The organism is Bogoriella caseilytica, from assembly GCF_003752405.1.
GTDB lineage: Bacteria > Actinomycetota > Actinomycetes > Actinomycetales > Actinomycetaceae > Allobogoriella > Allobogoriella caseilytica.
This window is the reverse complement of record NZ_RKHK01000001.1, coordinates 2226020-2283094: the sequence shown is the minus strand read 5'-3', so window position 1 is coordinate 2283094 and position 57075 is coordinate 2226020. Positions and strand designations below refer to the sequence as shown.

The window sequence follows — 57075 nt, the reverse complement described above, 5'->3', positions numbered from 1 at the left end:
CCGCGCCGGTGATCCACATGGAGGTCCCGTCCGCTGCGGCCACGCGGCCGTCCAGGCTCGTTGCTGTCTTGCCCAGTACCCACGGGCGGCGGCGGCGCACGGCGGCGGACCATGACCGGGTGAGCTCGGCGGCAAGCCCCACGATCTCCGGCACCACGCCCGCCTCACGCGCCGTGCTGACGTCCACGCCCTGGGCAGCCAGCCAGGCCCTGCCGCCGGCAGCCCGGGGATCCGGATCGCCGGCGGCGTAGATCACCCGCCGCACCCCGGCGGCGAGCAGGGCACGCGAGCAGGGCGGTGTCCGCCCAGTGTGGTGGCACGGCTCCAGGGTGATGACGGCCGTGGACCCAGCCACACGCGCGGGGTCGCTCGCGGCGAGGGCCGCCGCTTCGGCGTGGGCGGTGCCGGCTCCGCGGTGCCAGCCGGCGCCGATCTCCTGGCCCGTGTCATCGAGAAGCACGCAGCCCACGCGAGGGTTCCCGCCGCGCTGCGGTCCGCGAGCAGCAAGCAGGGTCGCCCGCTCGAGCGCTCGCGCGATCGCGTCATCCGACATGTCGTCCCTCTCCACTCGGTGTGAACCGGGTGTGCGGGGACCACGCTGCAGGCGCCACCGGATGCACGGCGGCGCCACAGTGCTGCCTCCCATCCGGACTTTCACCGTCGGTCCTGGATTTTCACCAGGTCAACCGCACATCGTGAGACGTGCGGGTCGCGGACTGTCACCGCCGGCTCGGAATTTCACCGACCCCGGAGCACGTGTTGCTTGCCTCGGAGCATGGCACACGGCGCCGGGCAGCACAATCGCCCGGCCCTCCTAGCCGCCACGGGCCACCGCCGGATCAACCTCACACCCCTCCGATCTCGATGTGAGTTGGTCTTTTCATGCCATTAATCGCTCCACAACGGCGTGGAAACGACAGCACGCGAGTCTGTGATCACCCAACCGCGCATGCTGCGACACACCTCAACGGAAAGAGTCTTCACTCATGTCCTATGTCAAGCCCAAGGATCTGGCAGTCCGGATGATTGACGCCGGTGCGCAGAAAACCTTCATGGCCACGCGAGACACTCTGATCCGGGCCTTTATGGGCGGCGCCATTCTGGGCCTGGCGGCCGCGTTCGCGGTGACGGTCACCGCACAAACGGGAAGTGCCCTCGTGGGAGCGATGCTCTTCCCGGTCGGCTTCGTCCTGCTGTACCTCATGGGCTTCGACCTGCTCACCGGGGTGTTTACGCTGGTTCCGCTCGCGCTGCTGGACCGCCGCCGCGGTGTCACCGTGAGATCGATGTTGCGGAACTGGGGGTGGGTCTTCCTCGGCAACTTCGCCGGAGCCTTCACCGTGGCGGTCCTGATGGCCATCTACTTCACCACCGGGTTCGCCACGCCACCCAACGAGGTGGGCGTGGCTCTGATGGAGATCGGCCACGGCCGCACCGTCGGCTACGCCGAGTACGGCGGCGCCGGCATGCTGACGCTCTTCGTCCGCGCCGTGCTGTGCAACTGGATGGTCTCCACCGGCGTTGCGGCCGCTTTCATGTCCGACAGCCTCGCCGGAAAAGCCATCGCCATGTGGATGCCGATCATGCTGTTCTTCTACATGGGTTTCGAGCACAGCATCGTGAACATGTTCCTCTTCCCCATCGCCCTGCTGATGGGCGGGAACTTCACCGTGCTGGACTATTTGATCTGGAACGAGATTCCCACCGTGTTGGGCAACCTGGTGGGCGGACTGACCTTCGTCGGCCTGACCATCTACATGACGCACCGCCGCACCGCGCCGGAGCGGGGACTCGTGGAGCTGCCGAGAGTGCCCGCTCAGACCGCCAGCCGGTAACCGCGCTTGACCACCGTGAGCACCACATCGGTCACCGGGAGCGATTTCCGTAGCCGGGAGATGAGCATCTCCAGGGCGCGCTCAGAGTCACAGTGGGGCAGCACGGCAACGAGCTCGTCCCTGGAGAGCACCGAGCCCGACGCCGTGACCAGCTCACGGAGCAAGGCCAGCTGGCTGGGGGGAAGCTGCACGGGCCCGGCGCCGGATTCGGGGAACAGCACTTGCTTACCTCGAATCTCCACGGGCCCGTGGACGGTGGGGGCGCTGATGATGGAGGTCTCCAGGTGGTCACAGACCTTCTTGATCATCGCTCCCAGCCGCCAGCGATCCGGGATCACGGCGTCAATCCCGGTTTCGGTCAGGGGCCCTGCAGTGACTCCCCCGACGGCCGCGCAGACGACGTCGGTACGCAAGGCCTCGACCAGGGGCTCGAGCCGGCCGTACTGTTGCGCGACGCCGAGGAAGGCGTCGACGGCGGGCGCTGCGGTGAAGGTGACCATGTCGAGCTGACGATCGATGACGGCATCGATCATCCTCAGCAGTTTCGAGTCCTCGGCGGGTTTCGTCCAGGTGTAGGGCATCACCGTGTACACCTCTGCGCCAGCGGAGGTGAGCCGGTGGATCTGACGGTGGTTCAACAGGCCGTGCAGCTGGAACGCCACCCGCTTCCCGCGCACATCCTTCTGCAGCAACATGTCCAGCATCGTGTCGGTGCGCTCGTCCTCGGCCGCGCCGTCGTCGTCCAAGCCGGCAGCGCGGACCGCACCGCGGGCTTTCGGGCCACGCACCAGGATGCTGGCGTTCTGCAGGACATCGAACAACTGGGGCCACACGCCATAGGAATCGGCTGCCTCAGCCCACCGGCGCATCCCGTAGGCGGTCGTGATCACGGCGTAGTCCGGCGCCGCCCGGATCACCCGATTGGTGTCCTGCTGCAGGGTGACCGATTCGGTCAGTGAGGTGATCCGCAGTGCCGGGGCATGCATCGTCTCCGCGCCTCGCCGGCGCAACGCCGAGATCAGTTCCTCGCTGCGGCGGTCCGCGGTCACACCGATCCGGAAGCCGGCCAAGGTCTGGGGAAGGGACGTGCCGGCCGCAGCCTGGGCACTCGGGGTCTCTGGGGCGGCCGGCTCGTTCACGGCGCGCGGACTCCGGGGCGAGCGGGCGGTCGAGCGGCTGGAGCGGCCCCGAGGTTCATGGCCGATGAGGCGGCGCCGGCCACCGCCTGGGCGACGGCGGCCGATCCCGAGCTGGTCGCCTCGCCGGTGGCGGGATGCTCGGCCGCGAGGCGAACGACCTCTCCGATCACCATGACCGCAGGGGAGGTGACGCCCGTGCGGGCGGCCATGGCATGCACCCGGTCCAGCTGGGTCAGGCTGACCCGCTGCTCCTCGCAGTAGGCGCTCTCCACGATCCCGACCGGTGTCTGCTCGGGCAGACCGTGCCGGCGCAGCCCTTCGACGGTATGCCCCAGAGTGCCCACTCCCATGAGGATCACGATAGTGCCGCCGAGGCCGACGAGTGCGGCGAACTCCTCCTCGGAGAGGGGGTCATGGGCGGAGATCACCGTGAAGGCGCGGTTGATCCCCCGGGCGGTCACGGGAATCCCGGCCGCCGCGGGCGCCGCCACCGCCGAGGTGACCCCCGGGACCACGGTGACCGGTACGCCAGCCTCCCGGCAGGCCGCCACCTCCTCACATCCACGGCCGAAGACGAAGGGATCACCGCCCTTGAGCCGCACGGCGTGCCGTCCCTCACGGGCTGCGGAGATCAACATGTCGTGGATGCTCTCCTGCCGCACCCGATGGTGGCCGGGCCGCTTGCCCACGTCGAAGAGCTCGGCCGAGGGAGCCCAGCTGCGCAGTTCGTCGGTGGGCGCCAGGCGGTCATAGAGGACCACGTCGGCAGTCGCGAGGGCATCACGGCCCCGCACTGTCATGAGGTCCGCGGCTCCGGGGCCAGCTCCGATCAGGGTCACGCGTCCCAGGCTCATCACTGCCTCGCCTCCTCGGCGGTCAGCGCGCCATCCGGCGGCCGGACCGCGATCTCCGGTCCGAGCAGGACGAGGCTGCCCTCGCGGCGTTCCTGATCCGTGGCCGGGCGGACCTGGCCGCGTTCGAGCACGTACTGCAGATCCGTGTCGGGGGCCTGTGGGGCGTTGACGAAGCTGCGGAAGCGGCGGAGCTTCCCCGGATCCTTGAGCGTGGCGGCCCATTCGTCCTCGTAGCGGTCAACGTGCCGCGCGATGGCGGCCTCGAGGTCCTTGGCGATACCGAGGGAGTCCTCGACCACCACCTCACGGACATGGTCGAGACCGCCCGGCAGCTCCTCGATCCAGCGGGCGGTGCGCTGGAGCCGGTCCGCGGTGCGGACGTAGTACATGATGTACCGGTCGATGAACTGCACCAGGGTCTCGTCGTCCAGATCCTTGGCCAGCAGCTGGCCATGGGCGGGAGTGGCACCGCCATTACCCCCCACATACATGTTCCAGCCATCGGCGGTGGCGATGACTCCGACGTCCTTCGCCCGGGCCTCGGCGCACTCGCGCGCGCATCCCGAGACCCCGAACTTCATCTTGTGCGGTGAGCGCAGCCCTTTGTAGCGGTTCTCCAGGAAAATGCCCATGGCCACAGAATCCTGCACTCCGTACCGGCACCAGGTGGAGCCCACGCAGGACTTCACATTCCGCAGGGCCTTCCCGTAGGCCTGGCCGGACTCGAATCCGGCGTCCACCAGTCGCTTCCAGATCTGGGGAAGCTGCTCCAGCCGCGCGCCGAAGAGATCGATCCGCTGGGCTGCGGAGATCTTCGTGTAGAGACCGAAGTCCTGCGCCACCTGGGCAATGACCGCGAGCTTCTCGGGGCTGATCTCGCCGGCCGGAATCCGCGGCATGACCGAATAGGTGCCGTTCTTCTGCATATTGGCGAGGGCACGATCGTTGGTGTCCTGCAGCGAGCCGCGGCCGCTGTCCAGGATGTACTCGTCATGCATGGCCGCCAGGATGGAGGCGACCGCCGGTTTGCAGATGTCACAACCCATATGGCTAGAGGTCTCGGTCGGGGTGCCGAAGCGTTCGAGGATCTCCGTGAAGCTCCGCAGCCCCGCCGCGTGCACAGCCTCGAACAGCTGGGCCCGGGAGGACGAGAAGTGCTCGCACATGGCGGTGGAGACCTCCATGCCCTGGCTGGCCATCTCCTTCTCCATCACCTTCTTCGCCAGGGGCAGGCACGATCCGCACTGGGTCCCCACCGCGGTGCAGGCCTTGACGCCCGCCATGTCGGTGCAGCCGGGGGTGGTCTCGTCGCCGGCCACCGCATGCCGGATCTGCCCGGCGGAGACGTCCTTGCACGAGCAGACCTGCGCATCGTCGGGCAGGTCGAGTTCGACCTCGGAGCCGCCCGAGGCGGAGAGGAAGGAGGCGGGCTCGGCGGGCAGCTCACGTCCGAGCAGCGGACGAAGCGCCATATACGGGGCGGCATCTCCCACGAACACCCCGCCCAGCAGGATCCTCGCATCATCAGTGACCACCAGCTTCTGGTAGACCCCGGAAATGGCATCGGCGTAGACCACGTCCAAGGCACCGGGGGTCTCCCCGAAGGTGTCGCCGAAGCTCGCCACATCCATCCCTGCCAGCTTCAGCTTCGCGGCAGTGTCGAAACCGGTGAAGCTGGCCTCACCGTCGCAGAGTCGGTCGGCCACGACCTCTGCCATCGCGTTCGCCGGAGCGACCAAGCCCATGCAGGTGCCCTCGAAGCTGGCCACCTCTCCGATCGCCCACACTCCGGGAGCCGAGGTGGCGCACGTGGCATCGATCGCCACGCCGCCGCTCGGCCCGAGTTCCAGGCCAGCCGCCCGCGCCAGCTCATCCCGGGCGCTGATGCCGATGGCAGCCACCACCAGATCACACGGCAGATCGGCGTGCCGCTCGAAACCCAGGGTGAAGCCGTAGGTTCCCGCGCCATTGCGCCGCAGCTCGTGGGGCCGTTCGCCCATCTGCAGCTGGTACCCCTGCTGAGCCAGGAGCCGGTTCAGCGTGCGCCCGCCGCCCTCGTCCAGCTGCGCATTCATCAGGTACTCCTGCGAATGGACGATGGTGACGTCAGCGCCGAGCCCGGCCAGCCCGCCGGCGGCCTCCAGGCCCAGCAGTCCGCCGCCCACCACGACACAGTGCGGAGGGCGGCCCAGGTGCTCGGTGAGATCGGCCGTCTGTGCGGCGAGTCGGTCGACGTCCTCGAGCGTGCGGTACACCGCGATGTCCTCCGCGCCGGGGATCGGCGGCCGGGGTGCCCGCGAACCGGTGGCCAGCACGATGTCGTCGTACTCCGCGACATGCCCGGCGTCGGTGGTGATGCGCTTGCGCTGCGGATCCAGGTCGGTCACCCGGGTGCCGGTGAGGAGCTCGACACGCGGATCCTCCCAGAGGAGCGGATCTCCGAGCAGCAGGTCGTTGCCTGGCTCCTCGAAGCGCTTGGAGAGCCCGACCCGGTCGTAGGGCGCCAGCGGTTCCTCGCTGTAGACGCTGAGGTGCACGTCTCGCCGGTCCCTGGCGATCAGCGCCTCGGTGAGCCGATGCGCCGCCGGGCCTCCGCCGATCACTGCGATTCTGCGCGCAGAGGCAGTGGGTGCAGACATGTGAATTCGCCTTCCAACGAGGGGACGTGCCACGTGTCGAGAACCCTACGAAGGCGGGATTTCCTTGGTGTATCTGCCGTGTGAGGCGGGTGTGACGGCGTCCTCACTCTGCTGCCTGCGCCATGTGAGGCCATTGTCATCGGTCTTTTACACGCCCGTGCCGCTGGCGTTACGCACGGTTCTTAGGGTGGGTAGTGCCATGAATACTCACATGATTCTCGAAGCACCGGTCGCCTCCGCCGAGGGCGCCACCCGCCGCCAGGCTGCGTGGCACCCTGTCTGTGCCGTCAGCGAGTTGGAACCGATGTGGGGCGAGGCCGCGCTGATCGGCGAGACCCAGATCGCTCTGATCACCCTGCTCGACGGCCGGATCTTCGCCGTCGATCACCGGGATCCCGTGGCGGGAGCCAACGTCATGGCACGCGGCATCGTCGGCTCCCGGCAGGGTCGGCCCACCTTGGCCTCACCGCTGTACAAGCAGGTCTACGACCTGGCCACCGGGCACTGCCTCACCGAGGACGGTCCCGCGCTGCGCTGTTACCCAGTGCGCGTCGACGACGGCATCGTCCAGGTGCAGGTCTAGGTGGCGCTCTCGGTGGCCAATCGGGCTCCCGCCGCCGTCCGGGCCGCAGCACTGGCGGCCATCTCCCACGGCACCGGCTCCCTGGAGGGCCAGCAGCTCGTGCAGGCACTGGTGGAACACACCCGGGGCCGAGCCGCAGGCCATGCGGCCATCGCGGAGACCCGCCTGGGCCATGTCGATGTCCAGCAACCCGACGTCGCTGCCACCGTGGATGCCGTGGAGCCAGACCGGCCTGTGGTCCTCGTACCGCTTCTGCTCTCGGCGGGGTACCACGTGGCTGTGGACATGCGCCAGGCAGCGGACCAGGCCCCGCACCACACGGTGGTGGGCGAGGCGCTGGGGCCGGATCATCGGCTCGCGATGATCCTCCGGGAGCGGCTCCGGCAGGCCGGAGCAGTCCCCGGCGAGGATGTCATCGTCCTGGGAGCCGCGGGCTCCTCCACTCCCCGAGCAGTCACCGATGTCCAGGACACCGCCCAACTCCTGGCCAGCCTGCTGGACGTCGACGTGACGGACTCCTACCTCGCCTTCGCCCGGCCCACGGTGCGTGAGGCCGTGGACGAAGCCCGCCGGAGGCACCCGAAGCGCCGCGTTGTGATCGCCAGCTATCTGCTGGCCCCGGGGTACTTCCAGAAGCTGATGCATCAACAGGGCGCCGACCTCGTCACTCAGCCACTCCTGTGCACCCGCTACGGTGTGCCCGACGTGCCACCGGAGCTCCCCGAGATCGTGCTCGACCGTTTCCACGACGGGCTCGCACGGCTCTGAGCGCGAGGCGTGCGCGCGTCAGCTCCCGGCAGGCGGCTGTGCGGCTGCCGCGGCCCGGGCTGCGCCGGGCAGGGCATCCAGGATGGCGCCGACGGCGTCCTCGTCGTGCGCGGCGGTGAGGAACCAGGCCTCGTACACGCTCGGCGGCAGCGCGACACCGGACTCGAGCATGGCGTGGAAGAAGGCCGGGTAGCGCCACGACTCCTGCGCGGTGGCGCCCGCGTAGTCGTGCACGCCTGCCGTGGCGGCCTGCTCGCCGAAGAACACCGAGAACAGGTTGCCAGCGTGGTTGACCACGTGGGGCACGCCCGCCGCGGTGAGTGCCTCCCCGGTAGCACCGGCGATTGTGGCCGCCACCTGATCGATGTGCGCATAGACCCTCGCGTCGGCGAGGCGGAGCGTCGCGAGCCCAGCTGCGGTGGCCAGCGGGTTCCCGGAGAGGGTTCCGGCCTGGTAGACCGGCCCGGTCGGCGCGAGCAGCTCCATGAGCTCGGTGCGACCGGCCACCGCGGCGAGCGGCATGCCGCCACCGACAACCTTGCCGAAGGTCATCAGGTCCGGCATCCAGGACTCTGTTCCGCTCTCATGCCCCCACCAGCCCGAGGGGCCCACCCGGAAACCGGTGAGCACCTCGTCGAGGATCAGCAGCGCGCCGTGCTCGGAGGTGAGGCGGTGCAGGCCCGCGTTGAACCCTGCTGCGGGCGGGACGACGCCCATGTTCGCCGGCGCCGCCTCGGTGATCACGCAGGCGATCTCCTCACCGCGTTCGGCGAAGACCGCCTCCAGGGCTGCGAGGTCGTTGTAGGGCAGCACGATCGTCTGGGCGGCGCTCGCCGCGGGGACGCCGGCCGATCCGGGCAGACCAAAGGTGGCCACCCCGGAGCCGGCCTCGGCGAGCAGGGAGTCGACGTGGCCGTGGTAGCAGCCGGCGAACTTGACCACGAGGTCGCGGCCGGTGGCCCCACGCGCGAGCCGTACCGCGGTCATGGTGGCCTCGGTGCCGGTGGAGACCAGCCGCACCCGCTGCGCCGGCGGGACGCGGTCGCAGATCGCCTCGGCCAGTTCGACCTCACCGAGCGTCGGTGCGCCGAAGGACAGGCCGCGCGAGGCAGCCTCGCGGACTGCGGAGACCACCTCGGGGTGGGCGTGACCGAGCAGGGCCGGACCCCAGGAGGCCACCAGATCGACGTAGCTGCGCCCTTCGACATCGGTGATGCGTGCGCCGAAGGCTTCGGCGATGAAGCGGGGATCACCGCCGACGGAGCCGTAGGCCCGCACCGGCGAGTCCACGCCCCCGGGGATGACGCCGAGGGCACGGGTGAACAGATCGTGGTTGGTGGTCATGGTGCTGCTCTCCTCAGTGCTCGCCCTCAGCGAGCCAGCGGGCCACCTCAGTGGCCCAGTAGGTGGCGATGATGCTTGCTCCGGCGCGGCGGATCGAGGTCAGGGATTCGGTGATGGTGCGCCGGCGGTCCAGCCAGCCGTTCGCGGCGGCGGCCTCGACCATGGCCAGCTCACCGGAGACCTGGTATGCCGCCACCGGGATGTCCACGGACGCGGCGACGTCGGAGAGCACGTCCAGGTAGCCCAACGCGGGCTTGACCATGACGATGTCCGCGCCCTGCTCCACGTCCAGCAGGGCCTCGCGGGTGCCTTCGGCGCGGTTGGCCGGATCCATCTGGTAGGCGCGCCGGTCTCCGCGGAGCTGGGAGTCGACCGCCTCGCGGAAGGGGCCGTAGAAGGCGGAGGCGTACTTGGCCGAGTAGGACAGGATCGCGGTGCCGGTGGCGCCGGCGCCGTCGAGCGCCGCCCGGCAGGCCGCCACCTGGCCGTCCATCATCCCGGACAGGCCCAGTACGTGCGCGCCCGCCTCGTGCTGCACGAGCGCCATCTCGGCGTATCGCTCGAGCGTTGCATCGTTGTCCACCGTCCCATCGGCGGCCAGCAGGCCGCAGTGGCCGTGATCGGTGAACTCATCGAGACAGAGATCGGAGATGACCACGAGGTCCTCCCCCACCTCCTCACGCAGCAGCGCCAGGCCGCGGTTGGCGATCCCTGCCGGATCGGTGGCGGCCGATCCCACGGCATCCTTGGTGGCGGGCACCCCGAACAGCATGATGCCGCCCACCCCGGCCGCCGCCGCCTCCTGCGCCGCGGCGCGCAGCGAGTCTTCCGTGTGCTGCACCACCCCGGGCATCGAGGCGATCGGGCGTGGCTCGGTGGCCTCCTCGGCGAGGAAGACGGGCAGGATGAGGTCCGCGGCGGCCAGACGGTGCTCGGCGACGAGGCGCCGCAACGGCCCCGAGCCGCGCAAGCGGCGCGGGCGGTCGGTCGGCAGGGGCAGGGAAGTCATCAGCCGTGGGCTCCAAGGTCGAGGGGTCGGTGGCGCAGGGCGTGGGCGGCGGCGCTGATCAGGCCGGCCGGCGTGGCCTCGGCAGCCACGGCGTCGACCCGCATCCCGGCCTCCTGGGCGGCCTCGGCTGCGGAGGCGCCGATGGCGGCGAGGGCCACCTCCGCGGGGGGCGGGCCGAGCAGGGAGTGCAGAGCGCGCACGGTCGAGCCGGCGGTCAGCAGGACGACGTCGGGCCAGGGCTGGGTGAGCTGGGCGCGCTCGGCCTCCCCCAGCTGTGCGGTGCGGGTGCTGTACACCTCGGCGCGCTCGACGGCCCAGCCGAGTGCCCGCAGGCCGTCGGCGAGCTCGGGCGAGGCGAGCGCCGAGCAGGGCAACAGCACCCGCGCGTCCGCTGTGGCTGCCGGGAAGTCCTGCAGCAGCGTGGCCGCGCTCTCGGGAGCGCCGGCGCGCAGGTGCGGTTCCTGTCCGAACTCCGCGAGCGCCCGCGCCGTCGCCGGGCCGACGACGGCGATGCGCATCCCGGCGGCGACGGCGCGGGTGAGGCGCTCCTGCAGCGAGTCCGCCGTGCGCTGCGCTTGGGAGGCGAGCGCGGTGACGGTGCGAGCGGAGGTGAGCACCAGCCACGCCGCGCCGGTGAAGTCGAGCGCCCGGTTCACCACGGCATCGGCCGCGGGCACGCTTTCGGTGAGCGCGATGGTCAGCGCTTGCCCGCCGGCGTGCTCGACAGCGCGCGCGATGGGGTCGCTGGCGTCAGGGCGTGGCACCAGCACGCGCCGTCCGGCCAAGGGCCGGGCCGGGACCAGGTTCTGGGTGTGCGGCTCCTCACCGGTGGTGGTCATGGCCGGGCCCGGGCGAGTTCGCCGGCCCCCTGCCCGAGGAGCTCAAGGCCGAGGTCGCGGCCCAGGCGGCGGGCGGTGGCGATCGCGGCCTCGCGGTCACCGTCGAGGTCGATGGAGGTGCGCTGGGAGGAACGCAGCGCACGTCCGCCGTCGATGGCGGCGGCGATGGCCTCCAGAGTGAGGACTCCGCTCTCGACCGTGGCGAGCGCGCCGACGGGGGCGGCGCATCCTGCCTCCAGACTGGCGAGGAGCTGCCTCTCGGCCGTCACAGCCACGAGCGTGGGCAGGTCGTCGACGACAGCGAGCGCGCCGGCCAGCGGTTCGGGAACCTCGGCTCGGGTCTCCACCGCGAGCGCTCCCTGCCCGGGTGCGGGCAGCATGTCGGCCGGGTCGAGCACCTCAGTGGCGCGCGCCTCGAGCCCGAGCCGCACCAGGCCCGCCATCGCGAGCACCACGGCGTCGAGGTCGTTCTCGGTGCGCGCCAGCCGGGTGGGCACATTGCCGCGGATGTCCACCACCTCGAGATCGGGCCGGGCGAGCCGCAGCAGCGCGGCCCGGCGCGGTGACCCGGTGCCCACCCGCGCCCCAGCGGGCAAGGTGGCGAGCGTCCATCCGTTCCGGGCGCACAGGGCATCGCGCACATCGGCGCGCGGGGGCACGGCGGCGATCCGCAGTCCCGGTTCCGGGGTGGTCGGGAGGTCCTTGAGCGAGTGGACGACGACGTCGGCCGTGCCTGCCTTCAGGGCTGTGCGCAGGGCGCCGGCAAAGACACCGGTGCCGCCGAGCGAGGCCAGGGACCCGGTCGTGACATCTCCCTCGGTGCGCACGATGCGCATCTCCAGCGGCCCTGCTCCGGCCGCAGTGAGCGCCTCGGCCACCTGGCCTGCCTGGGTGCGGGCGAGGTCCGATCCGCGGGTGCCCAGCACCCACGACGACGGTCCAGCGAGGTTCTCAGTCACGTGGTCAGTCTCCCTCATGGGCGCGACCCGGGGCGAGCACGCGGCGGCTCCAGCAGGATCGTGGTGCTCACGGTCGGCGGTGCCTACTGCATCGCGGCGACCATCGCCCGGGAGCGAGTGACGATGGCCGGCAGCCCGGTACCAGCCACGAGCGAGCCGCCCAGGTGGAGGCCCTGCTGCGACACCCGTTCCGCGAGCGCGAGGACCGCTTCACGCATGACGGGATCCGCCGGGGCGAGAGCACCGTCATGGCGCACCACCCTCGCCTCGAGCACATGCTCGGGTTCCAGGTCGATCCCGAGGAGCCGGCTCGCGTCGGTGAGCGCCTCAGCCGTCTCCGGTGGGGCGGGATCCTGACCAGGGCGACCGTAGGACAGGCGCACCACGTGCCGCCCGGGCCCGGCGGCCTCCTGCGCCCACTGCCATTTGGCGGTCACGTGCGTGAGTGCCTTCGCGCCGGGGACGCCCTCGGCGGCGATGATCCCGCTGCCGCGCGGCGCCTCGTCGAGCTCGGGGGCTGCCAGGAGCAGCACGGCATGCGTGGCAGGCGCGCCAGGCCGCGGCCGGATGCCGCTGGTGTCCGCGTGCGGAGCGAGCAACGCCATGGTGACGGCACCAGAGGTCGCGAGGATCACCTCGCTGGCGCTCACGGTGTCCGGGCCGCCGGTGTCAACGAGCCAGCGGCCGCCCGCGCTGCGTTCAAGCGCACTGACCCGGTTGCCGGGTACCAGGGTGGCGCCGGCCTCACGGGCGGCCGTGGCGAGGGCGTCGGCGAGCCGGTACATCCCGCCGGTGACCGCGGCGACCGGAGGGCCATCGGGCAGCAGCGCGGCCACCGCGGTTGCCAGGGAGCCGGTGCGCCGCAGCGCCTCGCGCAAGCCGGGCATGACCGCATCGACGGGCAGGCGCGCGGGATCCGCGCCGTGGATCGCGGAGACCAGCGGGCGCACCAGATTGTCCAGGAGCCCGCTGCCCATGCGTGCGGTCACGAGGGCGGCCAGATCGGCTTCCCCGGCGCCGACCTCCGGGCCGAGCTCGGCGTCCTGCGCAGCACGACGGGCCGCCTCCCCACCGATAGCCGCCACGACATCCTCGGCGACGGGATCCGCGGGGATGCCGAGCATCGCCCGCTCCGGCGAACGGAAGGCACCCCGCTGTGGGGTCAGCAGCCACGAACCGTGGACGGGCGCCTCGGTGGCCAGGCCGAGCTCGGCGCAGAGCTCAGCGATCTCGGGGCGGCGCACGGCGAAGGCCTCGGGGCCCCCGTCGACGATGACGCCGCCGATGTCGAGCGGCCGCAGCAGGCCGCCCCAGTGCTGGGACCCTTCCAGGAGCGTGACGCGCCGCCCCGCTCGCGCCAGTTCCCAGGCTGCGGTCAGGCCACCAATGCCGCCACCGACGATGGCGACGTCGACGTCGTCACTCACTGTGCGCGAGCTCAACGATCCGGGTCAGCACACCCGGGTCGGTCGTCGGCGGCACGCCGTGACCGAGGTTCAGCACATGTGCGGCGGCCGAACGCCCACGGGCGATGACGTCCTTGACGTGCCGTTCGAGCACCTCCCAGGGGGCGGTGAGCAGGGCGGAGTCGATGTTGCCCTGCAGGACGGTCCCGGCTCCCAGGCGGCGGGTCGCCTCGTCCAACCCGATGCGGTGGTCGACTCCCACGACCTCGGCTCCGGCGTCACGCATGACGGTGAGGATCTCTGAGGTCCCGGTGCCGAAATGCACCCGTGGGACCAAGCCCTCCACGGCAGCGAGCGCGCGCGCCGAGTACGGTGCGGCTCGCTCGGTGTAGTCCGCGACAGACAGCGAGCCGGCCCAGGAGTCGAAGAGCTGGACGGCCTGTGCCCCGGCGGCCACCTGGGCGCGGAGGAAGTCACCGGTGATGTCGGCCGCCCAGGTCAGCAGCTTGTCCCAGGCTGCCGGGTCGGCGTGCATCATGGCCCGCGCCGCGAGGTGATCGCGCGAGGGGCGGCCCTCAACGAGGTAGGCGGCCAGGGTGAACGGGGCACCACCGAAGCCGATCAGCGGCACGGGCTCGGGCCGCGCACTCAGCTCCGAGACCGCAAGCTGCACGGCCTCGGTGATGTTGGACATCTCACCGCTGGGCAGTGACGTGAGACGGTCCACATCGGCTGCGGACCGCACCGGCGAGCCAATGACCGGGCCCACGCCGGAGACGATCTCCACATCGACGCCGGCCAGCTTGAGCGGGATGACGATGTCGGAGAAGAAGATCGCCGCATCGACGCCGTGGCGGCGCACCGGCTGGCAGGTGATTTCCGCGGCCATCTCGGGCCGCAGGCAGGATTCGAGCATCTCGGTGCCCTGGCGCAGCTCGCGGTATTCCGGGAGCGATCTGCCGGCTTGGCGCATGAACCACACCGGCAGGCGATCCGGCCGGGTGCCGGAGTACGCGGTGAGCAGCGGCGAGGATGTGACCGAGAGATCACGGGCAAAGGTCATCGAAGCATTGTGTCAAAGATGCGCGCCCGAGCTAACCTGCCAGGGTGCCGCTAGCAATTCTCGCAGCCGACCACCACGAGGTCCCGCTTCCCACCCTGAACCGGCTTTCCGTGGGCGCAGACGCCGTGGGAACCCACCTCGCGAGCCATCCCAGCGTGGAGGGCGTCGTCATCCTCTCCACCTGCAACCGCGTGGAGGTCTACCTCGACGCCCACTGCGCGCAGGGAGCCCTGGCTGCCGCACGCGAGGCGCTGGCGCAAGGTTCCGGCATGGCGCCCGAACAGGTGGGCGAACTGACGCACCACGCCGTGGGAGAGGACGTCGTACAACGCGTCTTCGAGGTGGCCGCCGGCCTGGACTCGATGGTCGTGGGCGAGCGCGAGATCGCCGGACAGCTGCGCCGAGCGCTCCAGTCGGCACGCAGTAACGGCACCACCTCTCCCTTGCTCGAAGACGTCTTCCAGCGGGCCTCACGCGCCTCGCGCCGCATCGCGGTCGAGACCGATCTCGCCGCCGCCGGGCGCTCCGTGGTGTCGGTGGCGCTCGACGTCGCCTCGGCCCGCGCCGCGCATGCCGGATGCCCGCGCACCGCCACTGTCTGGTCCGACGAGGACGGCCCGCACGTGCCCAGCGGCTCCTGGGCGCATGCGCGCGCCCTGGTCCTCGGCACCGGCGCCTATGCCGGCGCCACCGTGGCCGCACTGCGCCGCCGGTCCTGCGCCGACATCGCCGCCTGGTCCTCCTCAGATCGCGCCGCACAGTTCGCCGCCAAGCAGGGCATCGACGCTGTTCCCGTCGCAGGGCTGGTCAGCGCCCTGGCCGGCGCCGATCTCGTGGTCTCCTGCCGCGGCACCGGCTCCCCCGTGGTCGACCTCCCCACGGCCACCGCCGCCCTGGCTTTGCGCGGCGCCACCGCCTCCCCGCTGGTGATCGTGGACCTCGCCCTGCGCAGGGATGTCGACCCTGCGGTCGCAGACCTCCCCGGCATCATCCTGCTCGACCTGAGCATTGTTCGCCGGCACGCGCCGGCGGCCACCGACGGTCAGGTGCACCGCGCCCAGGAGATCGTCACCGAAGAGGTCGACGGCTTCCTCGGCCGCCGGGCCGAACGCGCCATGGACGACGTCGTCATCGCCATGCGTGAGTACGTGGGCACCGCACTGGAAGAAGAGCTCTCGAAGCTGCCGTCCTCCGGGGTCGTGGACGCCGCCCAGGTCACCCAGGCCTTGCGCCGACTGGCCGCGAAGGTGCTCCACGAGCCCACCGTGGCCGCGCGCGCTGCGGGCCGGGAAGGCCGTGGCCGCGAGTTTGTCGAGGCCCTGAACATCGTCACCGGCGCGGTGCGGGCGGACGAGCACGGTGACAAGAGCAGTGGGGCCACCGCCGCAGATGACGACGGTGACCCCACCAATGCTGATGCGGCGAGAGCCGCGAGGTAGCGGCAGCCCCGGCCGGGCTTAGCTTCCGATCAAGCCCAGCTTGGCCACGGCGTCGCGCTCTTCGGTGAGCTCGGCCACGGAGGCGTCGATCTTGGCGCGGGAGAACTCGTTGATCTCCAGGCCTTGGACGATCTCCCAGGCGCCACCGGAGGAACGCACCGGGAACGAGGAGATGAGGCCCTCGGGCACGCCGTAGGAGCCGTCCGAGGGAATCGCGGCCGAGGTCCACGAATCCGCCGAGGTGCCCAGCACCCAGTCATGGACGTGGTCGACCGCGGCATTGGCTGCGGAGGCCGCCGAGGAGGCGCCGCGGGCTTCGATGATGGCGGCGCCTCGCTTGGCCACGGTGGGGATGAAGTCCCCCTCCAGCCACGACTGCTCCACCAGATCGGCGGCCGGTTTGCCGGCCACGCTCGCATGGAAGAGGTCCGGGTACTGGGTGGCGGAGTGGTTGCCCCAGATGGTGAGGTTCTTGATCGCACTGACCGGCGCGCCGGTCTTGGTGCTCAGCTGCGCGAGCGCCCGGTTGTGGTCCAGGCGGGTCATCGCCGTGAAGCGCTCTGCTGGGATGTCGGGCGCGTGCTGCTGGGCGATCAGGGCGTTGGTGTTAGCGGGGTTGCCCACCACCAGCACACGCACGTCGTCGGCGGCGCCCGCGTTCAGCGCCTCGCCCTGGGGGCCGAAGATCCCGCCGTTGGCCTCGAGTAGATCGCCGCGCTCCATGCCCTTGGTGCGCGGGCGTGCGCCGACCAGCAGCGCCACATTGGCGCCCTCGAAGCCCTCGGCGGGGTTGTCGTAGATGTCGATGCCCTCGAGCAGCGGGAAGGCACAGTCGTCGAGCTCCATGGCGGTGCCCTCGGCGGCCTTGACGCCCTGAGGGATCTCGAGCAGCTTCAGGCGCACCTTGGTGTCGGCGCCGAGCATCTGTCCGGAGGCGATCCGGAAGAGCAGGGCGTAACCGATCTGTCCGGCGGCGCCGGTCACGGTGACGTTGACGGTCATATCAGGCAGCACTCCTTGTGGAGAGGTCGGCCGGCCGCGTCGGTTACGGCCGGCCGATGGACGGTCAGGACAGGGTCTCGAGGACAGCGTTCAGGGTGGCCGAGGGGCGCATGACGGCCGTGGCCTTCGCGGCGTCGGGGCGGAAGTAGCCGCCGATGTCCGCCGGCTGGCCCTGCACGGCCTCCAGCTCAGCGACGATCGTCTCCTCCTTCTCGGTGAGCTGCTCCGCCACGGGGGCGAAGACGGCAGCGAGATCGGCGTCCTCGGTCTGCTGGGCGAGCTCCTGCGCCCAGTACATGGCGAGGTAGAAGTGCGAGCCGCGGTTGTCGATAGTGCCGAGCTTGCGGCCCGGGGAGCGGTTCTCCATCAGGAAGGTGGCCGTGGCGCGATCCAGGGCGCCAGCGAGCACCGCAGCCTTCGGGGTGCTGGCCTGCTCGGCGTACTTCTCCAGCGAGGGCACCAGGGCGAAAAACTCACCGAGGGAGTCCCAGCGCAGGTAGTTCTCCGCCACCAGCTGCTGCACGTGCTTGGGCGCCGAGCCGCCGGCTCCGGTCTCGAAGAGCCCGCCACCGTTGATGAGGGGAACGATGGAGAGCATCTTGGCGGAGGTGCCCACCTCAAGGATGGGGAAGAGGTCGGTGAGGTAGTCGCGCAGCACGTTGCCGGTGACCGAGATGGTGTCCTCGCCGCGGCGCAGTCGCTCCAGGGAGTAGGTGGTGGCCTCGACCGGGTTGAGGATCTTGATCTCCAGGCCCTCAGTGTCGTGCTCAGGCAGGTAGGCCTCGACCTTGGTGATGAGGTTCGCGTCGTGCGCGCGCTCGCGATCCAGCCAGAAGACGGCCGGTGCGCCACTGGCGCGGGCCCGGGTGACGGCGAGCTTCACCCAGTCGCGGATCGGAACGTCCTTGGTCTGGCAGGCGCGCCAGATGTCGCCCGGGGCCACCTCGTGCTCGATCAGCGTGGCGCCGCTGGAGTCCACGATCCGCACGGTGCCGGCCGTCTCGATCTCGAAGGTCTTGTCGTGGGAGCCGTACTCCTCGGCCTTCTGCGCCATCAGGCCCACATTGGGCACAGAACCCATAGTGGTCGGGTCCAGGGCGCCGTGGGCGCGGCAGTCCTCGATCACGGCCTGGTAGACACCGGCGTAAGAGGAGTCCGGGATGACCGCGAGGGTGTCGTCCTCCTCGCCGCTGGGGCCCCAGCCCTTGCCGCCGTTGCGGATCAGGGCCGGCATCGAGGCGTCGACGATGACGTCGGAGGGCACGTGCAGGTTGGTGATGCCCTTGCGGTCATCGACCATGTACATCCGCGGGCCGTCGGCCAGGCCGGCGTCGATGGCTTCCTTCACCGCGTCACGGGTGCTCGGCTCGAGGGCATCGATGCCGGAGAGGATCCCACCCAGGCCGTTGTCGGGCTCCAGGCCCGCGGCCTGGAGCTGCTCGCCGAACTGGGCGAAGACGTCGGGGAAGAAGGCGCGTACCGCGTGACCGAAGATGATCGGGTCGGCCACCTTCATCATGGTGGCCTTCATGTGCAGGGAGAACAGGATGTTCTCCCGCTTGGCGCGGGCCACCTGCTCGGTGAGGAAGGCGGACAGCGCCTCGGCGCGCATGACCGTGGCGTCGATGACCTCACCGGCCTGCACGGGCAGGGAGTCCTTCAGCGTGGTGACCTGGCCGTCGGCGGCGACGTGCTCGATCCGCAGCGTGTCCTCGGCCTCGATGATCACCGACTTCTCGTTCGACCGGAAGTCGTCCGCACCCATCGTGGCCACTGCCGTCTTGGACTCGGCGCTCCACTCCCCCATGCGGTGGGGGTTGGTGCGCGCATAGGCCTTGACCGAGGCCGGGGCACGGCGGTCGGAGTTGCCCTCGCGGAGCACCGGGTTCACGGCCGAGCCCTTGACGCGGTCGTAGCGGGCGCGGATCTCACGCTCGGCGTCCGTGCGGGGCTCATCCGGATAGTCCGGCAGGGCGTATCCCTGCGCCTGCAGCTCGGCGACGGCCGCCTTGAGCTGCGGGACCGAGGCGGAGATGTTGGGCAGCTTGATGATGTTGGCCTCAGGGGTCTTGGCCAGTTCCCCGAGTTCGGCGAGGTGGTCGCCGATGCGCTGGTCCTCGGTGAGGTAGTCCGGGAAGACCGCGATCACGCGCCCGGCCAGCGAGATGTCCCGCGTCTCGACCTCGACGCCGGCCGGGGCGGCATAGGCCTCGACGATCGGCAAGAGGGAGTGGGTCGCCAGCATCGGCGCCTCATCAGTGAGGGTGTAGATGATCTTGGGCACTGGACGCATCCGTTCGTCGGGTCGAGATTTCTTTCGATATCAAGATATCGGTTCTGCGGGGGACAGACCTCATCGAGGCGTGCGGATCGTCTTCTTCAGCGCCACCTCCGGGTCTGCGGCCAGCTCCGGGTCGAGCACGGGGCGGGCGCCGCCGGCAAGCAGACGGCGCAACGCCCCGACGTCGCGGGGGCGGCCCGCGGTGAATCCCGCCAGCAGCCGGGGTGCCTCGGCTGGGCCGTCGACGTACAGGGCGGTCCAGCCCGCGCCAGTATCGCTGTCTTCGCTCCAGCCGCGATCGAGCAGGCGTGCCGCCGGGCCAGGCTGGCCCACCATCGCGAGCTCGTGACCGAACTGGGTGGAGAAGACGTACGGCGCGGCCACGGCGGGGACCTCCTGCCCCAGCAGTCCGGCCGCCAGGCCGGCCGGCCGGGTCAGGGCCTGATCCCAATGCCCGCCCGGTATCACCCCGAACTCCGGGGTGCTGGTCACCACGCAGTCGCCCACTGCCCGGACCGACGCCGGGCCACCGGTAATCCGGCCCGCAGCGTCGACGGGGAGCGCGCGGTGGGTCAGCGGAAGCACGTCTTCGAGCCACTCGGTGGCCGGGCGCACCCCCATGGCGGCGAGCACCACGTCGGCATCGAGGGACCCGGCGTCGGAGAGGATCTGCCTGCTTCCCGAGCCTTTCTGCATGCTCGGCCGGGTCCCGTCCGGCGCCCTCACCTCCCGCACTGCGGTAGCCAGGCGCAGATCGACGCCCGCCCCGGCGTACCAGGGCACGGTGCGCTGGCCCACCGGAGCACCGAGCTGGCGTGCCAGGGGCGCCGGTCCGGCTTCGAGGACTGTGACCTCGCACCCTCGGCTCGCCGCCTGACCGGCCACCTCGGCGCCGATCCATCCCGCACCGACCACCACCAGGCGCCCGCCGTCGCCCAGGCCATCGCGGAGCCGTGCGGCATCCTCGGCGGAGTGCAGGGTCAAGGCGGTCTCGGGCCAGGGGTTGATCGCGTGGGCCCCCAGGGCCAGGACCACGACGTCGGCGCGCAGGATGCGCGTGCCGGAAGGCCCCGTCAGCTCGACCTCAGCCTTAGCCTCTCCCGGGCGGAGTGCGGTGGCCCGGTGGCCGAGTAGGACCTCATCGGCGAGGGAATCCAGATCACCGAGGCCGTCGGCGGACAGATAGCTAGGACCGGGTCGGTCGAAGAGGTGCTTGGACAGCGGCGGCCGATCGTACGGTGCCAGCGGCTCCGCGCCGGCCAAGGTGAGGTGACCGGTAAAGCCGCGCTCGCGTAGCTCCGCAGCCGTGCGCAGCCCGGCCAGGCCGGCGCCAAGGATCAGGACGTGGCCACGCGGCAGCAGGATCGGGGCGTCGGCGGTGCCAGTCGTGGTGAGGGAGGCTCCGCCGGCGGCGGCAGCGACGTCGTCGGGCATGGTTCCACGGTAGCCTCACGCCGTGAGCAGCAGGGTGGTCTTCCGCCGCGGCGCCGGAGTGGCGGTCGTGATCGTGGTGGCCGGCGTGTGTGCGCTGGCCGTCTTCTCCAGCCCGGTGCACGCCGTGGCCGCACTCGCGCTGTCCTTGGTGGGGGCAGCAGTGCTGCGCGCCGCCACCCCGACGTCGCTGCTCGCCTGCGCGCGCAGCCGTGCCTTCGACGTGGTCTTCCTCCTGTTGCTGGCGGCCGCCCTGGGTTACCTCAGCGTCTGGGGCGACGCCGCGGTGGTGGCGGCGTAGGCACGGCCGCGAGCGGCTCACGCCAGGGTGAGGAAGAGCTTCTCGAGCTCGTCAGTCGTCAAGTTCTCGCGTTCGCTCGTCCCATCGGGATCCGCCACGCAGTCCTTCATCGCGGTCGCGACGATCGCGAAGCCCGCGCGGTCCAACGCGGAGGAGACCGCGGCGAGCTGAGTCACCACCGCGCGGCAGGATTGGCCGGACTCAGCAGCCGTGATGACGGCATCGAGCTGGCCGCGCGCGCGGCGGAGGCGGTTGAGGATGCGGCGCTGTGCGTCGAGATCGCTGGTAGCCATGGGAACTCCTGTTCGCGGGGAGGGGCCGGTGGATCACGGGAGAGGCGCGCCGCCGGTCCTGCCCGGGTTGCGCGCACTCTTGTGCCTCCACAGCTTACCCCCCGGGGTATTCGTGCAGGCGCGCTCACGCAGGCGACCGCGGTCGAGCGCCTGGGCACTGGCGACCTCGCGGCGGCACCCGTGCACCGTTACCCTCGCGCCGACGTCCTGACGCCCACCAGCATCAATGCCCGCGAGCGCGGCGGTACTGGCGTGAGAGGCGGTTGTACTCCCGCCCCTTGTCCCGGCGTGCTGGGCCGGCCTTGCGCTCGGCATGGTCGGCCTCGCGGCGCAGTCGCTGATAGTCATCGAGCCGCCCTGGCTCTAGCTCACCGCTCTCCGTGGCGGCGAGCACCGCACAGCCGGGTTCGCTCTCGTGGCGGCAGTCCGAGAATCGGCAACTCTGCGCGAGGGCCGCCACATCGGTGAAGGTGCGCTCCACGCTGTGACCGTCCAGCACGCCCAGTTCGCGTACTCCGGGAGTGTCAATGACGTAGCCCCGCTCCCCCAGGTCGATCAGCTCACGACTCGTCGTCGTGTGTCGGCCCTTGACATCGCGGGCACGCACCTCGCCGGTCTGTTGGACGTTCGCTCCGGCGATGGAGTTGATCAGAGTCGACTTTCCCGCACCCGAGTGCCCCAGGAGCGCGGCGGTGGTGGTGGGCCCCAGCATTGATGCCAGCTCCTCGATTCCCTCACCGCTGAGGGCGGAGGTCATCACCCATTCCACGCCCGGGGCGCTGCGGATCACGACGCGCTCAATCTCGCGGCGCCGGGCATCGGTGGCACGATCGGCCGCGCTGATGACCAGGACCGGGCGGGCACCAGAATCCCAGCCGATCGCGGCCAAACGCTGCAGCAGGCGCTCGCGGGTAGCTTCCTCGGCCCGCACCACGAGGAAGAGGACATCCACGTTGACCGCGACAGTCTGCCCCTCGCCCCGCGCTCGGCTGGCGCGTGCGATCACCGAGCTTCGCTCGAGCCGGGTGACCTCGCCGCTGGTCCACGTGACCCAGTCGCCGGTGCACAGCTCGGCGCCAGCTGACGCACTGCCGGGGATCTCCACGGCGCGACCGGAGTCATCCATCGCCAGCGCGCGGCCGCGGTCCACCCGTACCACTCGCCCGACGAGGCCGTGAGCGTCCTGCGTGGGACGGAGGCGCTCCGGCAGCCGCAGCGGGATCAGGGGCGGTTCACCAGTCATTCCGTGAGCGTAGGAGGCCCGGTCAAGACCTTTTCGGTGCTCGGGCCAGGAGCCCTCTGAACCCCGAGCCCCGAGCCCCGAGCCCCGAGCCCCGAGCCCCGAGCCCCGAGGATTATGTAGCGAACGTCGCTACGCACGACCGAGAGTTCATAGTTTCCGCGCCGACTCTCGAGGCGCGACGGGTCTCCACCGGCTCTCGAGGCGCGATTGGCCGACCAGGCCGCGCCGCGCCGCCAGGTCGAGCGGATGTGGCGCCTGTGGATAACGAAAGCGGAAGACTGCCCTTGGAGTAGAGGCTGTGGGCATGACGCCCGAGGATCGCGCCTGTGCCGAGCTGACATTGCGCCAGGTGTCCAGGCATGGCGTCTTCACCCGACGCATGGCACACCAGGCTGGCTGGAGTGAGTCGGCTGTCCGCCACGCCATCCGCACTGGACGCTTCCGCCACCTTGCCGGCGTCGGCTATGCGGACCATGACCTGCCCCTTGGTCGCAGCGACGACGCCCACCGTGAGGCCCGGCTTCGGGCCATCGCCGCCAGCCTGACCTGGCCGGCCGGGGTCATCTGCTTCCGCACCGCGGCACTCCTCCACCGCCTGCCCGTGCGCGACGATGGCCTCGCGCATCTCTGCATCGCTCCCGGCCGGCGTCGTGGCCGACGTCTGGCACCACACAGTTTCGAGCTGGACCCCTCAGAGATCTGCCAGATCGCCGGGGTCGCCGTCACGAATCGCCGCCGGACCATCGTCGATTGCCTGGCACTGCTGCCCTATGACGAAGCCGAGAGCCTGATGGCGTGGGTGCGCACGCGCGATCTCATGAGCGTCGACGCTCTGAAGGAGGCGGCGAGGGCACGAGCCCGAAAGCGCGGGGCGCCCCAGCTACGCCGCATCGTCGCCGAGACGGCCAGAGGAGCACTGAGCGCGCTGGAGCGGCTCCTGCACCAACTGCTCCACAGCGCCAACCTCAGCGGATGGCGCGCCAACCATCCGATCGTCGTCGATGGCTGGATCATCGCCAGGGGCGACGTCGTCTTCGAGCGGGAACGGGTCATTATCGAGGTCGATGGGCGCGCCCACCACGACTTCGAGCGCGATCGCGAGCGACTGAATCTGCTCACGCTCGCCGGCTATACGGTGTTGCGATTCACCTGGCAGCAGCTTCGGCACCGGCCCAAGGACGTGCTGCGGCAGATCCGCATCGCACTCTCAGCTGCCGCCTGAGCGAGGGACAACTATGCACTCTCGGTCGCTCGTCACGACCGAGAGTGCATAGTTCTCGGGTCAGCGGGCCGGCCACCGAGCCACCGAGCCACCGAGCCAGCCGGCCGAGCCCGGCCTCAGTGGAAGAAGTGCCGGGTGCCGGTGAAGTACATGGTGATGCCGGCAGCGTTCGCCGCGGCCACGACCTCCTCGTCGCGCACCGAGCCTCCGGGCTGGACCACGGCGCGGACGCCGGCGTCGATCAGCACCTGCAGGCCATCGGCGAAGGGGAAGAAGGCGTCCGAGGCGGCGACCGCACCGGCGCTGCGGCGCGGGGCTCCCCCACCATCGACGTTCTCCGCACCACCGGCGCCGTCGACGTCGGAGGCGACCTCCACCCCGAGGGTGTTGGCGCGCTCGACCGCCAGACGGCAGGAGTCCACGCGGTTGACCTGCCCCATGCCGATACCGACCGTGGCGCCGTCCTGCGCGAGCAGGATCGCGTTGGACTTCGCCGCCCGCACCGCCCGCCAGGCGAAGGCGAGGTCGGCGAGCAGGTCCTCGGAGGCGGCCTCCCCCGCGGCGAGCGTCCACCCGGCGGGGTCGTCGCCCGGAGCATCGAGCACATCGGTGTGCTGCACGAGCATGCCGCCGCTGATCTGCTTGGTCTCCACGCGCGCCTGGGCGGGTTCGGCGCGCAGCACGCGCAGGTTCTTCTTCCGGGCGAGCACTTCCAGGGCGCCGTCCTCGTAGTCCGGGGCGACGACCACCTCGGTGAACACGCCGGCCACCTGCTCGGCCATCTCCACCGTGACGGGACGGTTCGCCGCGATCACGCCCCCGAAGGCGGACACCGGGTCACAGGCATGAGCCTTCGCGTGGGCCGCGGCGATCGACTCGGCCGTGGCCACCCCGCACGGATTGGCGTGCTTGATGATCGCCACGGCCGGCCCGGCGTGGTCCGACGCCGCCCGGTACGCGGCATCGGTGTCCACGTAGTTGTTGAAGCTCATCTCCTTGCCGTGCAGCTGCTCCGCGCCGGCCAACCCTGAACCCTGGCGGGCGTCTCCGGAGCGGTAGAGCGCGGCCGGCTGGTGCGGATTCTCGCCGTAACGCAGCACCGAAGCACGCTCCCAGGTGGCACCGATCCAGGCGGGGAATCCACTGCCCGCGCTGGTGTCGGTGAGGACATTGCTCATCCACGAGGCGACGGCGACGTCGTAGGTGGCCGTGTGCACGAAGGCCTCAGCGGCGAGCTGCTGACGCTCGGCGAGCGTGAAGCCCCCGGCCGTGACCGCGGCCAAGACGTCGTCATAGCGCTCCGGGGAGGTCACGATGGCCACCGAGGGGTGGTTCTTCGCCGCCGCGCGCACCATCGAGGGACCGCCGATGTCGATCTGCTCCACGCACTCGTCCGGGCTCGCGCCCGAGGCCACGGTCTGGGTGAAGGGGTAGAGGTTGGAAATCACCAGCTCGAAGGGCTCCACGCCGAGTTCGGCGAGCTGGTCCACGTGACTGTCCAGCCTCCGGTCAGCCAGGATCCCGGCGTGGACCCGCGGGTGCAGGGTCTTGACCCGTCCATCGAGGCATTCCGGGAAGCCGGTGAGCTCCTCGACCTTGGTGACCGGCAGTCCGCTCTCGGCGATCAGGCGGGCTGAGCCGCCGGTGGACACCAGCTCCACGCCCGCCTCGTGCAGGGCACGAACGAGTGGCTCCAGGCCGGACTTGTCGTAGACCGAGATGAGGGCTCGGCGGATCGGAAGGCGGCCGTCGGGGCTGTTCACGAGGACTCCTGGGGTTGCGGGCGGTCGGTGGGCCCGGGCGTGGGCCTGTCGTCCCGGCACCCAGGCGTGCGGTGCGTGCAAAGGGATCCTGCAGCCGCTCCCCGGTGGTTACGTCCACCCTCGCCAGTCACGACCGGTAGCAGTCTAGTGGGTCGACGGCGTGGGGCGGGGCACCACGGCACCCCGCCCCACGATCGCTCGACTAGCGGACCTCGGTGCCACCCTGACGGCGTCGGAGGACCAGCAGTGCTGCGCCGGCGGCAACCAGTAACGGCGCCAGCAGACCGAGCGCACCGAGCTCGGCGCCAGTGCTCGGCAACGCCCCGGCAGCGGGCGACTGGGCGGATCCCGGGCCGGGTGCCGTCGGGTCGGCCGGGTCTGAGGGACCCGCCGGGTCGGCCGGGTCGGCCGGGTCTGCCGGATCCGCCGGGTCGGTCGGGTCGGTCGGGTCCGTGGGGTCCGTCGGGTCCGTGGGATCGGCCGGGTCCGTCGGGTCCGTCGGGTCGGTCGGGTCCGTTGGGTCGGTCGGGTCGGTCGGGTCGGGAGCATCTTGCTCCTCGACCTCGAGAGTCACCGGCGCCGATTCGACGTAGACCGTGCCGTCATCGAACGTGAGCCGGGCAAAGACCTCAGCACCGTTGAGGTCCGCGCTCGCTGCGAAGCTCCAGGTGGCCGTGTGCTCGTCGGCGATCAGCAGCGGGGCCTCGCCGGACTCGAGCTGGACGTACCACTCCCACCGATCGAGCACCGAGCCCGGCTGCACCACGGCGGTGAGCTCGACCTGCTCGCCCACGAGGACGGCCTCGGGGGCCGAGACGGTCACGGTCTGCACCGGCGGCGCTCCGTGATCGTCGACGTCGATGGTGACCGGCTCCGAGCCGGCCAGCACCTCGCCCGCACTTGTCACCAGTTCTGCGTAGACCTCTGCGCCATCGAGCGCCTGCTCGGCCACCACCTCGTGCGTGGCCGCGCTGACACCGTCGAGCGGCACGTAGTCCAGCTGATCGGGTCGCTTCCAGTACCAGCGGTACTCGTCCGTGTCACTGGCTGCCGGATCCGCAATGGCCTGCAGGTGGATGGAGTCGCCTTGGTGATAGTGGTGTGCCAGCGACGCCAGGAAGAGGATCTGTTCCCCGGGTGCAGCGTTGCTCACGCGGAGCTCATGGACGGCGCTCGCGATGGCGAAGCCGCTGCTCCCACCCGTCGCCTGCAGTCGCAACTCACTGCCGTGAAGGTCCGCACTCACCGGAAGTTCGATGGAGGCGGACGTCGCTTCCTCGATGGGCTCCCCATCGATCAGCCACTGGTAGGCCACATCCTCGCGGGCGGGGTAGAGAGTCGACTGCGCCGTGAGCGTGTCTCCCGCACGGTAAACCGCTTGCAGGCCGGAAAGCTGCAGCTCGCGCGCGGTGACCGACGGGCTGACAGCCGCCGAACGTCCCACGATCTCGCCGTTCTCATCGACGAGCTCGTAAGCCAGCTCGCGGTTCCGCAGGCCCGAGGCATCGAACTGGAAGGGGTTCTGCCCGATGGGCGCCGTCGGCCCGCTGGCCGGGAGCCAGGACACTCCGGTCGCCGCCCATCGCTGCACCCAGCGCCCCTCGGCCTCCGGTGGCTCACTGTGGGAGACCCCGATCTCCACCACGTCACCGCTGTAGTACGAGGGGGAGACGCCGCTGAGTTCCACCGGGAGACCAGAACCGACGTTGGAGCCGGTGACCTCGATGGGGAACCACGCCGACTGGTGGAGCGTGGCGCGTCCTTCGCGTACCTGGACCGCGACCTCGATTCCGTCCCAGGCCGTGGTCGCATCGCGCGTCACGCGCTCGAGGCCGGTGAAGTCCCCGACCACCTGCCCGATGTCGCTCCCGGGCTGTTGCACGAGCCACCGGTAGCTCTGGTTCTCGCCGAGGGTCACGCCACCGGCACGCAGGTCGATCGTCTGGCCCGCGGCGTAGCTGCCTTCACCGTAGATCCCGAACGGCTCCTCGGCGTCGCCCTCGGTCACGAGGATGGTGATCGGGTCCGACATCGACGGGGAAGCCTCGAGCGTCGAAGCCGGAACGTAGCGAGCTGTCACCTGACGTTCCCCCAGGGCGAGCGCGGAGGTCTCCAGGCTGGCGGCGCCGTCGACGAGGACCTCGTGCCCGAGCACGGTCTGCCCGTCGCGGAACTCGAGATAGCCCGCGACGGCGGGTGAGACCGTGCCATTGAGAGTGACGCTGTCGCCGGTGGCGATCGCGGTAGCGCTCGAGGAGATCGAGGTCGTGGTGACCACGGGCTCGACGTCGCCCACGATGAACGTGTAAGTCGCCTCTGAGGTGCGCTCGACGCCGTCCACCTCGACGGCACCCCGCACACCGAGGTGATAAGTCCCCGGCTCAGTGAAGGCCCAGTTGGCGTGCATGTGCGTGCGGCCGATCTCGAACTCGGTGAAGCCGTCCTGCGAGGACCACAGCCGGTGGGGTGCACTGACGCCTCCCCCAGTGAACAGTTCGAACTCCCCCGGGCCCTGCACGCTGGTCAGGGCGAAAGTCGTGGTGTTCCCGTCGATCGCTCCGCTCGCCACGGATTCGGTGGAGAATCCCGGCCACAGCCTGCCGGCCCCGGGGTTGGACTCTGGCGCCACCCACGCGGTCGATCCTGCCGGAGCGATGAAGTCGAAGGCCGGCGGGACGGTGATGCTGGCGGCGTCCTCGAGATGGAAGACGACGTCGTCTGCGGCGAAGCGTGTGCCGTTACCCTCCGGCACATCGGCCTTCGAGGCGAGCGTGAACACGCCGTCGTCCATGAATGTGGAGACGGCGTCGGTGTGGACGCCGGCAATGATGCGCGGGTCGAAGGGGGCCGGCGCCGGCCCGTCGACGGCGGAGGCCATGGGAGCCATGACCAGCGCGCCTGCGGCCAGAGTCAGTGCGACAAGGATGGCCGCTCCAGCTCTCCGGCATGCGAGTAGTGCGATCTGCACAGGGAGTTCCTCTCCATTGCGATAATGAACGATAATCATTATCAGTCGTGGACACCCTAGACCCTGGCGGGAAACGGGAGAGCCACCCCGTCGAAGACCGCTCCCCTGCCGCGTGCGCACCCGCCGCAGCTGCTGCTGCGCTTCGATTCCCTACAGTGGTGCTCACCACAACCATTGGGAGGTGTCGACCCGTGAGCCTGTTCACCCCACCCGCTCCTGGCCGCCAGCCCGACCCGCACCTGGCGCACCGCCGCGCCACCGCCAGCGTGACTGTGCACGGACCCGACGGTGCACCTCTGGCGGATCAGGTGGTCACGGTGCGCCAGCGCTCCCACGACTTCGGTTTCGGCTGCATCGGTTTCGACCTCATCGACCACGCGAACGGCGTCTCGGCTGACCCAGACGCCGACGCCGCTCTGGCCGAGCACTGGCTCGCGCTGTTCAACCGCGCCACCCTTCCCTTCTACTGGGGTCGCTTCGAACCCGAGCAGGGGCTGCCACACACCCAGGAACTCCTCGGTGCCGCCCGGTGGTTCCAGGAACACGGTGCCGAGGTCAAGGGTCACCCCCTGGTGTGGCACACCGTCAGCGCCCCTTGGCTGCTGCAGTACGAGCCGGCGGAGATCGAGCGCTTGCAGCGCGAGCGGATCCGCCGCGACGTCGCGGACTTCGCCGGGGTCATCGACACCTGGGATGCGATCAACGAAGTGGTCATCATGCCGCTGCACACCAAGGTCGAGAACGGCATCACCCGCATCGCCCGGGAGCTGGGCCGGATCGAGATGGTGCGCCTCGCCTTCGAGGAGGCGCGCTCAGTCAACCCGCAGGCCACCTTGCTGCTGAACGACTTCGACATGTCCTCGGCGTACGAATGCCTCATCGAGGGGGTCCTGGAAGCCGGGATCCGCATCGACCGGCTCGGACTGCAGTCGCACATGCATCAGGGGGCCTGGGGGCGCGAGCGCACCGAGGAGATCCTGGAGCGCTTCTCCCGCTACAACATTCCCATCCACTTCACCGAGACCACGATCCTCTCCGGGGATCTCATGCCTGCCCACATCGATGACCTCAACGACTGGCAGGTGGAGCACTGGCCGAGCACGCCCGACGGTGAGGAGCGTCAAGCGGACGAGATCGAGGAGCACTACCGCACGCTGTTCTCCCACCCGGCGGTGGAGTCGATGACCTACTGGGGCCTCTCGGACCGCGGCATGTGGCTCGGCGCCCCCGGCGGCCTGCTGCGGGCGGACGGTAGCCCCAAGCCCGCCTATGACCGCTTACGGCGCCTCATCACCGAGGAGTGGTGGCTGGCACCGACCACGCTGCGCACCGATACCGCCGGCCAGGTGCAGTTCGAGGGCTTCCTGGGCACCTACGAGATCCTTACGGCGGCGGGCTCGGTGGATCTGCACCTGGAGCGGCCGGGCATGTACGGCGTCTCGCTACACCCCGGCGACGGTTGAGCGCGTCGGCCGCTCTCCCGGCGATCAGCCCCCGACGCGCACCGTGCGCCCGTCGATGATCCACCCTTCGCGTGCCATTCGCCCGACCTGCTCCACCAGCATCGACCGCTCGGCGATCTTGATGCGCTCGTGCAGGCTCTCGACGTCGTCGTCTGCGGCAACCTCGACGGCGCGCTGGTCGAGAATCGCGCCGGTGTCCACGCCGTCATCGACCACGAAGAGGGTGCACCCGGTGACCTTCACGCCGTAGTCCAGCGCGTCACGGGGGCCGTGCATGCCCGGGAAAGCTGGGGAGAGTGCGGGGTGGGTGTTCACGGTACGTCCCGCGAAGGCCGTGAGGAAGGCGGGCCCGAGGAGCTTCATGAAGCCTGCAGAAACCACGAGATCAGGCTCGAACTGTGCTACCTGCGTCGCGAGCGCACGATCCCACGCGGAGCGCTCCGCGTAGTCCCCGACCCGCTCGACGAAGACCGGGCTCCCGGCCGCCCGGGCGTGCTCCAACCCGGTCGCGCTGTGGCGATCGGCACCGACCGCCACGACCTGTGCGCCGTAGCCCGGATCGGCGGCGGCCTCGAGGAGAGCGGCAAGATTGGAGCCTGTACCGGAGATGAGGACGACGAGGCGGGCCGGGCTGGAGGGCCGGAAGGTCTGTACGGTCACCCGGCGAGGTTACCGGGCTGGAATCGGGGATGATGGTGAGCATGTCTGCACCCACGCCACCCCAGTCGCCCCAGCAACCCCAGCGACCGGCGGAGCAGAACCCGCAGAACTCGGGGAAGAACGGCGAGCCCCGCGGCTCCGGATCCGGCCCGGGCGCTTCCGGATCCGGCGCTTCTGGCCCGGGCCGCGGCAAGCCGCTGACCGATGAGCAACGCTCTGCACTGAGCATGGCCCGGCTCTTCGCCCTGGCGCTGCTGGTGGTGGTGCTGCTGGCGGTCTTCGCTCCGCCGTGGCCCTGGCCGATCCTGGTGACGGTGCTCGCAGCAGCCACCGTGGTGCTGGGCGTGGTCTCACTCGTGCGGCTCCGCAAGGCGAAAGTACGCGGGCTCCCCGTCCTGTCCACACTGATCGGGATGATCATGGCGGCGTTCATGACGTTGAGTTCTGCGGGCCAGCTGGTGTTCTGGGAGGCCTATCAGGACTTCGCCGAATGCCGTTCCTCCGCGATCACTCAGCAGGCGACTCAGCTTTGCCAGGCGCGCCTCGAGCAGGCGATCGAGACCCGGACGCAGGAGCTGATGGACTCCGTGCGCCCCTGACCCGGTTCACGAGTTCGCCGGCAGAATCGCGAGCCCAGCCCCAGGCCCGGCGGAGACCCGTAGCGGCCGCGAACAGGCTGCGCGGGTGCGTGATCAGAACCGTGAGAATCAGTGGCAGCCCGGTCATGACCAGCACCATCCCCGCCACGGCCGGAGGATGAGCACCGACCTCCGCCAGGCGTCCCGGCCCGGCCGAGCCGGAGGCCATCCAGCTGAGCACCGAGGCCACCATCGCCACGCACGCCGCGCCCACAGCGGCTGCGCCCAGCGCCTCCCCCAGACGCGGGAGACCACGCCTCCGCAGGAGCACTCCCGCCGCGACTCCGGCAATCACCGGCAGCGCCATCAGCCATAGGGGGCCGGGGTTGCCGGGCTGCGGGAGGGCACCCAGTACGGGGATAGCCGGCAGCGGTGCCACCTCGGCGACGCCCGGTGCGAAGTGCGTGCCCGAACCCACTGAGAAACCGGCACCGGTGACCCAGGCCAGTGCCCAGACCGCCCCGGTGGCGAGCAGGGGGGCCTGGGCAATGAGCATCATGGCGGAGTCGAAGGGGTCGAGCAGGTATCCCTGGTGGATGGCGGCGCTGCGGTCGCTACCTGCGGCGAGCGCGAGAGCCAGCACCGCTGAGGCGGCCAGCACCAGGCCGAGAAGCGCCCAGCCACCCGCGCGCGCACCCGCGCCGATCCAGGCGGGCACGGCCTCCGGCCACGTCAGTCCGCCGCGCACGAGCGCTCCGGAGCGCCGGACGGCCACCGCAGCTGCGACCGCGGCGACGGCGGCAGCCCCAGCCACGGCGGTGAGCCGGCCACCGGCGCCTGGCGCGGGGGCCAGCGCCGTGGCTGCAGCGAAACCCGCAGCCAGGAAGAACACCAGTGCGGGGTCGGCGATCCGAATGCGCCGGGCGCAGGCGTAACTCACCACGAGGCTGACCAGCGTGATGCCGAGCGGCATGACGGTCAGACCGATCTCACCACCGAGGTAGGCGGTGCCTCCGTGGCCGAGGAGCCAGGCCTCGGTACCGAGTGCCGCGGCCTGCTGCCAGGAAGCCTCACCCAGGGCGGGAGCCGCCGCGGTGGCGACGTAGGCGGCCACGGTGGGCGCGACGACGACGAGCCAACTGAGCACGGCGGCTTCGATCCCAGCGACGATTGCCCGGAGCCAGCCCGTCGGAACGTATCGGCTGGCTCCAGGCTGAGGGGCGTCGGGGCCGGCCGTCGGCGGAGCAGCCGCTCCGGACTCGACCACGCGGGCCGCCGACGAGCGCGGTCGCGTGGGAGCGGAGGTAGCCATGCCTCCCATAGTCCGCCGCTCGCCCTCGCCATCCGCTCTGCAGGCGCGGCGTGTCTCATGGTGCCGCGCACACCACAGGGAAACGGCGGACCTGCGAGGTGGTCGCAGGCCCGCCGTTTCCCTGTGGAAAGCGGTGAGGTCAGCTCAGGAGGGAGCGAGCGATGCGGGCGGTCTCCGAGGGCGTCTTGCCCACCTTCACGCCAGCAGCTTCGAGGGCCACCTTCTTGGCCTCGGCCGTCCCCGCCGAGCCGGAGACAATGGCGCCGGCGTGGCCCATGGTCTTGCCCTCGGGTGCGGTGAAGCCGGCGACGTAGCCCACCACCGGCTTGGTGACGTGCTCGGAGATGAAGGCCGCAGCCCGCTCCTCGGCGTCGCCACCGATCTCACCGATCATGACGATGAGCTCGGTCTCGGGGTCGTCCTGGAACTGCTTCAGGGCATCGATGTGGGTGGTCCCGATGATCGGGTCACCGCCGATGCCGATGCAGGTGGAGAAGCCGATGTCGGAGAGCTCGTACATCATCTGGTAGGTCAGCGTGCCGGACTTCGAGACGAGCCCGATCTTGCCGGGGCCGGTGATGTCGGCGGGGGTGATGCCCACATTGGACTGACCGGGGGTGATGACGCCGGGGCAGTTCGGGCCGACGAGGCGCACGCCCTTGCTCTGTGCGTAGGCGAAGAACTCGGCGGTGTCGGCCACCGGGATGCCCTCGGTGATGATCACGATCAACGGGATACCGGCGTCGACGGCCTCGATGACCGCGGCCTTGGCGAAGGCCGGGGGCACGAAGATCACCGAGACGTCGGCGCCGGTGGCGTCCTTGGCCTCGGAGACGCTGCCGAAGACGGGCACGGAGACCGCGCCGCCGGAGCGGTTCTCGGCCCCGGGGCCGACCGGGGTGACCTCGAAGTCCACCTCGGTGCCCGCTTTGCGGGGGTTCACGCCGCCGACGATGGCGGTGCCGGAATTGAGCATGCGGTTCGTGTGGGCGCGGCCCATGGAGCCGGTGATGCCCTGGACGATGACCTTGGAGTCGGAGTTGAGCAGGATCGACATGGTTGTTCAGGTCCTCACTTCGCGGCGAGCTCGGCGGCCTTGGCCGCGGCTTCGTCCATGGTCGGCACGACGGTGACGAGCGGGTGGTTGGCCTGCTGGAGAATGGCGCGGCCTTCCTCGACGTTGTTGCCGTCCAGGCGGACCACCAGCGGCTTGGTGGCGGTGTCGCCGAGGATCTCCAGGGCAGAGACGATGCCGTTGGCGACCTCGTCGCACGCGGTGATACCGCCGAAGACGTTCACGAACACGGACTTGACCTGCTCGTCACCGAGGATCACGTCCAGGCCGTTCGCCATGACCTGGGCGTTGGCGCCGCCGCCGATGTCCAGGAAGTTCGCGGGCTTGGTGCCGAACTGCTCACCGGCGTAGGCCACGACATCGAGCGTGGACATGACCAGGCCAGCGCCGTTGCCGATGATGCCCACCTGGCCATCCAGCTTGACGTAGTTCAGGTCCAGCGCCTTGGCCTTGGCCTCGAGCGGGTCGGTAGCGTCCTTGTCGACTAGATCGGCGTGGCTCTCGTGGCGGAAAGAGGCGCTCTCATCGAGGGTGACCTTGCCATCGAGGGCGATGATGGCGCCGTCCTCGGTTCGCACCAGCGGGTTGACCTCCACCAGGGTGGCGTCCTCGTCGCGGTACACGGCCCAGAGCTTCTCGATGACCCCGGCTACCTCGTCGGCGATCTCGGGGGCGAAGCCGGCCTCGGCGACGATCTCGGCGGCCTTGGCCGAGTCGATGCCCGTGAGTGGGTCGATCGCCACGCGAGCGAGCGCCTCGGGGCGCTCGACGGCGAGCTGCTCGATCTCCACGCCACCTTCCACGGAGCACATGGCGAGGTAGCGTCGCTCCGCACGGTCCAGGAGCACCGAGAAGTAGTACTCCTCGGCGATCTTGGCGCCCTCGGCGATCATCACCCGGTGCACGGTGTGCCCCTTGATGTCCATACCGAGGATCTCGGAGGCCTTGGCCTCGGCCTCCTCGGGGTTGTGCGCAAGCTGAACGCCGCCTGCCTTGCCGCGGCCGCCCACCTTCACCTGCGCCTTGACGACGACTGTGCCGCCGCCGAGCTTCTCCGCCGCGGCCCGAGCTTCGGCCGGGGTGGTCGCCACAATGCCGCCGAGCACGGGTACGCCGTGCTTCTCGAACATGTCACGAGCCTGGTACTCGTAGAGGTCCACGCCTGCTGGTCCTTCCGTCTGGGGTTGTCGATGTTTCGACATCGAGACATCCGCCAGCGAGCCTATCGCGAGATGAGCCGTCGCAATATTCAGAGCTTGGTCACCGGCGAGTAGCGCAACAGCAGGCGCTTGAGGCCCACGGAGCCGAAGTCGATCTTGGCGGTGGCGTTGCGGCCGGTGCCCTCGATTCCCAGGACGGTGCCCAAGCCGTAGGAGTCGTGGTTGACCTTGTCCCCGGCCCGCAGGCTCACGCCCTCGACCTGTTCGGCGAGTTCCGGTGCGCCGGAGGTCTTCCCCAGGGCCGCTGCGGTGCGGTCAGCAGCCCCGGAGCTCGCCCCGGAGACCCCGAGCTTGCCCAGGGGCTTCGAGGGGGGCCGCCCCGACCCGAAGACCTGACCGCCGTCGTCATCGAAACCTTCCCGGGTGCGTCCCTGGCCGTAGCGCCGGCCGCCTCCGGATGCGCCATAGCCGGCGGAGCCGCGGAAGAACTGCGTGGAGGACTCGGCCCGTCGCCAGTCCAGGAGATCGCCGGGGATCTCCTCGAGGAAGCGGGAGGGGGGCAGCTCCTGGGGAGCGCCGAAGGCAGTCCGGACCGCCGCGCGGCACACGTACAGCCGCTGACGGGCGCGGGTCAGTGCCACATAGGCGAGCCGCCGCTCCTCGGAAAGCTCGTCCTCGTCAATGAGGGAGCGCGAGTGCGGGAAGGTGCCGTCTTCCATGCCGGTGACGAAGACGACCGGGAACTCCAGGCCCTTCGCGGTGTGCACGGTCATGAGGGTGACCTGGCCGGTCTCCTCCGAGCCCGCATCCGGGAGCTGGTCGGCGTCGGCCACGAGCGAGACGCGTTCGAGGAAGTCACCGAGGTCCCCGTCCGGGTCGAGTTCGCGGAACTCGGCGGCCACCGCGTGCAGTTCGGCCAGGTTCTCCACCCGCGTGGCGTCCTGCGGATTTTCCGAAGCCCGCAGCTCGGCCAGATAGCCGGAGCGGTCCAGTGCGGCGTCGAGGATCTCCGCGGGAGAGGCCTGGGCTTCCGCCATCTCCCGCAGGGAGGTGAGGAGGTCGTGGAAGGCGGTGATCTGCTTGAGGCCGCGCCCGGTCAAACCGAGGACCTCGTGGTGGGTGCTCTCTGCTGTCACCGGACCGGCTGCGGCATCGGCGATCGCCTGGCCGAAGGAGACCCGGTAGCGCTCGGCGTGCATCGCGAGGAGTGATTCGGCGCGTGCTCCCAGACCGCGCTTGGGCACATTGAGGATGCGGCGGAGGTTGACGTCGTCGTCCGGGTTGGCGACCGCGCGCAGGTAGGCGACCGCATCCTTGATCTCCCGGCGCTCGTAAAAGCGGGTGCCGCCCACCACGCGGTAGGGGATCCCGGACCGGATGAAGACTTCCTCCAGCGCACGGGATTGGGCGTTGGTGCGGTAGAAGACCGCGACGTCACCGGGACGGACACTGCTGGAGTCACCGAGCCGGTCGATCTCCTCGGCGATGAAGCGCGCTTCCTCGTGCTCGGAGTCGGCCACGTAGCCGACGATCTTGGGTCCGTCGCCGGAGTCGGTCCACAGGTTCTTCGCGCGGCGCCCGTCGTTGCGGGAGATGACGGCATTGGCGGCGGAGAGGATCGTCTGCGTGGAGCGGTAGTTCTGCTCGAGCAGGATGGTGCGGGCTTGGGGATAGTCGGCCTCGAACTCGAGGATGTTGCGGATCGTCGCGCCCCGGAAGGCGTAGATGGACTGATCCGCGTCACCGACCACGGTCAGCTCGCCCGGCGCCAGATCTGCCGGGCCGGCCGCGGTGGCCTCGGCAGCGCCGGCGAGCTCACGCACCAGGATGTACTGGGCGTGGTTGGTGTCCTGGTACTCGTCGACCAGGACGTGGCGGAAACGGCGGCGGTAGTGCTCGGCCACTGCCGGGTTCTGCTGCAGCAGCATGACGGTGGACATGATGAGGTCGTCGAAGTCCAGCGCGTGAGCTTGACGCAGGCGCTGTTGATAGAGCTGGTAGGCCTCGGCGAGCTTGACATCGAAATCGTTCGTTCCGGCGGCCTGGGCAGAGAACTCCTCCGGGCCGACGAGCTCGTTCTTCAGGTCGGAGACCTTGCGGGAGAAGACCTTGGGGGCGTAGCGCTTGGGGTCGAGATCCAGCTGGCGGCAGACGAGGGTCATCAGGCGTTGTGAATCGGCAGCATCGTAGATCGAGAAGGAGGAGCGCAGGCCCAGTGCCTCGTGCTCGCGCCGCAGGATCCGCACGCAGGCGGAGTGGAAGGTGGAGACCCACATGCGCTGGGCGCGCGGACCGACCAGCTCGGCCACTCGTTCGCGCATCTCCGCGGCAGCCTTGTTGGTGAAGGTGATGGCCAGGATCTGCCCGGGCTGAGCCCGGCCGGTGGCCAGGAGGTAGGCGACGCGGTGGGTGAGCACCCGGGTCTTCCCCGAACCGGCGCCCGCCACGATGAGCAGTGGCGCGCCCGCGTGGGCGACGGCCTCGCGCTGCTGCGGGTTCAGGCCCTCCAGCAGGGCCTCCGGGCCGGATCCGTCCTCGACGGCCGGCGGTGCGTCATGAGCCCGGCGACGTGCCCGCGCGACTGCGTCGTCCTGCGGGCCGTCCTCCGGGGCGCCGGCGTCGTCGCGCGCGCTCACGGCAGCCGGGAGCGGCTGTCGCGCACCGGGCAGAGGCAGGTCATCAAAAAGCGTCGTCATGGTGGGTTCCAGACTATGCCGAGGCACCGACACCCGGCGGCCAGAATGCCATGGTCCTCGCTATCCGCTCAGCGAGCGCCAGACCTCGGTGCTGGCCGGGATCAGGGACACCGCGAGCAGCGCGGCCATGATGACGTTGAAGATCCGTAGCCTGCGCGGCGTGGTCATCACCCGACCGGCCCCGACGCCGAGCAGCGCCCACGCCGAGGTGCACACCGGCCCGAACACCATGAAGGTTGCGGCGATGACGAGCACCTCGAGCAGGAAGGACTCCCAGAAGCCCGTGTAGGCCGCGATGGCCCCGACGGCCATCGTCCAGGCCTTCGGGTTCACCGCCTGGAACAGCGCCATGTGGACGAAGCCGGGCGGGCTCCCCTGTCGCCGGGCCTCGATGTCGGTCGGGCCGGTGGCGATACGCACGGCGAGATAGAGCAAATACAGCACGCCCAGGGGGCGCAGGACGTCGAGGATCACCGGCCAGCGCTCCAGCGCCTGACCGAGTCCGATCCCGACAAGCACGATCAGGAGCGGGAAGCCCAGGTTGACGCCGCCGATGATCGGGAGCGTGCGGCGCAAGCCGAAGGACGCTCCGGAGGCCATGGCGATGGTGTTGTTCGGCCCGGGCGTGCCCGCCGTGGCGAAGACGAAGAGGATCAGGGACAACAAGGCCACCGCAGGACCGTACTCCCGCCGCAAGAGCTCAGCGTTCCAGACCGCACCTTTCCGATGCGCCGCTCCTCGCGAACGTGCGACCTCGGACCGGTAGTCGAGCGCAGACCAAGCGAAATTCCTTGGGAATGCCGGCAGGGGTGGCGCTACAGTCGGTGCCATGTTGTGCACGACGGTCTCCTGCGCGGCGGTCGCGCGCCCCTGGATCGCGCCCTAGCGGCGGTCCTCTCCTTCGAGCCTCCGCCGCCCTCAGCGATGACAGCTGGGCGGCGCGTCGCCATGCCTGTACGGCGCCTCCGCCCGGGTTCACCCGACCCGGAGACCTTCCATGCCCACCTATCGTGGCGGCCGGCACGAGCACGGCCAGAACTTCCTCACCGACACCCGGATCCAGCGCCAGATCCTCGAGTACGTCTCCCGCACCGACGGACCGATCATCGAGGTCGGGCCCGGCGACGGCGCCCTAACCCTCCCGATGGAGTCGTTGCGGCGCACGATCACCGCCATTGAGGTGGACTCGCATCTCGCCGCGGCCCTGCGACGGCGGGCCGGTCCGCAGACCACCGTGCTCTGCCAGGACGTGCTGACCTTCCACTTCCCCGAGCGCCGACACGTGGTGGTCGGCAATCTGCCCTTCCATCTCACGACAGCGATCCTGCGCCGGCTGCTGCACCTACGGTCCTGGAGCACCGCAGTGCTGCTGGTGCAGTGGGAGGTGGCCCGTCGCCGTGCCGGGGTGGGTGGGGCGACCATGATGACCGCCCAGTGGTGGCCCTGGTACACCTTCCATCTCGAGGGCCGTGTGCCCGCGCGAGCCTTCCGCCCCGCACCAGGAGTCGACGGCGGCATCCTGAGGATCGAACGCCGGCCAAGCCCGTTGGTCGCTGCGGCCGATCGGGGCCGCTACCGCGCCTTCGTCCACGGCGTCTTCACCGGGCCGGGAAGGGACCTGGAGCAGATCCTGCGGCGTCGGGGACTTTCCCGCGCGGCGGTCCGTGCCGCCTTGGGCGAGTTGGGCATCGCACGCACCGCACTCCCCCGTGAGGTGAGCGCCGAGCAGTGGGCGCGCCTCTTCGGCGTCGCGGGGAGTGGGCGACAACACATGTCATAGGCCGGTGGCAGAGTCGGCCTATGGACCAACGGATCTCGCTCGTCACCCTGGCCGTCGCCGACGTCGCCGTCGCGCGACGCTTCTACGCCGACGGGCTCGGATGGACGCCGGAGTTCGAGAACCCCAGTGTCGTCATGTTCCAGGTGGGCGAGTTCGTGCTCCTCTCCCTGTGGGCGGAGTCCGAGTTCGAGGCAGAGGTGGGTCCGATCCGGCGTGGTGACGGGGCCCCACCGATGACACTGGCCCACAACGTCTCCAGCCAGGCGGAGGTCGACGGCGTCCTGGAGGCCGCGCGACGTGCCGGCGCCCCCATGGTGACAAGCGCCCGCGCCCGCGCGTGGGGCGGCTACAGCGGCTACTTCGCCGACCCTGACGGTTTCCGCTGGGAGGTGGCCTGCGCTCCCGCTGATGACGAGATCGTCGGGTCGCTCGTTCCCCCCGCGGCCCCGGAGATCGGTCGAGAAGACTCGTCCGCTCCGGCCGAGCCCGCCGCCGGCCCGGCGCCGGTGCCAGGACCGCTGGCCGTCGAGTTGACGCTCGCCTTCCCGGTCGACGACGCCGAGCTCAGCGCCCTGCACGCTCGCGCCTTCAGCAACCCCGCCAGCGACATCACTCCTTGGCGGGAGCGGCTGGAGCGGCACAGCCTGACCTGGGTGGGAGCATTCCAGCACGGCCGCCTGGTCGGCTTCGTGCATGCGGTGTGGGACGGAGCTGCGCACGCCTTCCTGCTCGATCTCGCCGTGGATCCGGACCTCCAGCGCAGGGGGCTCGGGACCGCGCTGGTCACCCGGCTGACCGCCGCCGTCCGCGAGGCCGGTTGTACGTGGCTGCACGTCGACTACGAGGAGCACCTCGACTCCTTCTACCGCTCCTGCGGCTTCAGCCCGACGGCCGCGGGGCTGATCAAGCTCCGATAGCTGCGTACCGTCACCGAGACCGTCACCTCGCCCGGCTCGGACCAGTCTTCCAGCGCTACAGCGAGCGCGCCGGGATCCACATGGTGGGCGCTGGGGCCCATGAAGACCTCATCGCGCACGTCCTGGCGGCTCATCGTCGCGCGGTGCTCTACGACGCGCTCGCCGGTCAACTCGAAACCGCCGAGGGAGGCGGCAAGCCGCGCGTCCTTGCCCGGGTCCACTCGCACCATGCCCAGGCCGGCGAATCGCTCCACCAGCTCCTGCAGATGCCGCGGGGTGGGCGTCGCCACCACCAACCGCCCGCCCGGGGCCAACACCCGCTGGATCTCGGGCACGTTCCGCGGCCCGAAGACCGAGAGGATTGCGGCCGCCGCGCCGTCGCACAGCGGGTGCTCCGCCATGACATCGGCACCGACGGTGGCGAGGCGCCCGTGGGCGCGAGCGGCGCGTTTGAGCGCCGGGGTGGACGCATCGAGCACAAGACCCACCAGTGCGGGATTCGAGTCCAGCACCTGCGCCAGGTGATGGCCTGTTCCGCCAGCCAGGTCCACCACCAGGCCGTCGACGTCACGCAGCGCGAGAGCGAGCGCCGCTGAGAGTGGCGCATAGTGACCGCGACCGAGAAAGGCCTCGCGTGCGGCCACCATCGCGGCGTCGTCGCCCGGGAAACGACGCCGACCACCCAGCAAGGTCACGTATCCCTGCTTCGCCACATCGAAACGATGTCCGGCGGGGCACTCCACCGCTACGCCGTGGAGCGCCAGACTGCCGCGGCAGACCGGGCACTGGAGGCGGTCGATGACGGCACCGAGCGCCGTCAACTGTGCGCCGCCTCGATCACGTGAGAATCAGCCCAGTGATCCATGCCCCGGTTGCGATGAGCGCGCCGGCCAGTTCGATGAGGATCGACCAACCGGTCGACTTCAGGGCGGCGACCGTGGCCCGCCACGCCTTCGTGTGATCCTTCAACCGGACGCGCTCGGCGAGATACGTTCCGGCGACCAAACCCACGACCAGCCCGATCACGGGGATGACGAAGAAGCCCACGATCGAGGCCAGCCCGCCGATGATCATCGAGCGATTGGGTACGCCGGCATCGGCCAGGTACTTCCAGGAGAACAGGAATCGCCACAGATAGGCCCCCGCCACGGCGACCGTGGCGATGCCCCCGACCCACCAGGCCACCGATCCGCCGGTGAAGAAACACCACACGAGGATGCCACCGAGCAGGATGACGCTGCCGGGGTAGATCTGGATGACCGCGCCGATCAGTCCAATGACAACGACCAGGCCAACGATCAGCTCTCCCCACCAGGGCATGCTTCAGTTTATCCGGTCCAGAGCACCGCGATCGCCACGTTCACAGCGGTCAGACCGGCGAGCGCGCCGAGGAAGCCACGGCTGACCTTCTCCTGATGGGACGAGCCATAGGCCGCGAGGGCGGTGACCGCGCCCGCAAGGATCAGCTTGACGCCGATCTTGATGTGGTTGATGGCAGCGATGTCGGCCATCTCGTAGAGACCGACCAGCAGGATGCCGGTGAGCAGTGCCATCAGGGCTCCATGGAGGACGCCCTTGGGGAGCTTGGGATCGCGCAACGACACCAGTGCTCCGCCGAGCACGATCGCCCAGCTCAGCAGGTGCAGGACAACAAGGATTCCAGCGAGAGTGTTCATGGTTTCCAGACTACTTGTCACTACGTTGTGTCGTAGAAGGGCTCGCGGCGCTCGAGCTCAGTCGCGGCGCTCGGGCTCAGAGCAGGCGGCGCGCCGCGGCCCAGCGGGTGAGTTCGTGGCGCGAGGAGAGCTGGAGCTTGCGCAGCACGGCCGAGACGTGGGTTTCCACGGTCTTGACCGAGATGAAGAGTTCAGCAGCGACTTCCTTGTAGGAGTAGCCGCGGGCGATCAACCGCATCACCTCGCGTTCGCGTGCTGAGAGCCGATCGAGCTCGTCATCAGCAGCTGCGACATCGCCGGCCCCGGTACCAAAGGCATCGAGCACGAAGCCCGCCAGTCGTGGCGAGAAGGCGGCGTCACCGGCAGCCACTCGGCGCACCGCATCGGCGAGTTCTTTCGCACTGATCGCTTTGGTGACGTAGCCGCGTGCCCCCGCGCGGATCACGGCCACCACATCCTCGGCGGCATCGGAGACCGACAGGGCCAGGAACCGGGAGGGCGAGTCGGCCTCGGCCAGGCAGTGACGGGCCACCTCCGCACCTCCACCGCCGTCTCCTCCGGGCAGGTGAACGTCGAGCAGGACGACGTCGGGTCGCAGTTCGCGGACCGCGGCGATGGCGCCCTCGACGTCCTGCGCCTCCCCCACGATCTCCAGATCCGGGGCGTGCGTGGTGAGCTCGGCGCGGACACCGGCCCGCACCATGGCGTGATCGTCCACGAGCAGGACACGGATCGTCGCTGGCAGCGCGGGGCTGTCAGCAGAGTTGGTGGCGCTCATCCCTCGATCATCCTCTCTCGGCACCGGTGTGCGCCTCGGTCTCCGCGTTCGGCTTGCGTGCTGTCTGGTGGGGAATGCGCAGGTGCACCTCGGTGCCGCTCTCGCGCGAACGCACCCACGCGCTGCCGCCGTGGCGTTCCATGCGCCCGATGATCGATTCGCGCACGCCGTAGCGATCCGGGGGCACCTCGTTGAGGTCGAAGCCCTCACCGCGATCGCGCACGAAGACCTCCACCGCCTCCGGCGAGGTCTCCACATACAGGCTCACCGGCGCCTGCCCGTGACGGACGGCGTTACTCAATGCCTCGCGTGCCGCAGCGGTCAGCGTCTCGGTTCCGGCATCGGGCACCGCATCGCCGGCCGTGACGACGTCGATGGGGACCCCGTGGATGTCCTCCACCTCGCCGGCCATGGTGCGCAGGGCGTCCGCGACCGAGGTGCCGGGCTCGGGGCGATCGGCGTAGAGCCAGGTGCGCAGTTCCCGCTCCTGCGCCCGGGCAAGTCGGGCGACGTCGTCGTCGTGGGATCGGGATCGGATCAGAGCGAGGGTCTGGAGCACGGAGTCGTGCAGGTGCGCGGCTATGTCAGCCCGTTCGGCCTCCCGGGCGCGTGCCGCGCGTTCCTCGCCCAGTTCACTGAGCAGCCGGAGCAGCACGGGAGCCAGCACGATCACCACGCCGAGGACGATGACCAACCCGCCGACGATGGCGGTGAGGACTTCTCCGACCTGCCGGCCCTGAGCGAGCAGGACGACCGATCCGGCCACCGCCAGAACGATACCGGCAGCAACGGCGGCGATCATCCGGGCTCGACCAGCTCCCCCGCGCCGGGAAGCCACGAGTTCGTGCCAGGCGATGGCGGCACCGATCGCCACCAGAGTCACGGGGAGCAGCCACGCCGGCGGGCTGCTCCAGCCGTGGATGAACAGAACGATGGCGGCCAGCGCCAGGAGCCCCGCCGCCACGGAGAGGTCACGGACGCGCCCGTCGCTCTGCGCCTCACGCAGGCGCGGCGCCAAGCGCGCGAGGGCCGGTGAGCGCTCCTCCTGACCCGCTTTCATCCCTGGGACGGTGAGCCAGAGCCAGAGGTAGAAGAGGGCTCCGGCACCGGCCACGAGTGTGCTGGCCGCCAAGGCGATCCGGAGGGTCGTGGGCGAGAGCCGTAGGTGGGCCGCCAACCCCGCGCACACGCCACCGAGGATGCGCCCGTGGCGGGGGCGGACCAGGGCGGGACGCTCGGGTGGCATGGGGTTCACACGCGTCATCGTCACACGCGCGGCGGCCGCTCAGGGAGGTCTGCGAGGCACAATCAGGGACAGCCGCGCGCCTTTCAGGGTGCGATCAGGGTAGTACCCGATAGTTCGAGGGCACCACGGCGGAGAAGAGTAGGGGCATGGACACGACATACGACCACTCCGCAGGTCCGGAGGCCGGCGCACAGCCCGGCGGCGCCGGCGCCTCCGCGCAATTCCGTCCCGGCGCGCAGTCCGGTCCCGGCGCACAGTCCGGTCCCGGCGCACAGTCCGGCCCAGGCGGCGCGCCTCACGCTTGGGGCAGCCCCACTGAGCGGCCGTCCCTCTTCGATTCCCTCCGCGGCTCCGGAATGGTGCGCACCGAGGAACGCTGGATCGCCGGCGTGGCGGGCGGCCTCGCCCGGCGCACCGGGCTGGACCCGCTCATCGTTCGCGGACTGCTCGTCGTTCTCACCGTCTTCGGCGGTGTCGGCGTCCTCCTCTATGGTCTCGGCTGGGCCTTGCTGCCCGAGGAACGCGATGGCCGCATCCACCTGCAGGAAGCGACCCGAGGTTCCTTCGACGTCGCCCTCGTGGGCGCAATCCTCTTCACCCTGATCGGGCTGAGCCGGCCAGTGTTCTGGTGGACTGATAGCGGATGGTCCTTCTACGCCGCCGCGCTCGCCACGGGGGTCCTGACGCTGGTGGCCTGCGCCGTCGTCCTCGCCGACAACCGGTCGCGACAGCCGGTGGAGCGCGCACCGTGGGCGCCCCCGGCGCCCGGCCCGGCACCCGCATGGGCCTCTTCTGGGACCGATGCCGGTGCTACAGCCACAGCGACCGCCACCGACGTCCCGACCGCCACCGACGTCCACGTCGGAAGCAATGCCGCCGCGACCACGGCACCCCAGGGTCCCGCGCCACAGGAGATTCCTGCTCCCCAGCAGGGTCCTGCCACGCCGCAGGGTCCTGCCACGCCGCAGGGTCCTGCCACGCCGCAGGGTCCTGCCACGCCGAACGGGCCCCAGGGTCCTTTCGGGCCTTCTGGGCCTGGTCATGTGCCTCCGATGCCTCCCGGGCCTGGACCTGCCCCGCAGGCGTGGACACCCCCGCCGCCCAAACCCAGCGTCCCGGGGCCCGGCCGCGCCACGGTCAGCATCGTGCTGGCGACGACGCTGCTGATCCTGGCCGCTCTCGCAGTCTGGGACCGGATCGCTGAAGCCGCAGGCATCGCAGCGACACCGGAGAACGGCCTGAACGTCGCCCTGATGGGTTTCGGCGCGATCCTCACCGTGATCGGCATCGGTCTCATCGTCTCGGCCTTCCGCGGACGCCGGGGCAAAGGGCTCACGGTGCTGGGAACCTTCGCCCTGATCTTCCTGCTGCCCATCTCGATCCTCACAGCCTTCATTCCCGTGGGCATCCCGAGCGTCGCCCGCCACGAGAGCGCCGTCACGCTCGGGGAGCACATTGCCCGCCCGGCCTTCCCGGCCGACGCCGAGGGCGGGTACTCGGTCAGTGCCGGGATGCTCGAGCTCGATCTCACCGGCCTGCACCTCGACGACGCCGATGATCTGCCCCTGACCGTGCCCGTCGCCGTCGGCGCCGGTGTGGCCGAGCTGACCATCCCCCAGGACATCCCGGTGGTGATCGAGACCGACGTGGCCCTGGGCGCCATCGAGGGCTACACCCAGAGCGGCTGGACCCACGAGGTGGGCCGCTCCACCACGGGCTACTCGCACAACTGGGGCTCGGGCGGCTTCGTCTCCGGCACCTACCGCAACCCCCTGGCCCAGGAGGAGGAACCGGTCCTCATTCTCGAGGTCGTCGTCCGCACTGGTCTCATCGAAATCCGAGAGGGCTGAACGCCATGAACACCGAGCACACCACCCCGCTGTCTCCGGCCACGCCCGGCACACCAGAGGGAGCCACCACTGAACTGACGGCAACCGGTCCTGCTGAGACCGAGAGGTTGCCCAGCGCGCCGGCTGAGGACGAGCTCACCACCGACGAGACGCCGCAAGTGTGGTCCGCAGCCAACACGACGCCACCTCCCGTGGCCCGGCGGGTCCGCAGCGGCACCTTGGTCTTCGGCATCATCATGACGCTGATCGGCCTGTGGGCCATTGCCGCCGGCTTCGGCTTGCGCCTCGATGCTCAGCTCGGCACCGCCGCCATCCTGGTCGCCGCCGCATTCGGCCTCCTGATCGCCGGCCTCACTCGACGCAGCCCCGCCTCCTGAGCGGTTGTCCCGGGCTCCGGCGTCGGGCTCTACCTCGGCGTTTGTGCTCACGAGATGTCGGAAAGAGTCGCTCCCCACGCGGCCATACCGACGTCGAATGAGCACAAACGCCGTAGAGGGGCACCCGCGGGCACTACAGCGCGTCGTAGACTGCACTCCCGTGAGCAACGAGCACACCCCCCAGGCAGCAGACGCCATCTCGGCGCCAGCCCCGGCGCCCCAGTCCGCGGACCAGCCGCGCGCCGTGGCGGACCGGGAACGCAAGGCCCGCACGGCGTTCCGCTTCTACCGCGCCCTCGCCTTCGTCACGGGCGTGATGTTGCTGATCCTCGTGGTCGAGATGATCATCAAGTACGTCATCCGCTGGGAAGAGGTCGTCCCCTACATCGAGTGGGTCCCCTTCGCGCACGGCTGGATCTACGTGATCTACCTGGCCGCGGTCTTCAACCTCTGGTCGGTGATGCGCTGGCCCTTCAAGCGGATCGTCTTCCTGGTCCTCGCCGGTGTGGTGCCGGTGCTGTCCTTCGTCATGGAGCGGCGCGCCTCGCAGTGGTTCGCCGAGGATCTGCCCCGGCTGATCGACCGGGCCCGCAAGACGGCTAACCTGGCTTCGTGACCAGCCCGCAGCACGACGGCGCCCCGGCCGTCGCCCCCGAGCAGCCCACGCCCCGCCCCGTCCTCGTCGTCGACTACGGCGCCCAGTACGCCCAGCTCATCGCCCGGCGTGTGCGCGAGGCCCGGGTGTACTCCGAGATCGTGCCGCACTCCATGTCGACTGCGGACATGCTCGCCAAGGACCCGGCGGCCATCATCCTCTCCGGCGGCCCGGCCTCGGTCTACGCCGAAGGCGCTCCGAGCACCGACCCGGCACTGTTCGACGCCGGGGTGCCGGTGTTCGGGATCTGCTACGGATTCCAGTCGATGGCCCGCGCCCTGGGCGGCACCGTCGCGCAGACCGGCACGCGTGAGTACGGCGGCACCGCGGTGGACATCACCTCCGAGGGCGCCCTCCTGGCCGGCTCCCCCGAGCGGCAAACCGTGTGGATGTCACATGGCGACGCCGTGCACGCCGCTCCCGAGGGCTTCACGGTGCTGGCCACCAGCGAGGGCTCACCCGTCGCCGCATTCGAGGATGTCGACCGGCGCCTGGCCGGGATGCAATGGCACCCCGAGGTCAAGCACTCCGCGCTCGGGCAGCAGGCCATGGAGCGCTTCCTGTACGACGTCGCCGGCATCACGCCTGAGTGGACGCCGGGCAACGTCGTCCACGACCAGGTCGAGGCGATCCGCGCCGCAGTGGGCTCGGACCGCGTGATCTGCGCGCTCTCCGGCGGCGTGGACTCCTCCGTGGCGGCGGCGCTGGTGCAGAAGGCGGTGGGCGATCAGCTCACCTGCGTCTTCGTGGACCATGGTCTGCTGCGCGCCGGTGAGGCCGAACAGGTCGAACAGGACTTCGTGGCCGCCACCGGCGTGAACCTCAAGGTGGTCGACGCCGAGGAGCGCTTCCTCCAGGCCCTGGCCGGAGTCAGCGACCCAGAGACCAAACGCAAGATCATCGGCCGGGAGTTCATCCGCGTCTTCGAGGAGGCCGCCCGGGAGGTGGTGGCCGAGGCCGAGGCCGAGGGCACCACCGTCGGCGGCGAGGTGAAGTACCTGGTGCAGGGCACGCTCTACCCCGACGTCGTGGAGTCCGGCGGCGGCGAGGGCGCGGCCAACATCAAGTCCCACCACAACGTGGGCGGACTACCGGACGACCTGCAGTTCCAGCTCATCGAGCCGCTGCGCACGCTCTTCAAGGACGAGGTCCGCGCCGTCGGGCTGGAACTGGGCGTGCCGGAATCCATCGTGTGGCGTCAGCCCTTCCCCGGCCCCGGCCTGGGCATCCGGATCATCGGCGAGGTCACCCGCGAGCGCCTCGACATCCTGCGCGCTGCCGACGCCATCGCCCGGGAGGAACTCACCAAGGCCGGACTCGACCGCGACATCTGGCAGTGCCCGGTGGTCTTGCTCGCCGATGTGCGGTCCGTGGGCGTGCAGGGTGACGGCCGCACCTACGGCCACCCCGTGGTGCTGCGCCCGGTTTCCTCCGAGGACGCGATGACCGCGGACTGGTCACGGGTGCCCTACGAGGTGCTCGCGACGATCTCCAACCGCATCACCAACGCCGTCCCGGAGGTCAACCGGGTGGTCCTGGACGTCACCTCCAAGCCGCCGGGCACCATCGAGTGGGAGTGAGGGCGGGCGCTCGCCCGGGCTCTCTCTAGAGAGCCACCCGGAGGCCTCGCCGCAGCATTCGCCGAGGTACCGGTGGCCGGCCGTCAGGTGTGAGCGACAGATCATCCAGAGATCGGAAAATCCGTCGCTCAGTGTCAGTGGTGCGGCCTAGGCTCCTTTTCGTGCTCGAACCCCTCTCCGGCCACCCCGGCCATCCCCCACTCACGCGTCCCTCGCGCTACTTGGCCTGGCTTGCCGGCCGGCAGAAGGGGCTGCTCAGTTTCGCCCTGATCATGGCGATCATCGAGGCCGCCTCCCTCGCAGCCGTGCCCTTCCTGCTCGGCCGCGCCCTGGACGACGGCTTGGAGAGCGGCCTCTCCGCCGAGCTGCTCATCTCGGTGGCCTGGCTGGTGGGCATCGGCATCCTCGGTGCCGCCGCCGCTGCCGTGGGACACATCGGGGAGATCGGCGCCTGGCTCAACGGCGCTTTCCGCACCTCCCGGCTCGTGGGCCACCATGTGACCCGCACTGGCGACTCCGTCACCGAGGAGATGTCCACCGGTGAGGTCGTCTCCACCGTGGCCACCGACTCCCACCACATCGGCAACCTCTACGAGCTGTTGCCGCGCCTGGTGGGGGCCGTCGTCGCCTACCTCGTGGTCGCCGTGGTGGTGCTGCAGCAGAACCTCGCTCTGGGCCTGGCGGTGCTCATCGGCCTCCCGGTCACGGCCACGGCACTCTCGCTGCTCATCAAGCCACTGCACACCCGCCAGTCCAAGCACCGCGAGGAAACCGGCAAGCTGACCTCGCTCGGCGCCGACACCGTCACCGGCCTGCGTGTGCTGCGTGGCATCGGCGGCGAGGACGCCTTCTCCACCCGGTACGCCGAGCAGTCCCAGCGGGTCCGTGCCGCCGGCGTGAGCGTGGCGCACACCTCCGCCCTGCTGCAGGGCCTGCAGGTGCTCCTCCCCGGTCTGCTCGTGGTCGCCGTGGTGTGGTTCGGCGCGCGCCTGACACTGACCGGCGAGATCACCCCCGGCCAGCTGGTCTCCTTCTACGGCTTCACCGCATTCTTGACGATGCCCCTGCAGGCAGCGACGCAGTTCCTCACCATCCTCACCCGTGCCCGCGTGGGCGCTAGGAAGGTGACCCGGGTGCTGGCCACCCAGCCTGCCGCCGGGAGCCTGGCCGAGTCCGAGGCGGCCGACGGCGAACCGCTGGTTGCCACCGACTCGCGCCCCCGCGAGCTGGTGGATCTGACCACCGGCGTGCGCCTCGCCCCCGGGCGCATGACTGCGCTGGTGTCGGGTACGCCCGATGACGCGGCCACACTCGCCCAGCGCCTGGGGCGGCTCGATGACCACGACGGCGACGTCTCCTACGGTGGGGTGCTTCTCAGCGAGCTCCCCGTGGCAGAGGTGCGCCGCCGCATCGTGGTGGCCGATGCCACGCCGCAGCTCTTCTCCGGCGTGCTGCGTGACGAGCTCGATGTGCGCGACACCGGCACCGATGCCAGCCTGCTCGAGGCGATCGACGTCGCGGCCGCGCACGACGTGCTCGAGTCCATGCCGGAAGGACTCGACGGCGAGATCACCGAGAAGGGCCGCTCGCTCTCCGGTGGCCAGCGCCAGCGCGTGGCCCTGGCGCGCGCGGTGCTGACCGGTGCGGAGACGGTGGTACTCATCGAACCCACCTCGGCCGTGGACGCCCACTCCGAGGCCCGCATCGCCGACCGGCTCACCGCGCACCGCGCCGGGCTGACCACCGTGGTGGTCACCGCCTCGCCCCTGGTGCTCGACCACGCCGACGAGGTGGTCTTCCTCGAGTCGGGCCCGGACGGCGTCAGCCATGAGGCCGCCCGCGGGACCCACCGCGAGCTGATCGACACGGTGCCGCGTTACCGCGCCGTCGTGACCCGCGACGTCGAGGAGGAACAGGAGGAGCAGGACGAGATCACCGCTGTCGACCAGCTCACCCGTGAGCACGAGACCGAAGGAGCTTGCCGATGATGCAGCTGCCGATTGCCGATCCGGCGACTGTCCGGGGGCGCTCCCTCGCGATCCTGGCTGGCTACCGCGGGCAGCTCGTGCGCGTGGTGACGCTCCAGGCCTTGGCCGCCATCGCGGCGCTGGCCGTGCCCTACCTGCTCGGCATCCTGGTGGACGCCGTGAGTGAGGGCACCACCGTCAGCGTCATCGACCGCGTGGGCATCGGCCTCCTGGTCGCCGTGCTGGCCCAGGCCGTGCTGATCCGCTACGCGCACCGCTACGCGATGATCCTGGGCGAGGAGATCTTCGCGGAGCTGCGCGAAGAGTTCCTGGCCGCCGTGACCCACCTGCCCCTGTCCACCGTGGAGAAGGCGGGCACCGGCGACCTGATCGGCCGCACCACGAACGACGTCGACCGCGTGCAGTGGATGATCCGTTTCGGGGTGCCGCGCGTGCTGGTGCTGGTTGCCACCATCCTGCTCACCGTGGTGGCTGCGGTCATCGCCTCACCGCTGACCGCGATCGCCGTGGTGGTCGGGATCCCGATCATCGTCTTCGTGGTGCGCCGCTACCTGCGCAAAGCCAACCCTGCCTACCTGCGCAACTCCCAGGCCTGGGCCGCGATGAACGGCACGCTGACCGAGTCGGTGGAGCAGGCCCGAGCCACGGACACCCTGGCGCTCGGCCCGCGCCGCCGGCGCCGCACCGATGAGGTGCTCGCGGAGGCCTGGGACACCGAGGTGGTGACCTTGCGGATGCGCGTCACCCTGTTCTTCTGGTTCGGCATCTCCTTCATGCTGCCGGTTGCCGTTGCGCTGGTGTGGGGGGCTTGGCTCATCAATGCCGAGTTGACCACCCTCGGCGCGGTGACCACCGTGGCGCTGTACCTCATGCAGGTGCGCCCCTCGGTGGGCGAGCTGATGTTCTGGGTGGACGAGGCCCAGGTGGCGCTGGCGTCCCTCGCCCGGATCTTCGGGGTCTCACTCGTCGAGCCCGACCGCGAGGTCTCCGGCGAGGAACCCGCCACCGAGGACGTCGAGGCTCACGACGTGCGCTTCGCCTACCGTGAGGGCGTCGAGGTGCTCAAGGGCATCGACCTCGACCTCATCCCGGGCGAGCGGCTCGCCGTGGTGGGTCCCTCGGGAGCAGGAAAGTCCACGCTGGGGCGGATGCTCGCCGGCATCCACCCGCCCACCGGCGGCGCGGTGACCGTGGGCGGCGTGCCGCTGGTGGACCTCGCGGAGGAGGATCTGCGTTCCCATGTGGCCCTGGTGACCCAGGAGCACCACGTCTTCGTCGGCACGGTGGCGGACAACCTGCGGCTGGCGCTGAAAGACGAGACCCGGGACCCGGCCACCGAGACCGCGATCCTGCGAGACGCGCTGGCGGCCGTCGACGCGCTGGAATGGGTCGACGCCCTCCCCGAGGGCATGGGCACCGCCATCGGGTCCGGCGCGCGGGAACTCACCCCGGGCCAGGCGCAGCAGATCGCCCTGGCTCGCCTGGTGCTCCTCGATCCGCACACGCTGATCCTGGACGAAGCCACCTCGCTGATCGATCCGCGGGCCGCCCGGCACCTGGAGCGCTCACTCTCCGCGGTGCTCGACGGACGCACGGTGCTCGCCATCGCCCACCGCCTGCACACCGCGCACGACGCCGACCGAGTCGCAGTCGTGGACGGCGGGCACATCGTGGAGCTCGGCTCGCACGATGAACTGGTGGCAGCCGGCGGCGAGTACGCCTCGCTGTGGGAGTCCTGGCAGCAGACCTGACGTGCCCGCCGGGCGTGAGCCATCGCTCGCGCCCGGCGGCGCAGTTCAGCTGCGCAGCACCTTCTCCATGGCCTTGCCCCGGGCCAGTTCGTCCACGAGTTTGTCCAGGTAGCGGATCTGCCTCATCAGCGGGTCCTCGATCTCCTCGACCCGCACCCCGCAAACGACGCCCGTGATCTTCTCCGCATGCGGGTGGAGCTCCGCCTGGGCGAAGAACTCCTCGAACGTGGTCTCGGCCTCGATCTGGCGGGCGAGCGCCGCCTCGTCGAAGCCGGTCAGCCACTCGATGACCTCATCGAGTTCCGCTCGCGTGCGCCCTTTGCGCTCCACCTTGTTCACGTAGTGGGGGTACACCGAGGCGAACGTCATGCTGAAGATCCGGCTCACATCTGCCAGCGTAGTGCGGGTGAACACCACAGGGGCCACATCCGACGTGCCGGAAACCGTGACGGAGTCACTCCCCTATCACCGGCTCGGGCACGCCGTGCCTCGCCCCCGGTGGTGGCGCCCGCTCCTCGCCCTGCTGCTCTCCGGGGGCTTCTTCCTCATCGGCATGCTCGGTCTGATCACCACTTTCGCGCTGGCCGGATCGCCGATCCTGGAGGATCCCCTGTCGCTCCTGGATCTCTACGATCCGGCGAACTTCGCCCTGAACTTCCTGCTGCTCATCCTGTTGCTGCCCAGCGTGCTGGCGGGCTTCCGGATCGTGGGGTGGAAACCGGTGGGGCTGCTGCACTCCGTGGCCGGACGGCTGCGCTGGCGGTGGATGGCGCGCTGCGTGCTACCCGCCGCCGTGATCATGACGCTGGTGCTCGGGGCAATGACCGCCCTGGACCTCGCGATCGACGGGCCCATCGAGATCGAGCCGGCGGCCTGGTTGCTCTTCGCGCTGATCCTGCTCCTGACACCCCTGCAGGCCGCCGCAGAGGAGTACGCCTTCCGCGGCGCGCTGATGCAAGCGATCGGGCAGTGGCTCAGGCATCCAGCATGGGCGATTCTGCTGCCCGCGCCACTGTTCATCCTCGGCCATGCTTACAACGCCCCCGGGCAGATCTCAGTCGGCGTCTTCGCCATCGCGATGGGGTGGGTCACCTGGCGTACCGGAGGCCTGGAGGCCGCCATCGTGCTGCACATCGCGAACAACCTCTGGGCGCTCCTTCACGGCGCCATCGGCCTCAGCAACCTCAACTCCACCGACGTCGGGTGGCTCACGGCCGTCAGCGGCAGCCTCGTGCCGATCGTCTACGCGGTGTGGATCGAACTCATGTGGCGACGGTCCCAATCACGCCCGAGCGCCACCCGTGAAATCGCGCGCGCCGTAGCCTGAACGGGTGCACCCCTCGGCTGTCGGCTCCCACGGCGTGGACGGCACACGCCGGGACTACCTGCGCGCCGCACTCACCGGGCGGATGATCGCCCTGCTGGTCTTCTTCCTGTTCGCCGCCGTGGTCTGCGTCATGCTTGCGAGCTGGCAGCTCGACCGTGCCGGAGCCCGCGGAGCTGCGGAGGCCGAGAGCGCGCATGCGGACCTGCTCGCCGCGGAGATCGTCCCGCTTGAGGATGTGCTGAGCCCGCAGACCTCCTTTCGCGAAGAGCACCTCGCCGTCCCGGTCGAGGTGACTGGAGAGTTCGGTGGACAGGTCTACGCACCCGGCGCCCGGATCGACGGCGAGGACGCCGTGCTGGTGATCGCCGAGTTGCGGGTGACCGGCGGGCAGCACGCCGGAGCCATGATCCCGGTGTTGCGCGGCTGGGTACCGCCGGAGGATCTCGGCCACGCCGACGACCCCGGCCTGCTGGCCGCCGAGCTGGACGAAGCTGCCGGCGCCCCTCCCCTCGCCCCTCCGGAGGGCGAAACCACGGTGACCGGCTGGCTCAAGGACAGTGAGCTGGGCCGGACCTCGCCAGGCCCCGGGCTCGTCTCCTCGGTCTCGACCGCTGAGCTGGCCAGCCTGTGGGGCGGCCCGACGTGGACCGGCTATGTGGTCGAGTTCGCTTCGATGGCCGAGCCGGAGGCGCGGATCGGCACGAGCTCCCCGGCGGGCCTGGCCCATGCGAGCCCGCCGGCCCCGGCCCAGGAGAGCGGCTTGAACATCCGGAACCTCGCCTATGCGATCGAATGGGTGATCTTCGGCGGTTTCGCCCTGGCACTGTGGGTGCGGATGGTGCGGGACTCGGTCCGGAACCGGCGCGAAGACGCCGCTCTGGCGGCGCAGGAGCCGGTCACGGAACCCGCTGTCAGCAGGTAAAGTTTTCGTTTGGGAGCCGAGCCGGAATGCACCTTTTCCGGACAGTCCATCGCGTCCACACAGCGAGGAGCATCGTGGCCCGCAGCATCTACATCGCCTCGGTCGAGGGGAGCACCGGTAAGTCCGCGGTGGCCCTGGGCCTGGTCCACTCCCTGGTCGCCCGCGTCGAGTCCGTGGCAGTCTTCCGCCCAGTGGTCCTTGCCGGAGCCGTGCCGTCGAGCGAGGACCCCGAGGGCGCGCACCGCGACGGCGTCGTCGACCTCCTGCTCACCGCGGGCAGTGAACAGGACTACGCCAGCGCCATCGGCGTCACCTACGACGATGTGCACGCTGATCCTGAGGCGGCACTGAGCCGGATCGTCGAGGCCCACCAGCGCCTGGCCCGTCGCTACGAGGTCATCGTGGTGGTGGGGTCCGACTACACCGACGACGCCACACCCGGCGAGCTTGCCTTCAATGCGCGCGTGGCCGCAAACCTCGGGGCGCCGGTCCTCCTCGTGCTCTCCGGCATCGGCCGGGGTCCGTCCGACATCGCCCGAGTGGCCGAGTCCGCCAAGGCCGAGATCGCGCACGAACACGCCACCGCCGTCGGCGTGGTGGTCAACCGCGCCGACCCCGAGCACCTGGAAGCGATCCGCGAGCGCCTGGCTGCCTCCGGCCCGGCCTGGGCGCTCCCGGAAGTGCCGCTGCTCCAATCCCCGATGGTGCGGGACCTGATGCACGCCGTGGACGGCACTCTCCTGGTGGGGGACGACGCCCTGCTCGACCGCGAGGCTGAACACCTGCTGGTGGCCGGCATGAGCCCGGAACACATCCTGGAACGTCTCTACGACGGCCAGGTCTGCGTCGCGGCCTCGGACCGCCCCGAGGTGCTGATCACCCTGGTGGCTGCGCACGCCTCCCAGGAGTTCCCCACGCTGGCCGCGATCGTGCTCAATGGCGGGCACGACGTACCCGACGACGTCCTGCGGATGGCGGACGGCCTCGGCCAGCGACTGCCGGTCATCGCCACCTCGCACGACACCTACCCCACCGTCTCGATCCTGGCGAACACCCCGGGCGCCTTCTCGCGCGGCACTCAGCGCAAGCAGGACGTCGCGCTCTCGCTCTTCGACGAGCACGTGGACCCCGACGAGTTGATCGCCGCGCTCGAGGTGCGGCGCTCCGAGGTGGTGACCCCGCTGATGTTCGAGGCGGGTCTGATCGAGCGCGCACGTTCGCAGCGCCAGCGCATCGTGTTGCCGGAGAGTGAGGACGACCGCATCCTCCGTGCCGCCTCCACGCTGCTCTCGCGCCAGGTGGCTGACCTGGTGCTGCTCGGGGACGAGACCCAGGTGCGGGCCAGGGCTGCGGAGATCGGTCTGGATCTCAGCGCCGCCACCGTCATCGACCCTGCCACCTCCGAGTTACTGGAGCCCTTCGCTGAGGAGTACACCCGGCTGCGCGCCCACAAGGGCATGACCGTGGACCGTGCGCGGGAAGTCATCCAGGACGTCTCCTACTTCGGCACCATGATGGTGCACACCGGCCACGCCGACGGCATGGTCTCCGGCGCCGCGCACACCACCGCGCACACGATCCGCCCGTCCTTCGAGATCATCAAGACCCAACCAGGAGTCTCAGTGGTCTCCTCGGTGTTCTTCATGTGCCTGGAGGATCGCGTGCTGGTCTACGGCGACTGCGCGGTCAACCCCGATCCGAGCGCCGAGCAGCTCGCGGACATCGCAATCTCCTCGGCCGAGACCTCCCTGGCCTTCGACGTCGAGCCGCGCATCGCCATGCTCTCGTACTCCACCGGGGATTCCGGGGCCGGCGCAGACGTGGAGAAGGTGCGTGCGGCCACGGCTCTGGTGCGCGAGCGCCGCAGCGACCTCGTGATCGAAGGGCCGATTCAGTACGACGCCGCCGTCGAGCCCTCGGTGGCACGCTCGAAGCTGCCCGAGTCCGATGTCGCGGGCCGGGCCACCTGCTTCATCTTCCCGGACCTCAACACCGGTAACAACACCTACAAGGCCGTGCAGCGCACCGCCGGCGCGGTGGCCATCGGTCCGGTGCTGCAGGGCCTGAACAAGCCAGTCAACGACCTCTCACGGGGGGCGCTGGTGCAGGACATCGTCAACACCGTCGCAATCACCGCGATCCAAGCCCAGGGAGAACGCTGAACGTGAGTGCTGCAGGCACCGTACTGGTCATCAACTCCGGATCGTCCTCCATCAAGTACCAGCTCCTCGACCCGCGCTCCGGGGTGGTGCTTGCCGCTGGTCTGGTGGAGAAGATCGGTGAGGGTGAGGCCCAGGTCAAGCACACCGCCGGTGCGGAGACCACGCGGCAGACTCGTGAGATCGCCGACCACGAGGCCGGGCTACGCGTGGTGCTTGAGCTCTTCGGGCAGATCGGCCCGGATCTCTCGGGGGCCGGCATCGTGGCGGTGGGCCATCGGGTGGTCCAGGGCGGTCGACGCTACAGCGCGCCCGTGCTCATCGATCAGGCCGTGGAGCAGGAGATCGAACGCCTCTCTCCCGTCGCACCGTTGCACAACCCGCCGAACCTGGCTGGTATCCGGGTGGCCCGCGAGCTGCTGCCGGACGTGCCCCACGTGGCGGTCTTCGACACCGCCTTCTTCCACGATCTCCCCACCGCGGCGGCCACCTACGCGCTCAACAAAGAGGTGGCCGAGGCGCACCGCATCCGGCGTTATGGTGCGCACGGCACCTCGCACCAGTACGTCTCCGAGCAGGTCTCCGCGACGCTGGGACGCGAGGACTTGCGGCAGATCGTGCTGCACCTGGGCAACGGATGCTCCGCCTCAGCCGTGGTGGGAGGCCGGGCCGTGGACACCTCCATGGGCCTGACGCCGCTGGAGGGCTTGGTGATGGGCACCCGCACCGGCGACATCGACCCGG

General features: G+C 70.2%; 50 protein-coding genes and 2 riboswitches (2 of these 52 only partly in view). Of the genes, 21 read left to right on the top strand and 29 right to left on the bottom strand.

Translation table 11 applies throughout. The features are described from left to right. Nucleotides 1-553, bottom strand: partial view of a bifunctional diaminohydroxyphosphoribosylaminopyrimidine deaminase/5-amino-6-(5-phosphoribosylamino)uracil reductase RibD gene (gene ribD, locus EDD31_RS10210; protein ID WP_123304058.1) — the 5' portion only. The gene continues 494 nt to the left of window position 1, outside the view; 553 of the gene's 1047 nt are visible here — the first part of the coding sequence; it begins with the start codon at nt 551-553; the stop codon falls past the left edge of the window. Nucleotides 554-630: 77 nt separating this feature from the next. After that, nucleotides 631-758, bottom strand: a riboswitch (FMN riboswitch). Nucleotides 759-986: 228 nt separating this feature from the next. Between ribD and EDD31_RS10205 the strand changes: the two genes are divergently transcribed. Then, nucleotides 987-1835 (top strand): formate/nitrite transporter family protein, encoded by an 849-nt coding sequence (locus tag EDD31_RS10205; RefSeq protein ID WP_123304057.1) that lies wholly within the window; start codon nt 987-989, stop codon nt 1833-1835. On the opposite strand, the gene EDD31_RS10200 is transcribed toward EDD31_RS10205, so the two are convergent. The 3 genes from EDD31_RS10200 to nirB are packed head-to-tail and all read right to left on the bottom strand — an operon-like array spanning nt 1817 to nt 6467. Further along, complete coding sequence (locus EDD31_RS10200; protein ID WP_123304056.1) at nt 1817-2974, bottom strand: uroporphyrinogen-III synthase; 1158 nt, start codon at nt 2972-2974, stop codon at nt 1817-1819. The two genes, EDD31_RS10205 and EDD31_RS10200, sit on opposite strands and share 19 nt — an antisense overlap. After that, entirely contained in the window at nt 2971-3828 is an 858-nt protein-coding gene (gene cobA, locus EDD31_RS10195) for a uroporphyrinogen-III C-methyltransferase (RefSeq protein ID WP_123304055.1), read from the bottom strand. Before cobA ends, EDD31_RS10200 begins: the two co-directional genes overlap by 4 nt. Continuing rightward, nucleotides 3828-6467: a nitrite reductase large subunit NirB gene (nirB, locus tag EDD31_RS10190; RefSeq protein ID WP_123304054.1), complete on the bottom strand. Its 2640-nt coding sequence runs from the start codon at nt 6465-6467 to the stop codon at nt 3828-3830. The genes cobA and nirB overlap by 1 nt, the downstream gene beginning before the upstream one ends. 199 nt (nt 6468-6666) lie before the next feature. Between nirB and nirD the strand changes: the two genes are divergently transcribed. Beyond that, nucleotides 6667-7050: a nitrite reductase small subunit NirD gene (nirD, locus tag EDD31_RS10185; RefSeq protein ID WP_245991125.1), complete on the top strand. Its 384-nt coding sequence runs from the start codon at nt 6667-6669 to the stop codon at nt 7048-7050. A gap of 12 nt (nt 7051-7062) precedes the next feature. Next, entirely contained in the window at nt 7063-7818 is a 756-nt protein-coding gene (locus tag EDD31_RS10180; protein ID WP_123305407.1) for a sirohydrochlorin chelatase, read from the top strand. A gap of 18 nt (nt 7819-7836) precedes the next feature. Here the strand turns inward: EDD31_RS10180 and hemL are convergent, their stop codons facing one another. From hemL to hemE, 6 genes are all read right to left on the bottom strand, one after another. Then, nucleotides 7837-9162, bottom strand: coding sequence for a glutamate-1-semialdehyde 2,1-aminomutase (gene hemL, locus EDD31_RS10175; RefSeq protein ID WP_123304052.1), 1326 nt, complete (start codon nt 9160-9162; stop codon nt 7837-7839). A gap of 13 nt (nt 9163-9175) precedes the next feature. Continuing rightward, nucleotides 9176-10171, bottom strand: coding sequence for a porphobilinogen synthase (hemB, locus tag EDD31_RS10170; RefSeq protein WP_123304051.1), 996 nt, complete (start codon nt 10169-10171; stop codon nt 9176-9178). Continuing rightward, on the bottom strand, nt 10171-11010 hold the full coding sequence (locus EDD31_RS10165; protein WP_123304050.1) for a uroporphyrinogen-III synthase: 840 nt from the start codon (nt 11008-11010) through the stop codon (nt 10171-10173). Before EDD31_RS10165 ends, hemB begins: the two co-directional genes overlap by 1 nt. After that, nucleotides 11007-11987: a hydroxymethylbilane synthase gene (gene hemC / locus EDD31_RS10160; protein WP_123304049.1), complete on the bottom strand. Its 981-nt coding sequence runs from the start codon at nt 11985-11987 to the stop codon at nt 11007-11009. The genes EDD31_RS10165 and hemC overlap by 4 nt, the downstream gene beginning before the upstream one ends. A 65-nt stretch (nt 11988-12052) precedes the next feature. Next, nucleotides 12053-13396 carry a protoporphyrinogen/coproporphyrinogen oxidase gene (locus tag EDD31_RS10155; protein WP_170163269.1) on the bottom strand — a complete coding sequence of 448 codons (1344 nt, stop codon included), beginning with the start codon at nt 13394-13396 and terminating at the stop codon, nt 12053-12055. Continuing rightward, nucleotides 13389-14438 carry a uroporphyrinogen decarboxylase gene (gene hemE, locus EDD31_RS10150; RefSeq protein WP_123304047.1) on the bottom strand — a complete coding sequence of 350 codons (1050 nt, stop codon included), beginning with the start codon at nt 14436-14438 and terminating at the stop codon, nt 13389-13391. The genes EDD31_RS10155 and hemE overlap by 8 nt, the downstream gene beginning before the upstream one ends. 44 nt (nt 14439-14482) lie before the next feature. Here hemE and EDD31_RS10145 point away from each other — a divergent pair, with 44 nt between their 5' ends. After that, nucleotides 14483-15877, top strand: coding sequence for a glutamyl-tRNA reductase (locus EDD31_RS10145; RefSeq protein WP_123304046.1), 1395 nt, complete (start codon nt 14483-14485; stop codon nt 15875-15877). 18 nt (nt 15878-15895) lie between these two features. Here EDD31_RS10145 and EDD31_RS10140 read toward each other — a convergent pair whose 3' ends face one another. From EDD31_RS10140 to EDD31_RS10130, 3 genes are all read right to left on the bottom strand, one after another. Further along, nucleotides 15896-16879, bottom strand: a complete 984-nt coding sequence (locus EDD31_RS10140; protein WP_123304045.1) for a malate dehydrogenase — start codon at nt 16877-16879, stop codon at nt 15896-15898. A 64-nt stretch (nt 16880-16943) separates the two neighbouring features. Continuing rightward, nucleotides 16944-19172, bottom strand: a complete 2229-nt coding sequence (locus EDD31_RS10135) for an NADP-dependent isocitrate dehydrogenase (RefSeq protein ID WP_123304044.1) — start codon at nt 19170-19172, stop codon at nt 16944-16946. A 60-nt stretch (nt 19173-19232) separates the two neighbouring features. Next, a complete protein-coding gene (locus EDD31_RS10130; protein WP_245991123.1) occupies nt 19233-20594 on the bottom strand; it encodes an NAD(P)/FAD-dependent oxidoreductase in 1362 nt (453 codons plus the stop codon). Between the two features lie 22 nt (nt 20595-20616). On the opposite strand from EDD31_RS10130, the gene EDD31_RS10125 reads away from it, so the two are divergent. Then, nucleotides 20617-20892 (top strand): DUF3017 domain-containing protein, encoded by a 276-nt coding sequence (locus EDD31_RS10125; RefSeq protein ID WP_123304043.1) that lies wholly within the window; start codon nt 20617-20619, stop codon nt 20890-20892. A gap of 17 nt (nt 20893-20909) precedes the next feature. Here the strand turns inward: EDD31_RS10125 and EDD31_RS10120 are convergent, their stop codons facing one another. Beyond that, entirely contained in the window at nt 20910-21185 is a 276-nt protein-coding gene (locus EDD31_RS10120; protein WP_123304042.1) for a metal-sensitive transcriptional regulator, read from the bottom strand. Nucleotides 21186-21408: 223 nt separating this feature from the next. Continuing rightward, nucleotides 21409-22428 carry a ribosome small subunit-dependent GTPase A gene (rsgA, locus tag EDD31_RS10115; RefSeq protein ID WP_123304041.1) on the bottom strand — a complete coding sequence of 340 codons (1020 nt, stop codon included), beginning with the start codon at nt 22426-22428 and terminating at the stop codon, nt 21409-21411. Between the two features lie 304 nt (nt 22429-22732). Here rsgA and EDD31_RS10110 point away from each other — a divergent pair, with 304 nt between their 5' ends. Further along, on the top strand, nt 22733-23650 hold the full coding sequence (locus EDD31_RS10110) for a DUF559 domain-containing protein (RefSeq protein WP_123304040.1): 918 nt from the start codon (nt 22733-22735) through the stop codon (nt 23648-23650). A 116-nt stretch (nt 23651-23766) separates the two neighbouring features. Here EDD31_RS10110 and purH read toward each other — a convergent pair whose 3' ends face one another. Further along, a complete protein-coding gene (purH, locus tag EDD31_RS10105) occupies nt 23767-25413 on the bottom strand; it encodes a bifunctional phosphoribosylaminoimidazolecarboxamide formyltransferase/IMP cyclohydrolase (protein ID WP_123304039.1) in 1647 nt (548 codons plus the stop codon). 51 nt (nt 25414-25464) lie between these two features. Next, nucleotides 25465-25554, bottom strand: a riboswitch (ZMP/ZTP riboswitch). A 61-nt stretch (nt 25555-25615) separates the two neighbouring features. Further along, the gene (locus EDD31_RS10100; RefSeq protein ID WP_170163268.1) at nt 25616-28381 is read right to left on the bottom strand and encodes a choice-of-anchor M domain-containing protein; all 2766 of its coding nucleotides are present in this window, start codon (nt 28379-28381) and stop codon (nt 25616-25618) included. 191 nt (nt 28382-28572) lie between these two features. On the opposite strand from EDD31_RS10100, the gene EDD31_RS10095 reads away from it, so the two are divergent. After that, the gene (locus EDD31_RS10095; RefSeq protein WP_170163267.1) at nt 28573-29844 is read left to right on the top strand and encodes an endo-1,4-beta-xylanase; all 1272 of its coding nucleotides are present in this window, start codon (nt 28573-28575) and stop codon (nt 29842-29844) included. Nucleotides 29845-29868: 24 nt separating this feature from the next. On the opposite strand, the gene purN is transcribed toward EDD31_RS10095, so the two are convergent. After that, nucleotides 29869-30504, bottom strand: a complete 636-nt coding sequence (gene purN, locus EDD31_RS10090) for a phosphoribosylglycinamide formyltransferase (protein WP_123304037.1) — start codon at nt 30502-30504, stop codon at nt 29869-29871. 41 nt (nt 30505-30545) lie between these two features. Here purN and EDD31_RS10085 point away from each other — a divergent pair, with 41 nt between their 5' ends. Further along, complete coding sequence (locus tag EDD31_RS10085; RefSeq protein ID WP_148058926.1) at nt 30546-31103, top strand: hypothetical protein; 558 nt, start codon at nt 30546-30548, stop codon at nt 31101-31103. Here the strand turns inward: EDD31_RS10085 and EDD31_RS10080 are convergent. From EDD31_RS10080 to EDD31_RS10060, 5 genes are all read right to left on the bottom strand, one after another. Further along, entirely contained in the window at nt 31012-32394 is a 1383-nt protein-coding gene (locus EDD31_RS10080; RefSeq protein ID WP_148058925.1) for a cell division protein PerM, read from the bottom strand. The genes EDD31_RS10085 and EDD31_RS10080 overlap by 92 nt on opposite strands. A gap of 139 nt (nt 32395-32533) precedes the next feature. Next, nucleotides 32534-33451 (bottom strand): succinate--CoA ligase subunit alpha, encoded by a 918-nt coding sequence (sucD, locus tag EDD31_RS10075; protein ID WP_123304034.1) that lies wholly within the window; start codon nt 33449-33451, stop codon nt 32534-32536. Nucleotides 33452-33465: 14 nt separating this feature from the next. Further along, nucleotides 33466-34629 (bottom strand): ADP-forming succinate--CoA ligase subunit beta, encoded by a 1164-nt coding sequence (sucC, locus tag EDD31_RS10070; protein WP_123304033.1) that lies wholly within the window; start codon nt 34627-34629, stop codon nt 33466-33468. An 89-nt stretch (nt 34630-34718) separates the two neighbouring features. Next, entirely contained in the window at nt 34719-37325 is a 2607-nt protein-coding gene (pcrA, locus tag EDD31_RS10065) for a DNA helicase PcrA (RefSeq protein ID WP_123304032.1), read from the bottom strand. 60 nt (nt 37326-37385) lie between these two features. After that, nucleotides 37386-37997 carry a LysE family translocator gene (locus EDD31_RS10060; protein WP_170163266.1) on the bottom strand — a complete coding sequence of 204 codons (612 nt, stop codon included), beginning with the start codon at nt 37995-37997 and terminating at the stop codon, nt 37386-37388. Between the two features lie 325 nt (nt 37998-38322). Between EDD31_RS10060 and erm the strand changes: the two genes are divergently transcribed. Both erm and EDD31_RS10050 read left to right on the top strand, forming a co-directional pair. Next, the gene (erm, locus tag EDD31_RS10055) at nt 38323-39105 is read left to right on the top strand and encodes a 23S ribosomal RNA methyltransferase Erm (protein ID WP_123304030.1); all 783 of its coding nucleotides are present in this window, start codon (nt 38323-38325) and stop codon (nt 39103-39105) included. A gap of 20 nt (nt 39106-39125) precedes the next feature. After that, nucleotides 39126-40022 carry a GNAT family N-acetyltransferase gene (locus tag EDD31_RS10050; protein WP_245991122.1) on the top strand — a complete coding sequence of 299 codons (897 nt, stop codon included), beginning with the start codon at nt 39126-39128 and terminating at the stop codon, nt 40020-40022. Here the strand turns inward: EDD31_RS10050 and EDD31_RS10045 are convergent. Further along, a complete protein-coding gene (locus EDD31_RS10045; protein WP_483964268.1) occupies nt 39968-40786 on the bottom strand; it encodes a putative RNA methyltransferase in 819 nt (272 codons plus the stop codon). The genes EDD31_RS10050 and EDD31_RS10045 overlap by 55 nt on opposite strands. Here EDD31_RS10045 and EDD31_RS15090 point away from each other — a divergent pair. Beyond that, nucleotides 40745-40867, top strand: a complete 123-nt coding sequence (locus EDD31_RS15090) for a hypothetical protein (protein WP_281270436.1) — start codon at nt 40745-40747, stop codon at nt 40865-40867. The two genes, EDD31_RS10045 and EDD31_RS15090, sit on opposite strands and share 42 nt — an antisense overlap. On the opposite strand, the gene EDD31_RS10040 is transcribed toward EDD31_RS15090, so the two are convergent. From EDD31_RS10040 to EDD31_RS10025, 4 genes are all read right to left on the bottom strand, one after another. Then, nucleotides 40860-41342 carry a DUF456 domain-containing protein gene (locus EDD31_RS10040; protein ID WP_123304028.1) on the bottom strand — a complete coding sequence of 161 codons (483 nt, stop codon included), beginning with the start codon at nt 41340-41342 and terminating at the stop codon, nt 40860-40862. The genes EDD31_RS15090 and EDD31_RS10040 overlap by 8 nt on opposite strands. A gap of 8 nt (nt 41343-41350) precedes the next feature. Further along, nucleotides 41351-41698, bottom strand: a complete 348-nt coding sequence (locus tag EDD31_RS10035; RefSeq protein ID WP_123304027.1) for a hypothetical protein — start codon at nt 41696-41698, stop codon at nt 41351-41353. A 76-nt stretch (nt 41699-41774) separates the two neighbouring features. Next, entirely contained in the window at nt 41775-42476 is a 702-nt protein-coding gene (locus tag EDD31_RS10030) for a LuxR C-terminal-related transcriptional regulator (RefSeq protein WP_123304026.1), read from the bottom strand. A gap of 7 nt (nt 42477-42483) precedes the next feature. Next, a complete protein-coding gene (locus EDD31_RS10025) occupies nt 42484-43722 on the bottom strand; it encodes an ATP-binding protein (protein WP_245991344.1) in 1239 nt (412 codons plus the stop codon). A gap of 146 nt (nt 43723-43868) precedes the next feature. Here EDD31_RS10025 and EDD31_RS10020 point away from each other — a divergent pair, with 146 nt between their 5' ends. The 6 genes from EDD31_RS10020 to EDD31_RS09995 all read left to right on the top strand — a co-directional run bounded on the left by EDD31_RS10020 (nt 43869) and on the right by EDD31_RS09995 (nt 51923). Beyond that, the gene (locus EDD31_RS10020) at nt 43869-45572 is read left to right on the top strand and encodes a PspC domain-containing protein (RefSeq protein ID WP_123304025.1); all 1704 of its coding nucleotides are present in this window, start codon (nt 43869-43871) and stop codon (nt 45570-45572) included. A 5-nt stretch (nt 45573-45577) separates the two neighbouring features. Continuing rightward, complete coding sequence (locus tag EDD31_RS10015) at nt 45578-45949, top strand: hypothetical protein (RefSeq protein ID WP_123304024.1); 372 nt, start codon at nt 45578-45580, stop codon at nt 45947-45949. Between the two features lie 160 nt (nt 45950-46109). Continuing rightward, the gene (locus EDD31_RS10010; protein WP_245991119.1) at nt 46110-46565 is read left to right on the top strand and encodes a DUF3817 domain-containing protein; all 456 of its coding nucleotides are present in this window, start codon (nt 46110-46112) and stop codon (nt 46563-46565) included. After that, nucleotides 46562-48184, top strand: a complete 1623-nt coding sequence (gene guaA / locus EDD31_RS10005; RefSeq protein ID WP_123304022.1) for a glutamine-hydrolyzing GMP synthase — start codon at nt 46562-46564, stop codon at nt 48182-48184. The genes EDD31_RS10010 and guaA overlap by 4 nt, the downstream gene beginning before the upstream one ends. A 161-nt stretch (nt 48185-48345) precedes the next feature. Then, nucleotides 48346-50172, top strand: a complete 1827-nt coding sequence (locus EDD31_RS10000) for an ABC transporter ATP-binding protein (protein WP_245991117.1) — start codon at nt 48346-48348, stop codon at nt 50170-50172. After that, entirely contained in the window at nt 50172-51923 is a 1752-nt protein-coding gene (locus EDD31_RS09995) for an ABC transporter ATP-binding protein (RefSeq protein WP_123305396.1), read from the top strand. The genes EDD31_RS10000 and EDD31_RS09995 overlap by 1 nt, the downstream gene beginning before the upstream one ends. A gap of 45 nt (nt 51924-51968) precedes the next feature. Here the strand turns inward: EDD31_RS09995 and EDD31_RS09990 are convergent, their stop codons facing one another. Then, the gene (locus tag EDD31_RS09990; RefSeq protein WP_123304021.1) at nt 51969-52310 is read right to left on the bottom strand and encodes a DUF2200 domain-containing protein; all 342 of its coding nucleotides are present in this window, start codon (nt 52308-52310) and stop codon (nt 51969-51971) included. A gap of 19 nt (nt 52311-52329) precedes the next feature. Here EDD31_RS09990 and EDD31_RS09985 point away from each other — a divergent pair, with 19 nt between their 5' ends. The 4 genes in view from EDD31_RS09985 to EDD31_RS09970 are tightly spaced (at most 26 nt apart) and all read left to right on the top strand, a layout consistent with a single transcriptional unit that may run on beyond the window. Beyond that, entirely contained in the window at nt 52330-53250 is a 921-nt protein-coding gene (locus tag EDD31_RS09985) for a CPBP family intramembrane glutamic endopeptidase (RefSeq protein ID WP_245991114.1), read from the top strand. Nucleotides 53251-53254: 4 nt separating this feature from the next. Further along, nucleotides 53255-54172, top strand: coding sequence for an SURF1 family protein (locus tag EDD31_RS09980; protein ID WP_123304019.1), 918 nt, complete (start codon nt 53255-53257; stop codon nt 54170-54172). A 26-nt stretch (nt 54173-54198) separates the two neighbouring features. Next, a complete protein-coding gene (pta, locus tag EDD31_RS09975) occupies nt 54199-56334 on the top strand; it encodes a phosphate acetyltransferase (protein ID WP_123304018.1) in 2136 nt (711 codons plus the stop codon). Between the two features lie 2 nt (nt 56335-56336). Next, nucleotides 56337-57075: the 5' portion of an acetate/propionate family kinase gene (locus tag EDD31_RS09970; protein WP_245991110.1), read on the top strand. Its footprint extends 455 nt past the window's final position; only the first 739 of its 1194 coding nucleotides appear in the window; the start codon lies at nt 56337-56339; its stop codon lies beyond the right edge, outside the window.

What these genes read in the sequence shown, in the direction of transcription:
- hemL (WP_123304052.1), bottom strand. Translation starts at nt 9,162, where the DNA reads ATGACCACCAACCACGATCTGTTCACCCGTGCCCTCGGCGTCATCCCC.
- pta (WP_123304018.1), top strand. Translation starts at nt 54,199, where the DNA reads ATGCACCTTTTCCGGACAGTCCATCGCGTCCACACAGCGAGGAGCATC.
- EDD31_RS10020 (WP_123304025.1), top strand. Translation starts at nt 43,869, where the DNA reads ATGGACACGACATACGACCACTCCGCAGGTCCGGAGGCCGGCGCACAG.
- EDD31_RS10085 (WP_148058926.1), top strand. Translation starts at nt 30,546, where the DNA reads ATGTCTGCACCCACGCCACCCCAGTCGCCCCAGCAACCCCAGCGACCG.
- hemC (WP_123304049.1), bottom strand. Translation starts at nt 11,987, where the DNA reads ATGAGGGAGACTGACCACGTGACTGAGAACCTCGCTGGACCGTCGTCG.
- EDD31_RS10140 (WP_123304045.1), bottom strand. Translation starts at nt 16,879, where the DNA reads ATGACCGTCAACGTCACCGTGACCGGCGCCGCCGGACAGATCGGTTAC.
- EDD31_RS09995 (WP_123305396.1), top strand. Translation starts at nt 50,172, where the DNA reads ATGCAGCTGCCGATTGCCGATCCGGCGACTGTCCGGGGGCGCTCCCTC.
- EDD31_RS10110 (WP_123304040.1), top strand. Translation starts at nt 22,733, where the DNA reads ATGACGCCCGAGGATCGCGCCTGTGCCGAGCTGACATTGCGCCAGGTG.
- EDD31_RS10130 (WP_245991123.1), bottom strand. Translation starts at nt 20,594, where the DNA reads ATGCCCGACGACGTCGCTGCCGCCGCCGGCGGAGCCTCCCTCACCACG.
- nirD (WP_245991125.1), top strand. Translation starts at nt 6,667, where the DNA reads ATGAATACTCACATGATTCTCGAAGCACCGGTCGCCTCCGCCGAGGGC.
- pcrA (WP_123304032.1), bottom strand. Translation starts at nt 37,325, where the DNA reads ATGACGACGCTTTTTGATGACCTGCCTCTGCCCGGTGCGCGACAGCCG.
- EDD31_RS10025 (WP_245991344.1), bottom strand. Translation starts at nt 43,722, where the DNA reads ATGCCACCCGAGCGTCCCGCCCTGGTCCGCCCCCGCCACGGGCGCATC.
- rsgA (WP_123304041.1), bottom strand. Translation starts at nt 22,428, where the DNA reads ATGACTGGTGAACCGCCCCTGATCCCGCTGCGGCTGCCGGAGCGCCTC.
- cobA (WP_123304055.1), bottom strand. Translation starts at nt 3,828, where the DNA reads ATGAGCCTGGGACGCGTGACCCTGATCGGAGCTGGCCCCGGAGCCGCG.
- EDD31_RS10015 (WP_123304024.1), top strand. Translation starts at nt 45,578, where the DNA reads ATGAACACCGAGCACACCACCCCGCTGTCTCCGGCCACGCCCGGCACA.
- hemB (WP_123304051.1), bottom strand. Translation starts at nt 10,171, where the DNA reads ATGACTTCCCTGCCCCTGCCGACCGACCGCCCGCGCCGCTTGCGCGGC.
- EDD31_RS10135 (WP_123304044.1), bottom strand. Translation starts at nt 19,172, where the DNA reads ATGCGTCCAGTGCCCAAGATCATCTACACCCTCACTGATGAGGCGCCG.
- EDD31_RS10120 (WP_123304042.1), bottom strand. Translation starts at nt 21,185, where the DNA reads ATGGCTACCAGCGATCTCGACGCACAGCGCCGCATCCTCAACCGCCTC.
- EDD31_RS15090 (WP_281270436.1), top strand. Translation starts at nt 40,745, where the DNA reads ATGTCCGGCGGGGCACTCCACCGCTACGCCGTGGAGCGCCAGACTGCC.
- hemE (WP_123304047.1), bottom strand. Translation starts at nt 14,438, where the DNA reads ATGACCTTTGCCCGTGATCTCTCGGTCACATCCTCGCCGCTGCTCACC.
- EDD31_RS10035 (WP_123304027.1), bottom strand. Translation starts at nt 41,698, where the DNA reads ATGAACACTCTCGCTGGAATCCTTGTTGTCCTGCACCTGCTGAGCTGG.
- EDD31_RS10040 (WP_123304028.1), bottom strand. Translation starts at nt 41,342, where the DNA reads ATGCCCTGGTGGGGAGAGCTGATCGTTGGCCTGGTCGTTGTCATTGGA.
- EDD31_RS10050 (WP_245991122.1), top strand. Translation starts at nt 39,126, where the DNA reads ATGGACCAACGGATCTCGCTCGTCACCCTGGCCGTCGCCGACGTCGCC.
- nirB (WP_123304054.1), bottom strand. Translation starts at nt 6,467, where the DNA reads ATGTCTGCACCCACTGCCTCTGCGCGCAGAATCGCAGTGATCGGCGGA.
- EDD31_RS10165 (WP_123304050.1), bottom strand. Translation starts at nt 11,010, where the DNA reads ATGACCACCACCGGTGAGGAGCCGCACACCCAGAACCTGGTCCCGGCC.
- sucD (WP_123304034.1), bottom strand. Translation starts at nt 33,451, where the DNA reads ATGTCGATCCTGCTCAACTCCGACTCCAAGGTCATCGTCCAGGGCATC.
- EDD31_RS10205 (WP_123304057.1), top strand. Translation starts at nt 987, where the DNA reads ATGTCCTATGTCAAGCCCAAGGATCTGGCAGTCCGGATGATTGACGCC.
- EDD31_RS10030 (WP_123304026.1), bottom strand. Translation starts at nt 42,476, where the DNA reads ATGAGCGCCACCAACTCTGCTGACAGCCCCGCGCTGCCAGCGACGATC.
- erm (WP_123304030.1), top strand. Translation starts at nt 38,323, where the DNA reads ATGCCCACCTATCGTGGCGGCCGGCACGAGCACGGCCAGAACTTCCTC.
- EDD31_RS10080 (WP_148058925.1), bottom strand. Translation starts at nt 32,394, where the DNA reads ATGGCTACCTCCGCTCCCACGCGACCGCGCTCGTCGGCGGCCCGCGTG.